The following is a 57671-nucleotide window of genomic DNA, read 5'->3' as shown; positions in this document are numbered from 1 at the left end:
ACAGCTTTTTCTCTGCAATGGGATTGGTACCCTGTCTTAGGTAATCACGATTACAAATCAAATCCTGATGCACAGGTAGCCTATTCAAAAATCAGCCGTCGCTGGAAGATGCCTGCACGCTACTATTCCAAAACCTTTGCGATCAACGGCGATACAACACAACAGGTATTGATCGCATTTATCGATACCAATCCATTTATTCCTGAGTTTTATAAAAATGCGGAATATGGTCCAAACGTGCGTAACCAGGATTCTACTGCACAAAAGAAATGGTTAGAGAGCGTCTTGGGTAATCCATCAAAAAATATCCGTTGGAAGATTGTGGTGGGGCATCATCCGATGTTCACCGGTGGCAGCAGGACAGATGCTTATGATACGAAAGCGATCCGCAACACTTTAAAGCCTGTCTTGGATAAATACGGTGTAGATGTGTACCTTGCAGGACACGAACATAGTTTGCAACACATCGTGCCCGCAGGAAAAACTCATCATTTTATTTCAGGAGCGGCATCCGAGAAAACACCATCTGTATTATTGCCCGAAAGTAAGTTAGCAGCATCAACATATGGATTCATGTTGTTTTCTGTTACCGGAAGTCAATTATTGATGCAAGTGATAGATGAAACAGGGAAGGTTTTCTATAAAACAACTATTGATAAACAACCAAATAGTATAGCTACAAATGCAAATAACAGCAAACAAAAAGGTAGTTAGCAGCGAAACTGTTACAGCAAGCCCGGGCAAAAGGCCTGTACGTCTGCAATCGCTGGATGCTTTACGGGGCTTTGATATGTTCTGGATCATGAGTGGCGAAATAGTGGTGCACAGCCTTGCTGACGCCACTCATGCACCAGCAGCCAACTGGATGTCGCACCAACTCTCACACTCTCCCTGGAATGGGTTTACCTTTTACGACCTGATTTTCCCGCTCTTTATTTTCATTGCCGGCGTTTCCATGCCATTTTCTTTCAGCAGTCAATTAGAGAAAGGTAGCAGTAAGAAAAAAATATATGGGGCGTTGATCAAACGCACTCTTATTTTGATTTTTTTAGGCATGGTAGTGAATGGTCTTTTCAAATGGCAGGGTTATGAAAACACAAGGATTGCATCCGTGCTGGGGCGCATTGCTCTGTCTTGTTTTTTCGCAGCCGTGATTTATTTGAATAGCAACCTGAAGCAACAGGTACTCTGGTTTGCCGGTTTGCTCCTTGGTTATTGGGCAGCCATGATGCTGATTCCGGTACCGCAGTTTGGAGCCGGGAATTTAACGCCTGAAGGGAACCTTGCAGCTTATATAGACCGCTTACTGCTGCCGGGCAAGCTGCACCGCAAAGTGTACGACCCGGAAGGATTGCTCTCTACTATTCCTGCCATAGGATCGGCCATGCTGGGCGTGTTTGCCGGAGAGTTTTTGCGCTGGCGTCAAACCCAGTGGAACGAAGCAAAAAAAGCAGCCGTACTGGCTATAGCCGGGTTGATATTGCTGGCTGCGGGTTGGGTTTGGAACATTGTTTTCCCGATCAATAAAACAATGTGGACGAGCTCGTTTGTTTTATGCGCCGGTGGGTGGAGTGCATTGTTTTTATCGCTTTTTTATTTTGTTATTGACGTAGCCGGTTGGAAAAAATGGAGCATGCCGCTGGTATGGATAGGAATGAACTCAATCCTCATCTATGTGGCAGCGCATGGCCTTATCAATTTTGAAGCTACGGCCAGCTACCTGTTTGGTGGTTTGATTAAATTTACTGATGTAAAATGGCAACCCTTCTGGCTGGCCATCGGCATCGTACTGGTGCAAATGGCACTCTTATATTTTTTGTATCGAAAAAAATGGTTTTTGAAGGTATGAGGACGTTTCAATTTTGTTGTTTACTCATATTGATGTTGCAAGTAAAAACATCTGTTGCTCAATTGAACGTCAATGCTTCGAAAGCTTTGATTGGAAGGGTTGTTCCTACTATTGCCTCAAAGTTTGAAGTAGAAGAGATCCCGGCCATGGAGGGCAATGATGTTTTTGAAATAGAAAGCAAAGGCGGTCAAATCATTTTACGTGGAAACAATGGCGTGGCCATTGCATCGGCTTTATATCAATACCTGGACGAATACTGTCATTGCCAGGTCACCTGGAACGGCGTGAACATGCGGCTACCAAAAGAATTGCCGGTTGTAGCTACCAAGGTGCGCAAACAAACACCCTATCAATATCGCTATTATCTCAATTATTGCACATTCAATTACAGCATGAGCTGGTGGGACTGGTCTCGTTGGGAAAAAGAAATTGACTGGATGGCGCTGCATGGCATTAACCTGCCACTGTCTATTACTGGCGAAGAATACACTTGGTACCTTGTTTATAAAGACATGGGCTTTACCGATGAAGAATTAAAGGATTTTTTCTGCGGCCCTTCTTATTTCGCCTGGTTCTGGATGGGTAATTTGGATGGTTGGGGTGGCCCGTTGCCTTTAAGCTGGATGAAGAGCCACAGTGAATTGCAGCAAAAAATAGTGCAGCGGCAGAGGGCTCTTGGCATAAAGCCGGTGTTGCCTGCTTTTACAGGCCATGTGCCAGCTGCTTTTAAAAAGAAATATCCGAATGCAAAACTCAAAGCCACCAATTGGACCAACGGTTTTGCTGATACCTATATTCTTGATTCAGAAGATCCGATGTTTGCCCAGATTGGCAAAGTCTTCCTGGAAACCCAAACAAAGCTATACGGTACCGACCACCTGTATTCTGCAGATACTTTCAATGAAAATGAGCCTCCTTCTGATGAACCGGCCTTTCTATCGAAATTAAGTGCCCGGGTTTATGAAGGTATGAAACAGGCCGATCCTGAAGCTGTTTGGGTCATGCAAGGCTGGTTGTTCTACAGTGATCGGAAATTCTGGAAAGCACCTCAGATCGAGGCCTTACTCAAGGCAGTGCCTAATGATAAAATGCTTTTGCTGGACCTGGCTGCCGAAATAGAGCCTGTTTGGAAAAGAACGAATGCCTTTTATGGCAAACCATGGATATGGAACATGCTGCACAACTTTGGCGGCAATATCAGCCTCTTCGGAAGGATGGAAACCGTGGCAAATGAACCTGCAAAAGCGTTGCACAATCCTGCATCAGGACAAATGAAAGGTATAGGCCTTACCATGGAAGGTATTGAGCAGAACCCGGTTTTGTATGAGTTGATGATGCACCACACCTGGCAGGATGCCGCCATTGATTTGGACAAATGGCTGCCACAATATGTCCTGAACCGTTACGGTGTTGCAGATGCACAGGCCTTGAAGGCCTGGGATATACTGCGCCGCACCGTGTACAATGGACAACGCATTCGCGATGGTGCAGAATCGATCATCGCCGCCCGCCCAACATTTGACTCCATGACAAGATGGGCAAAAACTGTTTTGAACTATAAGGCTGAAGAGTTATTGCCTGCCTGGGAGGCACTGATCAAAGCTGTTCCCAATTGTAAGACTTCCGATGGCTTTCAATATGACCTGGTAGACGTCACCCGCCAGGTATTGGCTAATTATGCATTGCCGCTTCAGCGGAAGATAGTGGCTGCTTACGAGCGGAAAGATCTCAATGATTTTAAAAAGCAGGGTGCAGCATTTATCATGTTGATCGACGATATGGACCAATTGCTAGCCACTCGTAAGGACTTTTTATTGGGACCCTGGATCAGCGATGCACGTCGCTGGGGTTCAACGCCGCAGGAAAAAGCTTTGTACGAGCGCAATGCGCGGAACTTAATTACCCTCTGGGGCGATGCCAACAGCCCGTTGAATGAATATGCGTGCCGTCAGTGGAGTGGCCTTCTCAATGATTTTTACAAGCCTCGCTGGCAGCAGTTTTTTGCAAAGACGATCGACGCTTTGCAGCAAGGAAATACAATGAATGTGGAAGCATTTCAGAAAGACATCAGCCAATGGGAATGGCAATGGGTGAACAGCCAAAAAACTTTTCCTGTTCAGCCTTCCGGCGATCCCGTAGTTGTTGCAAAGAAGCTTTTTCAAAAATACAAGAGTGTCATAACAGCTGCTTATGGGTCTTCATTTACGGCTACCAAAAAATATTGATCATCTTATAAATCAGCAGAAGAAAAATGTTCAAACCTTTAATGTATTTACTCTGTGTGTTTTTGTTTTCTTTTCGTGCAATGCCCGATCTGAGTGCGATACAGCAACAACGGGTTTTCAATATTAAAGACTATGGTGCTGTGGGCGATGGCAAAACGGATGATGCCAATGCCATACAGAAAGCAATTGATGCCTGCAATGCAGCAGGTGGTGGAACTGTATTAATCCCATCAGGTCATACCTTTCTTGCCGGACCTTTTCAATTAAAGTCTTTCATTGACTTTCATGTAGAGACGAATGCAAAAGTATTGGCAAACCCGGATGAAAAAGTGTATACCAAAAGTGCTTTCAGGGCAAATAAAGGAGAGGGCACTGTATGGATTGGTGGTGAGTCCCTGGAAAATGTTACCATCAGTGGTAGCGGTATTGTTGATGGCAATGGTATTTCTTTCATGGGAGCAGAGCTGGAGGATAGTTATGAGCTGAAGCCATTTAACATAGTCGATCCTCGTCCGCACGTACTCACAATTGTCGGAGGCAAGAATATCAGGATCAAAGATCTGACCATTCGCAACTCTGCCTACTGGACTGTCCATTTGGTTGGCTGTGATGATGTGGCCATTTCAGACATCACCCTTTTAAATAACCTGAAAGTAAGAAACAGTGATGGCATTGACCTGGATCACAGCAAAAACGTACGCATTACCAATTGCTACATTGAGTCCGGCGATGATTGTATTTGCCTGAAAAACCGGAGGGAATATGAAGAGTTCGGCGTTTGTGAAAACATTACAGTTTCCAATTGTACCATGACCTCCAGGTCATGCGCTATTAAAATAGGCAGCGAAAACATGGATACCATCCGTCATGTTGTTTTTGATAATTGCATCATCAAAAAAAGCAATCGTGGAGTGGGGATTCAAAATAGGGATGAGGGTGTAGTTTCGGATGTCATCTTCTCCAACATGCTCATTCATAGCCACCTGTTTTCCGATGTATGGTGGGGTAAAGCAGAACCAATTTATGTAACTGCATATCGTCGCGCTCCAGGCAATCATAAAGATGCCAACTGGCGTTTTGCTAAAGGACAAACTGTTGGGAAAGTGGGTAAGGTGGAAAATATCTACTTTACCAACATCAAATGTGATAGCGAGAATGGTATTTATGTAAGTGCTGAATCTGCAGATAAAATCAATAACATATTCTTTGATGCCGTTGATGTACGGATCAATAAAACTACCAGGCACGAAGGTGGAGTTTACGACCGCAGGCCGAGCGAAGTGGAGGGTATGGTCAAAGGTCGCACGTCCGGATTTTACCTTGATAAGGCAAGTGGCATTACGATTCGAAACAGTTCTGTTCAATGGGGCGCCAATCGTCCGGCCTACTTTGCACATGCCATTGAGACACACGAAGTAGCATCACTGAAAGTCTCAGGTTTTGAAGGCCAATCTGCTTATCCCGGCAAGCTGAAATCACAACAGGATTATCTACCCACTAGGAAATATTGATTCCATAAGCTATAGATCGAAATAATGATACAAATACAAAAGCGAGAAAATAATATCAAGGCAATATTCATTCTGTGTTGTGTGTTTTTCAGTGCTGTTTTGCAAGCCCAACATCACCAGTATGTTGATCCTTTCATTGGTTCTGAAGGAGAAGGTAATGTATTTATCGGGCCTTCTTGCCCGTTCGGAATGGTAAAACCCGGACCTGATAATAACAAAGCGTCTAATAGTGGTTATTCTGCTGACAAAGACAAAGCAATATATGGCTTTAGCCAGGTGCACGTAAGCGGAACAGGAGGAGGGCCAAAATATGGGAATATTTCTGTGATGCCTTTTTCCGGAGATACGGGAAATATAAAGCATGAATCATTAAGAAGTAATGAAGTGGCAAAGGCTGCTTACTATAGTGTGCTGCTGAGTAAATGGAATATCAAAACAGAAATTACGACCTCACCCAAAGTTGCCTATTACCGTTTCTCATTTGCCAATAACGATAACAATGGGATAAAGATTGATGCGGGCCACTTCCTCGGCGAAAACCCTGTACCTAATGCAAGGGAGGCGCAACAGTTTGTGGGTTCGGAAATTGAAATCGTTTCAGAAACCGAAGTAAAGGGGTATAGCAAAATACGTGGAGGATGGAACAACGGCGCAACATATACGGTTTATTTTCATGCCATTTTTAGCCAGCCATTTTCACATTTTAAAACCTGGAAGGATGACCAACTGGTGAGCGGTGAAAAGGTGCAGATGGATGAAGGGAAAAAGACAGGTGCACTTCTGTTTTTCCATTCTATGCAAGGGAAGCAGGTAGAAATGAAAATTGGTATTTCCTACATCAGTCCATTAAAAGCAAAGAAAAATATCTCAACTGAAATTCCACACTGGCAGTTTGAAAAAACATTGGCAGCATCACAAGCCTTATGGGAGAATTTATTGTCGAGAATAGAAATAGACGAGGATGCTTCCAGCGACCAAAAGAAAATGTTTTATACGGCCCTTTACCATACGATGCTCATGCCGGTTGATAGAACTGGTGAAAATCCGCTCTGGGAAAACAATGGCCCCTACTACGACGATTTTTATGCGATCTGGGATACCTTCCGTTCTTCAAATCCCCTGATTACGTTGATCAATACATCCCGCGAGGTTGATATTGTGAACGCCCTTTTGCAAATTTACCAGCGTGCAGGATATATGCCTGATGCCAGGAGCGGTAACTCGAATGGCAGAACACAAGGAGGTTCTAATGCCGAGGTATTGATTGCCGATGCTTATGTGAAGAAATTGAAGGGTATAAACTATTATCTGGGATTGGAAGCTATGTTGAAAGATGCCACCGTACCTCCTGGCGGCAATGAAGAGCAGGAGGGCAGGGGTGGTTTAACAGATTATAATACGCTGGGTTATGTCAGCAACAACTTTGTGCGTGCTGGCAACCGCACCTTGGAATATGCCTATAACGATTATTGCCTGGCCATGGTCGCTAAAGGGCTGGGAAGAAATGGTGAATACTTCCGGTTCATCAAACAATCAAATAACTGGCAAAATCTATGGCGTCCTATTGAAGACAATGGAAGCTCTGGCTTTATCATGCCAAAAGATGCTTCAGGCAAATGGATCGACAGCATTCAATGCGATGTAAGTAATGGCCGTGCCACATATGTAAAATATACGCCCCTGGCGCAGGACTGGCCCATCTGTGTTTGCTGGTGGTGTGGCTTTTTTTATGAGGCAAGCAGTTGGGAATATTCTTTTTATGTACCCCATGATGTGGCAACCCTGATAGAGAAATGCGGAGGGAAAGCTGCTTTTGAAAAACGCCTGAATACCTTATTTAATAATGGTTATTATAATGTGGGCAACGAACCTTCTTTTCTTACGCCCAATTTATATCACTGGATTGGAAGGCCTGATTTGAGTAGTGAAAGGATCTGGCAAATCATTAACAAGCATTACAATGCTTCACGAAGCGGCATACCTGGAAATGATGATAGTGGCGCTATGTCTTCCTGGTTGCTCTTTCATTCAATAGGCATTTATCCAAATGCCGGCCAATCTTATTACCTTATCAACGCACCTGCTTTTAAAAGAACCGTGATCCACCAGGAGCATGGAAAGGACTTTGTTATTAAGGCGCCCCGGTTGTCAGCTAAAAATATGTACATTCAATCAGCAACGCTGAATGGAAAACCCTTTCAGCAATCCTGGATTGAACATGAAGACATAACTGCGGGCGGAGAATTGGTTTTAGAAATGGGTGATAAACCTTCATCATGGGGAAGAACGATGTTGCCTCCATCATTATCAACTAGCAAATAGGGATTATATTTAATCAAGGCACATGCAATCTTTATTGACCTCTCTAACCTTCTTATTTTTCTTTAGTGCATCTGTATGCGCGCAACAGAAGCAGTTCAATATTGTCAGTTATGGCGCTAAAGCTGATGGTAAAACAAACAATGCACAAGCCATACAGAAAGCCATTGATGACGCTTCAAAAAGTGGTGGCGGGATGGTTGTTGTACCAAAAGGAGTATTTGTAACTGGTTCCATAGAATTGAAATCCGGTGTTCGTCTTCATTTGCAAGATGGCGCGGTTATTCAGGGAAGCGATAAACGTATTGATTATGAAAAGGTGAAACATCCGTCATTGATCATCGCAGTAAAGCAACATGATATTTCTATAACAGGTAATGGTATCATTGATGGCAAGGGTCGTGAACTGATGAAGGATATTTTTAAACGTTTGGAGGAAGGGACACTGGTTGACAAGGAATGGAAAGTAAAGCGGCCAGGTGAAGGCACCCGGACGAATCTTCTTTATTTGGAAGAATGTACGAATGTGAAAATTGTTGGCGTTTTCTTTAAAGATGCTACAAACTGGGTGACACATTTTGAGCGTTGCCGAAATATATTGATCGATGGCATTAAATTGGAAAGTATGGCCTACTGGAACAATGATGGGCTTGATATTGTTGATTGTAAAAATGTAAAGATTACCAATTCTTCCATCAATTCTGCAGATGATGCAATTTGTTTAAAGTCAGTAAACGCAAATGATTTTTGTGAAAGCATTTATGTTGAAAACTGTAAGCTGCGTTCAAGTGCCAACGCTTTTAAATTAGGCACTAGTTCAAAGGGCGGCTTTAAAAACATCAAGGTTAGAAATCTTGAAATATATGACACTTATCGTTCTGCCATTGCACTGGAAGCTGTTGACGGCGGGTTTCTTGAAAACATAGACATCCAGGGCGTAAAGGCTAAGAATACAGGTAATGCTATATTTATAAGGTCAGCGCACCGGAATAAGGATACAACATATTCTGGAATTCAAAATATAGTCATAAAAGATGTAACTGTAGAAGTGCCTGCAGGTAAACCAGATGCTGGCTATGAAATGGAAGGGCCTCTGCTGAGATACCCTCCGGGTATTGTACCTGACCAAAATAAGCTGATCAGCGTTTCTCCCTGGAACCATTCTTATAAAGATCCTAATGCAATCATCTATAAGCACAATGTATTTCCTTCCTCTATCAGTGGTTTACCCGGTCACCCTGTACAAAATATATTGTTAGAGAATATCAATATCACTTATGTAGGTGGAGGTAAAAAAGAGGTAAATTATATTCCTCTTGATTCACTTCATATGGTAACTGAAGCAGAAAAAGATTATCCGGAATTCTCTATGTTTGGAGAGTTGCCAGCCTGGGGATTTTTTATTCGGCATGTTGAAGGTCTTAAAATGAAAAACATTAAACTCACAAGTAAAGAAGATGACTACCGTGCCGCTATGATTTTTGATGATGTGAAAAAACTGGCGTTGGTAGACCTGGAGATTCCTTCATCAAAGATCCCGGTTATTGTGCTCAATAAAGTTTCAGATCATTCGCTTCAAAAGTTAAGGTTACCTGTTGATCAGAAGCAGCAAAATTTACAATATGTGCAACCTCTATCTGGTACTGCTGCAAGTACGACTCCTGCTGCATTGAAACATGGTGAAGGAACAGAACACAATGCGAATACCATCCCTGCAGTGGGGCTACCTTTTGCCATGACGCAATGGGCACCTGAAACACGGTTGACAGAAACAAAGTGTATTCCTCCTTATTTCTTTAAAGATAGCATGCTCACTGGCTTTCGTGGTACACACTGGCTGAGCGGCTCTTGTACCCAGGATTATGGAAGCTTTACCATCATGCCTGTTACCGGTAAACTAAAAACAAATGCTGCCGAATATGCTGTTCCTTTCTCCCATAAGAATGAGATCACTACACCTGCCTACTATAAGTTAGATCTTCCTCATCTTGCAGTAGAGATGACAGCAACTGAAAGGTGTGGTTTGATGCAGTTTACCATGCAGGAAAGCGATAGCCTATTCCTGCTGATAAGGCCGAATAGTGATGAACAGGTCGGCTTTGTAAAGTTTGATAAAGAGAAGGGTGAAGTCTGGGGATATAATCCTGTTCATCGTATCTACCAGGGATGGGGAGAACCTGCCGGTTTTAGTGGATACTTTTTCATCCAATTTGAGAAAAGGATAGGTTCAAGTGGTGTCTTCAATGCTTCTGGTATGATCAATGCTGACAGCATCAGCAAGCAAAAAGACATTGGCGCATTTGTTGGCTTTCAATTGAATAAGGGAGAACAACTGAGAATACGAATTGGTACATCATTCAGTAGTCTTGAAGGAGCCAAAAGAAATTTACAGCAGGAAATACCGGTATGGGATTTTGAATCGGTACTTGCTTCGGCAAAAGACAAATGGGAAAAAGCTCTAGGACAAATCAGCGTAGAAACGAGCAATGACAAAGACAAACGCATCTTCTACACTGCAATGTATCATGCCATGCAGCACCCCAGGCTTTTTAGTGATGTGGATGGTGTGTATCCAAAGTTTTCCGGCAATTATGAATTAAAGAGAGCGACCAATGGGAATTATTATGATGATTTTTCCATGTGGGATACCTACCGGGCTCAATTACCATTGCTTGAAATGCTACAACCATCCTTAGTGAACAACTTTGTTCAATCGATGGTCTTAAAAGGGCAGCAAGGTGGATGGCTACCTATATTCCCATGTTGGAATAGTTATACTGCTGCGATGATTGGAGATCATGTTACTGCATTTATTGCATCCGCTTATGCTAAAGGTATTCGTAATTATGATGTTGAAGAAGCTTACAGGTTAATGCGCCAGAACGCATTTAATATAGCTCCAAAGGAAGATTATATCAATGGCAAGGGACGCAGGGCCTTGACTTCTTATTTGAAGTATGGTTACATTCCCATGGAAGATAGTGTGCAGGAAGCATTTCATAAAAAAGAACAGGTAAGCCGGACCCTGGAATATGCTTATGATGATTATGCTTTGTCTATTGTAGCAAAAGGCCTGGGAAAATTGAATGATTATAAAGCATTGCAAAAAAGAGCAACTAATTACCGTAATGTTTTTGACCGTTCTGTTGGTATGGTCAGAGGAAGGTATGCCACAGGTAAATGGTATGATCCCTATTTGCCCGATCACCGCGAACCTTATATAACAGAAGGTACTCCAAGGCAGTATACTTTTTATGTTCCCCATGATGTTAAGGGGCTCTCTGATTTAATGGGCGGACCAAAGGCATTGGAAAATGCTTTGGACAGCTTATTTCAAAAGAATGAATACTGGCATGGAAATGAACCGGGGCATCAAATCCCATTCATGTATAATTATACCGCCTCGCCATGGAAAACACAAAAGGCAGTTCGAAATATATTGGCTGAAGAATACAGTGATGGACCAGGTGGCTTGAGTGGAAATGATGATGCAGGACAAATGAGTGCTTGGTATGTTTTTGCAGCATTAGGCTTTTATCCTGTAGATCCTGTTAGCGGGGCTTTTGCAATTTGTTCACCGGTCTTTGATAAAATTACCTTAGCCTTAGTCGGTAATAAAAAATTGGAGATCGTATGTAATAAAAAATCCCCGGATGCTATTTATATAGAAAAGGTGAACTGGAATGGGAAACCATATACGAAAAGTTTTTTCCAGTATAAGGACATCATGAAAGGTGGTAAGCTTGAGATCTATTTACAATCGACGCCTTCTTCTTCCTGGGGTCGGCCATAACTGAATATTGCCAGCATGGTTTTGTAGCACTTGTAGCGTTGTTGATAAAAAATAAATTGTAATTTGTACATTTATTGGTTGTGAACTGTTTATAGCAGGGATTCAACTAGTATAAAATCAACGCACCATTCATTAAATTAATTACGATAGAAAATGAATTTTTTATCAAAACGATTGTTCATTGCTTCATTATTCCTCGGAAGTTTTGTGGGATCTGTTCATGCCCAAACATCTGTTTCTAAATCTAATTTTCACCAGTGGGCAGCCACGCCTCCATTGGGTTGGAATAGCTGGGACTGCTTCGGGCCGACTGTCGTAGAAAGTGAAGTAAAAGCCAATGCCGACTACATGTCGAAATACCTCAAGCCTTATGGTTGGAACTATATAATCGTAGACATTCGCTGGTATGTTGCCAATGACAAGGCGCATGGTTATAATGAGAAAGATCCGCAATATGCTATCGACGAATATGGCAGGTTTACACCAGCTGAAAATCGCTTCCCATCGGCTGCAGGTGGCAAAGGCTTTAAACCACTGGCTGATTACATCCATAGTAAAGGGCTAAAGTTTGGAATTCACATCATGCGGGGTATACCTGTAGAGGCCGTTAAACGCAACCTGCCCATCAAAGGCAGCAAGGCCACAGCAAAAGACGTGTACTCCGAAAAAGACCAGTGCCGCTGGTTGCATGATATGTACACCGTCGTTGCGGGCATGGAAGGGGCACAGGAATATTACAATTCTTTATTTGAACTCTATGCTTCCTGGGGCTTGGACTTTGTGAAAGTGGACGACCTTTCCTCTCCCATTTACCACCAGGGCGAAGTGGAGATGATCCGCAAAGCTATTGACCGCACAGGCCGCAAAATCCTATTGAGCACTTCGCCTGGTGAAACGCCCATAGACCATGCCGATCATGTACAGCAAAACGCTAACATGTGGCGCACGGTAGGTGACTTCTGGGACAGCTGGCAGCAGCTCAAAGAGCACTTTGCAGTATTCAAACGCTGGAATTCGTACAGAATGGAAGGAGCATGGCCTGATGGCGATATGTTGCCGCTGGGACACATTGGTATCCGCGCAGAAAGGGGCAATGACCGCATGAGCGCTTTCTCAAAAGACGAGCAATACACCCTCATGACGCTATGGTCTATCTTCCGTTCGCCCTTAATGTTTGGCGGTCATTTACCTGATAACGATCCTTTTACCTTATCACTGCTCACTAATAAAGATGTTTTAGATGTATTGAAGTATAGCCGCAATAACAAAGAATTATTCAACAACAATGACCTGGTAGCATGGGTAGCTGATGATCCCAAAACCGGCGATAAATACCTGGCATTGTTCAATGCACAGGATCAACAGGAAATGGTAGCAGATAAAGCCGTATGGTCCAGTGGTCTGATCAACAGGGAAACACCAGGTGGTAGTAAGATGGTGGATGTGGATATCACTGGGGCAAAGAAATTGTACCTGGCTGTAAGTGACGCAGGTGACAATATCGATTGGGACCATGCCGACTGGATCACACCTACATTGTATAAGGGCAGTGACTCTCTTGCCCTGACATCCCTCAAGTGGACCAAAGCCACAGCAGGATGGGGAAGAGCCAGGATGAACAAAGGTGTATCCGGCAGTGACCTGGTCGTGAATGACCAGAAATATGAAAGCGGCATCGGTACGCACTCCAACTCAGTAATCGAATTCGATATCCCGGAAGGATATACCCGTTTTAAAGCCATGGCAGGATTGGACAAGGCAGGTGCTGTACAAAATGCAGGTGCAACCTTACAATTCATGGTCTTTACCCAAAATCCCTCCGGTCCTATGCCTGCCGACTCTGCTCAAATAGCCGTGCAGTTAAAAGAACTGGGCTTCAACTCAGCATGCACAGTAAAAGATCTCTGGACCGGAAAAAAAATAGGTGTATTCAGCAATGAATTTGCCCCTTACATCAGACGCCATGGCGCCGGTCTATACAGGATTTCTCCTCAGAGGAAAAATTAGAACAGCAAGTGTATGCGCCGGGAAAGTTGGTTCTTCTTCAATTCTTGATCAATCCTTCTTAAAATTTAAAACATTTGTTACAGTAATTTCTCTAAATGTGCTATTTATTCTGCATTCTTAGCCTGAATTTTATGAATATAATTGTAACATCCAAAAATTGATCTATGAACGGTTAACTGCTCTGTAATGGACTCATTTAAAAATGTCTATAGCAGTTTGAATTGTGGAGAAATATTTATAGAAATATTTAAAGATTCTCATATGGCAAGCAATAGTTTATGCGCTCTGTGTCTACAGGGGGCAATTATTAAAGTTGAAAACTACTCAAGCTGTTTCCAATGAAAAATATGCTGTAGCCAGGGATTAAGATACTTTGTAGTTGGTAAAAGATATCAGCGAATCAAAGTGCTGCTGGCGCAGAATTAAATGCTGCTACAGGGACAGTGAGGTCAAGATTCATGCAGTGTGGTCTATGCGGTGCAGTTGAAGAGGAAGGTATTGGCTGCCTTTGTTTATTACACAGGTAGAGAGCTGCCAGAGATTATGATCTCCACAGATATCCAGGGGGATGCTTTGTTAATGTGTCGCTATTATGGATTGCGTTTTCATTTGGAGTTCTTGATTCGCGATGCCAAGCAATATGCAGGCATGGAGGACTGTCAGGCCAGAAGCGAGCAAAAGCTGCATACCCATTTCAATATGGCCCTGACTGCTGTATCTCTGGATAGAGCAGCTTACTAGCTCAGTCTGTCTAAAGAAAAGAGTGTCAGATTTTCAATGGCAGACATCAAGATTTTACATGAACCAACTAATGACCAATACCATATTTATCAACGTGAATTTGGACCTAAGTGATATAAAATTAAAACATGTTTATATCCTGTGTCTGAACTTCGGCAGATTCAGAGCTGAATACTAACCGGAGTATTGATCTGTCAAAAGTGATTTAAATTGTTCGAAATTAACTAACTGCTATGAGTAACCGTAAGTATACCTATGTACTCTTTATGCTTTGCCTTGCCTTTGTGTTCAAAGGTTACTCACAGGATTCTACTTTCCATAAAGTCATTACACTTCCCGATAAACTCTTTATCTCCATCAACAAAAAAGCAACCGCCCTGGAAGGGAAGCTTGACAAGCAAACCGATAAGTATCTATCAAAGCTGCAAAAACAAGAACGCAGACTTAAAAAGAAACTTTCTAAAAAAGATTCCCTGCTGGCAGGTCAACTCTTCTCAGATGCAGAAGGCAATTACAGATCCTTGCAATCCCTGCCACAGAGTGGAAGCAAGTATTCCTCTGTTTATTCCGGTCACTTGGACTCTCTTTCCACAGCCCTTAGCTTTCTAAAGAACTCTAATCTCTCCGATGTTAAAAACAATCGACAGCTGGAAAAGACCCTGCAAAACCTTGAGGGGCTGCAGGCAAGATTCAACCAGACAGACCAGGTCAAAAAATACCTGCAACAAAGACAACAATTATTGAAAGAACAGCTTCAGAAGCTGGGTATGTTAAAGGAATTAAAGAAGTATCAAAAGCAGGTGTATTACTACCAGGCACAGCTAAAGGAGTATAAACAGTTGTTTGAAGATCCCAACAAACTGGAGGCTAAGCTGATGGAGGTGGCCATGAAGGTGCCCCAGTTCAAGGATTTCTTTGCCCGCAACTCTCAATTGGGAAGTCTGTTTGCATTGCCTACTTCCAATGGTGGTTCTTCGGCTTCTCTGAAAGGTCTGCAGACCAGGGCCATGCTCAATGAGCAATTGGCGCAAAGGTTTGGATCAGGTGTTGATGTGACTAAAATGTTGCAGCAAAATGTACAAGGGGCACAAAGCCAATTGAGTGAGCTGAAAAATAAGGTGAATCAATACACCAGTGGTTCTTATGGAAATACAAGCAGTGAGATCGAGCAGCCAGACTTTAAACCCAACCAACAAAAGACAAAGACTTTTCTAAAAAGGCTTGAGTATGGTGGCAATATCCAATCACAGAAGGCCAGGAGTTACTTTCCTGTTAATTCAGATGTGGCTGCTACGTTGGGCTATAAGCTTAGTGACAAAAGCGCTATTGGCATAGGAGCAGCTTATAAAATAGGCTGGGGCAGTGGCATTCAGCACATCCGGGTGACGCACCAGGGGTTGGGGTTAAGGAGTTATGTGGACCTAAAGCTGAAAGGTAGTTTTTATGTCAGTGGAGGGTATGAGCTCAACTACTTATCTATATTCAAATCGGTGGAGCAGCTTAAAAACAACTCAGCCTGGCAGAAGAGTGGACTGGTGGGGCTCACTAAGAAGTATAAGGTAAGTAAGAAGATCAAAGGGAACATGCAACTGTTGTGGGATTTTCTTTCCAACCAGCAGGTACCCAAAACACAGGCCGTACTGTTTAGAATCGGATATTGTTTGAAGTAATGATTAGTATATAGAGTAAAAACGATGTGATTGCTGAATGAACTCTAATGCGGCTTTTATGTTTGCGGGCCAGTCAACCTGATGTTCAAATTATCAAATGATTACTTCTATAAAAAGAGGTGTCAGGTTTGAAAATATGTCCTTGGCGCATTTAAAATATTGGATTGTAAATACAAGTTAGATGAAAAAGCAAAAAATTCTTTCGCTGCTGTTCATGATGATGGTGAGTGGCCTAACCTTAGTAAAAGGCCAGTCTGTTCAATCACTAGTTCCTTCTGTGCCTACCTCACCTCAGGCAGAGGCATTTAAAATGTATGGAAAATATTCGGTTAATTACTCAACCGGAACTCCGGATATTTCTATACCGCTATACGAAATCAACCACCGGGGCTATAAATTACCTCTTTCATTGAAATTTGTTCCCAAACCCATCAGGCCCGGCTACAATTATGATGTATTTGGTCTGGGTTGGGCATTATCATTAAATGGCTGTGTCTCTCGTACCATTGAATATGTACCTGATGAATGGAGGAACTTCAAAATCGAAACGCCAGGTGACCCTACTCTGGCTCCCATCAATTTTAATCACTGTGGAAGTTGCTTGACTGAATATAACTATGCTCATGACAAATTCAATGTAGTATTGCCCAATGGCAGCGGCTTTGATTTTATTATTGACAATCAAAATGATAGTAGAGTCTACCTAGTTTCCGATGGTAGGCAGGTTAAAATTACTTGTAACGTATTGAACTCACAGATAGAATCGTTTATAATTATAGACGAAGATGGAGTGAAATACACTTTTGATGCAGCGGATTATCCTCGCTCAGACTGGACACAGGTTCTTTATGGTGGCAGTTATGTATCCTGGCAATTAACCCGCATCGATCTCCCGAATTCATCTGAGCCGATTCTTTTCGCTTATGATATAGTAATGACTCCTACGGGCTATACACTTGAGGAGGGAAGTCTAAGGTTCTCTGGTCGTTATAAATTGAAAGAAAATGGCAGCGGTTCTTCGATATGGGTACTTGAGTCTAGTTCTCAACGATTCAATGAAATCACACCCAATGCATATAAAATGCGCCTTTTAACCTCGGTCACTTATGGCACAAACGGTAAAAATCAAATCAGGGTATTTTATAATTCTGTGAGTGTTGGTAATAGTTATCAAGCTAACAAAATTCAAATATTAGAAGATCAGTCCGTTATAAAGGAGATTAGCTTTGGAACTACACTTCGCAGTGGTGGAGTTTATGATCCTGGTTTTAATTTTCCCCTTGCTACTCTGGACTATGTTTCTATAAAAGGGTCCGATGCAAATGCTACTCCTCTTAAATACGAATTCACCAATCCAAGTATTGTATCGTTTAATGCAGTTGACCACTGGGGTTATCTTACCAATACCTCGGGTAGAGATATGCCCAATTTCAATATTTATGTCGGCTGGGACTTAGGCCCCTATCCAAATGGTGTAACCTCGGTTACAAAAGATAATAATGATCCTTCCCCTTTTGACAAATACAAAATTTCGCTACCTTCTTATTCGTCTTATGACTGCCGCAGTTCTAATTACGCGTTTGCCATCAACCGTATTAAATACCCAACAGGAGGATACACAGATTTTGAGTGGGAAAGTCATCAGTTTTTAAGTTTAACTGATTACAATGGTGATTATGCATATGATCCACAAAATCGTTCTATAAAATATGCGCCTGGTATTAGAATAAAGACCATAACAGCTTACTCAAGCAGTGGAGTTTTGACAAGTAAATTGAACTATCGCTATGGTAAAACCCGTGGAGAGGTTTATGGGCCAAATGATTTGTCTCCCTTTAATCATACGGGACTTGGTGAAGTTGTTGCAGATCCTAATGTGCGGACATATTTGAGCTATGCCGACTGGGAGACGGCAGGTTACCCTGCAAAAAATATGATTGTCGGTTTGAATGCGATGGGACAGCGCGAAGTTTTTGCCAACCCCTACAATATATTGAAGGGACTACCACAACAATGGGGATCTGCCGTGACTTTAAGCGCAGGCAATTTTCGAAGGCTATTAAATGGCCGACGGCCGATTGTGTATTCCGAAGTGACCGTTTATGAAGGACAGATCGATGAGGATAATCAAATATTCCCGAAAGGTAAGACCGTTTATAAATATGATTTAAGTGGAGATTTCCCATGGTCATCAATTGAGCCAAACACATACTACGGAAATACAATTGGATATGTAGCAAAGCCCTATTATTACGACAGACTGATGGAAAAAGCAGACTACAAATTTGACGGACAGGCCCATCAGTTTAAACTAGTGAAAAAAGAAAAAAATATATGGGCTCCTATGGCGATTAACAACTATTTGGATTATGTATTTGGCAATAATTATTTGCCAGAAGTCTATAATCTCTCCAGCCACCCAGAAGGGTGGGACTTTTATTTTGGAGCTCCAACTTTTGATGTGTCCGGCACTTTTGCTGGCCAGCCCTGTTACCAAGGCGTTTCCTCTTTAACTGGCAAAACAACCACAGTATACGATCAACAGGGCAACTTAATAATTACCGATGAGGGCTATAGTTATAATGAAAGGAATCAACTCATAGGTAAAACAATAAAAACCAGCGATGGGAAATACATTTCTAATTCGTTTGCATATCCCGCAATCAGTATATCAGGTACTCCCCCTATAATTGCGGACATGGTTTCCAAAAATATCATCTCTCCTGTAATCGGAACTTCGACAACAATTTCTCCTGGTGATATTACAGTGTCAGCAAGTAAAATCGACTATGCCAAATTCGGTGCGAACCAGATTATAAAGCCAGCCAAGAGTTATGAATTAGAGATTAAACCTTCAGGTTCACAATATGTACAAAGGGATGAAGTAATCGACTATTCCCCCAATGGCAATCCACTCGAATTTGTTTCTAAAGACGGCATTCGCTCCGCTTACTTATGGGGGTATGACGACAGGTACATGGTTGCCGAAGCGAAAAATACTTCTGCTAGCGAGATAGCCTATTCCTCTTTTGAAGATAATTCAAAAGGCAACTGGAACTACACCGGAACAGTTACTATACCTACTGCTGGAACCTTTGTTCCAACAGGAAGGAGCTATTATAACCTTACTTCTACTACTGGTTTGGATAAAGCTGTTACTAATGGTAAGACCTATATTATTTCTTATTGGCGCAATGCAACTACACCGTATACAGTAACCGGCGGTACTGGCACAGTAACTACAGGATCAACAGTTAACGGATGGACCTATTTCGAGCACAAGATTACAGCTACAGGCACTTCATTGTCTATTTCCGGCACTGGCAGCATAGATGAAGTGAGGCTCTATCCCGCCGATGCGTTCATGACTACTTATACCTATGATCCGCTCATTGGTATGACCTCGCAGACGGATGTCAATGGTCGTACCAGCTATTATGAGTATGATAGTTTCGGACGATTACTGTTGATCAAAGATATGGACGGTAATGTCATTAAAACATTTGAATACAAATACAAACAATAACCCCTTATAAGCTATAAACTATGTTTCATTATTTATCGTCCGGCGCTCAAAAGGTGTTGCTGGTTTTGCTTGGTCTTTTCTCCTGTTCAATAAGTTTTGCGCAGGTTACTATCTCGGGTGCAGAATGTGTACTTACTGGAATGGTATACCAATATGATATTAAAGGGGACTGGAAAGAAAACGATAAAATCAATATTTGTGTGGAAGGAGGCGTGCTGGTGGAAACCAACACTACTTGCGTGGAGAAACAAACTGTCTCTTCCATTCGCCTGCAGTGGAGTGCAGGCCGAAACACAGGCAAGGTTACCGTAAGTTCACAGGCTGGCACAGCCGATTTAGGTGTAAATATTGCGCCTGGTTTTAAACCTGGTTTTATTGAAACTGCCGATAAGCAAATTCTAACTGTTAGAAAAATACCTGCTTCATTATCCTGCACGCAGGCAAGCGGTGGAAACTGTTCACCTTCTTTTTCTTATCAATGGGAAGAGTCTTTGAATAAGGTGCATTGGAAAGAAATCATCGGTGCTACAGAACCTAACCTCTCTTTTGCTGCGCCACTTAAACAAACTACTTTTTTTAGAAGAAAAGTAGTTGAAAGCAAGTCTCAAACGATAGGATATACCAATGAAATCACAGTATTTGTAATGCCTGTAACAGAAAAGAAATAAAGTCCACCTCCTAAACCCCCACAACTATAAACCATAACTACTACTTATGCAGCATAAGACCGCAATAAAAAGATTATTGATCAGCCTTTCTTTTTTACTTGCCTTTAGCAAATCTGGCTTTTCCCAGGTGTATATGGGTGGTCCCACTTGTGTACAGGCCGGCGTGGAGAACCTTTACTATCTTACCGGTAACTATAGTTATAGTGACTACATCCAGTGGTGTGTCTATGGCGGGACATCGGCTAATGGGAATCAATGTGAAAGCGGATATGGATTAAATTACTTAATGATCAAGTTTACCACAAGTGGTCAAATTACTGTTTATACCCCTAATGGCGCTGCTTTTTTGAATGTAACGGTAACAGACGCCCTAAACTCAGGCTCAATTAGTTCCAATGGTTCACAAACTATCACTTACAACTACACGCCCGGCACCATAAGCTGTTCTGCAGCCTCAGGGGGGGGCTGTTATCCTTCTTATGCATATCAGTGGGAGCAGTCAACCAATGGTACCAACTGGTCGAGTCTGTCGGGTAAAACAGCGGAAAATCTATCATTTTCTTCTGGACTTACCCAAACCACCTATTACCGTAGAATGGTTACAGAAACAAGCACTGGCACGGTCGGCTATTCCAATGTGGCCACGGTGTATGTCAATCCCCAGTTAACCGGCGGAAGCATTTCCCCGGAGTCGCAATCCATTTACTCCGGTGGCACACCCGGAGGCTATGGCGGATATGGGGCTTCAGGCGGAGGATGCGGTGGAAGCTATAATTACCAGTGGCAATATTCCGACAATGGAACCACTTTTTACGACATCAGTGGGGCAAATGGTTTCTATTATTCTCCACCAGGGCCTATATCGGCAACCCGCTATTACCGTAGAAAAGTGACCTGCGGCCCGGAAGTGGCTTATACCAATACGGCAGTTGTAAATGTATATCCTGCCCTTCAGCCGGGTGGTGTGATTCCCTCGCCCCAATACATTAATTACAATACTACGGCATCCACCCTATCCTCAACCGGGGTAGCGGGGGGAAATGGCTCTTACACTTACCAGTGGCAGAGTTCTGCGGATGGCGTTAACTACACCAATATCAGCGGCGCTAACAGCACTGCCTATGATCCGGGGCTTCTTACAGCCACTAAATATTACAGGCTTGCTGTCACTAGCCTGGGCACTACCGCTTATAGTTCATCTGCTGTAGTAAACGTATATCCGCCATTGCAGGCGGGTAGTATAAGTCCGGCCTCCACCGCCATTAACTATGGTACCAGTCCCGGAACCCTGAGTTCTACTGGTGTTACAGGTGGCAACGGCAGTTATGCTTACCAGTGGCAGAGTTCTTCTGATGGCGCTAACTTCACCAACATTAGCGGGGCCACTGCTTCTACTTATATGCCTGGCAGTCTAACATCGAACACCTATTATCGCGTATTCGTCACCAGTAATGCGGTATCTGCTTACAGTAGCATCGCTTCCGTTACAGTGTATCCTGCTGTTGTGGGAGGAAGCATTAGTCCGGCATCACAGACTCTGAACCTAAACAACACCCCAACAACCCTTTCCATAAGTGGCGTCACAGGCGGCAGTGGCACTTATACTTACCAATGGCAGAAAGCTTCCAACAGTTCTTTTACTGATGTAAGCAATATCGCAGGAGCTACTGTTGCCACCTACACGCCACCTACTAGTGTTTCCGGCACATTGTATTACAGGGTTATGGTGAGCAGTAACGGTGCTTCTGCCTATAGCAGTACCGCTGTAGTCACCGTATATCCTGATTTGCAGCCGGGAAGTGTAAGTCCAATATCTCAAAATCTTAACCTTAACAGCCCTGCCACACCGCTTACTCTCAGTGGAGTTACAGGCGGCAATGGCAGCTACACCTACCAATGGCAGCAATCATCCAGCAGTTCCTTTACAAGTCCTACCAATATTACAGGGGCTAACACTACAACCTATACACCACCATCAGATATGTCCGGGACTTTGTTTTACCGGGTAGCGGTGAGTAGCAATGGGGTTACTGCTTATAGCAGTATAGCGTCAGTAACTGTGTACGCTGCTTTGCAAGGCGGTAGTGTGAGCCCTGCAAGTCAAAATGTGCATTACAACGGTACTACAGTTACACTGGTATCAGGCGGTGTGACTGGTGGCAGTGGTACATATACATACCAATGGCAACAGTCTTCCACTAGCTCTTTTACCAGTCCAGTTAACATTGAAGGTGCAACAGGATCAAGCTATACGCCACCGGCAAATGTGGTTGGGACTACCTATTACCGGGTAGTGGTGTCTAGCAATGGGTTGAGTGCCAACAGCCTTTCGGCAGTGGTTACGGTTAGCCCACCTCTTCAGCCAGGAAGTATTGTGCCGAATGAGTATACCATTGTACCCAATACCAGTCCTGGCCATCTGGCCGCCAATGGAGCAAGCCAGGGAGGTTGCGCAGGAGCTTATGCCTATCAATGGGAACAATCTTCGAATGGAATTATTTTCACCAGTATAACTGGTGCAACTGGCCTTAGCTATGAAGTGGGCAATTTGTCTAATACCACCTGGTACCGGAGAAAAGCGGTTTGCGGAGTGGAGACCGCTTATACCAATGCTTGTAAGATTATCATTGGGACTGTGGAAGCAGAAAACCTGAACTACATCAAGGTAAGAGAATTCATGCGAGGCGGCATAACAGACGCACAAACAGCAGATGGGATTAGTGATGTACGGGAAGTAAAGCAAGCAACCCAGTACCTTGACGGATTGGGGAGGCTGGTGCAAACGGTAACCAAACAAGGCAGCAATGGCGGAAAAGACGTGGTGAAGCCAACTGTGTATGATCCCTTTGGACGGGAGGCGGTTCAATACTTGCCTTTTGTTTCCACTACGGGGGATGGCAAGTTTAAGGTCAATCCCTTGGGTGAATTAAATAACTTTTACAAAGTACAAACTCCAGAGGAATCTTTTTATTATGGCCAGACGGAATTTGAAGCCTCTCCTTTAAACAGGGTGAATAAGATTACTACACCGGGAGACAGTTGGACTGGCAGCAACCGGGGTATAGCAACCCAACACTGGACCAATACCCTGGCCGATGAGGTAAGGATGTGGAGCGTCACGGATGTGGTGGGTGATTTTGGTACCTACACCTGTTCCCTCAGTCCTTATCCTGCAGGGGAACTGTATAAAACTGTAACGGAAGATGAACACGGAAAACAGGTCATTGAGTTCAAGGATAAGGAAGGGCGGGTGATTCTAAAGAAAGTGCAGCTATTGGAAACCTTCAACTCCGCAGCTGTCAAAGATGATGGCTCCGGCAGGGGCTATGGGGGCTGGCTTTCTACCTATTATATCTACGATGATTTGGGGCAGCTTAGGGCTGTACTCCAACCCAAGGCTGTGGAGAAATTAAATGAAGAAAACAGCTGGTCCTCCTTGGCAACAAAGACCACTATGTTAGAGGAACTTACCTTCCGCTATGAGTATGATGCAAGAGGAAGGATGATCCTAAAAAAGGTGCCGGGGGCAGCGGCTGTTCAAATGGTCTATGACGTCCGGGACCGGTTAGTGATGAGCCAGGACGGCAATATGAGGAAGTCAGGTCAGGAAAAATGGATGGTGACCTTTTATGACGAACTGAACCGGCCTGTAAAAACAGGGTTGTGGCAAAACGCCCAAGATGGGGATTACCACAGGGGGCAGGCCATGGCCAACACCAGCAGTTTTACTCCTTATCCTTTTTCTGCGGAGCCCACCTCAGGTTGGGAACTGCTCACCGAAACCCACTATGATGGGGATTACAGTGGCCTGCCTGCAGGCCTCAATGGATCCTTACAAAATGTCTATGGATCTTACCTGGACTATTCTTTAGTTCCATCAGACTATGCTGAACCCTTGGTACAATCATCAAGAACAAAGGGACTGGTGAGTTGGACCAAAGTCAAAGTATTGGGCGAAAGTAAATACCTCTACTCCGTGAACATCTATGATGAAAAGGGAAGGGTGATCCAGGTGCAGGCCACCAATATAAGCGATGGTATAGATATCGTAACCACCCGCTATGACTTTGCTGGCAAGGTATTGCGCAGCCATATCAAGCATCAAAAAGGAGGTGCCGCGGTCCAAAACTTTGAGGTGGCTACCAAAAATAACTATGATGATTTGGGAAGAATAACAACCATTGAAAAGAACGTAAATGCAAGCGGCTGGAAGCAGATCACCTCCATGGAGTATGATGCCCTGGGACAGCTGAAAAGTAAAAAGCTTGCACCTGCTTATAATGGCAATAACGGACTGGAAACCCTGGATTATGCCTATAACATCAGGGGCTGGCTCTTAGGGGTAAACAGAGAGTTTGCCAAAAATGCAAACCAAAATGACCGCTATTTTGGTTTTGACCTTGGCTATGACAAAAAAGCAATTGCAACAGCCTCTGCCCAAGTGGTAGGTAATTATGCAAAAGATGCCTTCAATGGCAATATTGCAGGCTCAGTGTGGAGAAGCATTGGAGATGGAGAGCGCAGAAAGTATGACTATGACTACGATGCTGCTAATCGCCTGCTCAAAGCTGATTTTACCCAGCACAACGGAACAGACTTTGTCTCCAATGCCACCATTGATTTTTCAGTTAAGATGGGCAATGGTTCAGATCCTGTCTCTGCTTATGATGCCAATGGCAATATTAAACGCATGCAGCAGTGGGGCTTAAAAGGTGTATCAAAGGCTCAGATAGATGACCTTACCTATAATTATACTTTTGATGGACATGAACTTAGAAATAAGCTCTATGGCGTAAGTGATGCTTTTAACGATAAAGACAGCAAACTGGGTGATTTTAAGTATGATGCTGCTACAAAAGGAACTACGGATTACGATTATGACCAAAATGGCAACCTGACCCTTGATGCCAACAAAAGCATCAATTCCATTACCTACAATCACCTCAACCTCCCTTCCCTCATAACAACGGCAAAAGGTACTATTACTTATACTTATGATGCGGGGGGCAATAAACTGAAAAAAGTGGTTGCAGAAACCGGCAAGCCTGCAAAAACGACCCTCTATTTATTGGGGACTTATGAAGATGATGTGCTGCAGTTTTTACCCCAGGAGGAAGGACGAATCCGCTATAAGGCAGACAATGGTTCTTTCGTTTATGATTATTTTATCAAAGATCATTTGGGCAATGTCCGCATGGTGTTGACCGAAGAACAGCAGACCAACTTTTATCCTGCCGCTACTTTGGAGGGCAGCATGACCTTGGGGGATAAATCCATGATAGGCTGGGAAAAAGAATTTTTCAGCATTGATGATAACCAAATCAGAACCCGTTCTCAGATATCTTCATGGAGCGGTAGCCTTGACTACAGCAATAACAATGGCAACCCGCCTTACAATAGTATTGCTTCTGGCTCCTATCCCTCTAATTACACGGTGAGTGATGGGGCTGTAAGTGATCGGCTGTATAGGGTAAATGGCAGTACCAACAAGACAGGACTGGCTATGGCGGTGAAGGTAATGGCAGGAGATGTGCTCAACATTCATGGGAAATCTTATTACAACGCCACAGATAATTTTAACAACAGTAATTCTACCACCCTTGCATTAAGAGATATACTAGATGCTTTTCTGAATACTCCTGGAAATGTCGCAGTAGGCAAGGGTGTTACGGCTCCTCAATTGGAGGGGGTAAACACCGGTCTTATTCCTTCTTCCTTTATTAGGGGTAATAATGGAGAGAACAGCAATACACCCAAGGCCTATATTAACTACATACTCTTGGATGAGCAGTTTCGCTATATGGGAGGTGGTTTCAGCAGGGTAGGTGGTAGCGGGGCGGTAAAGAACCACTGGTTTTCAGATGCAGCCTTGCAAAATATTGCTGTTGAGAAGAATGGATATTTGTATGTTTACGTGAGCAATGAGAGCAATGTCGATGTGTTCTTTGACAACCTGCAGGTGATCCACACCCGAGGCCCTGTGCTGGAAGAAACCCACTACTATCCTTTCGGACTCACCATGGCTGGAATCAGCAGTAAGGCAATGGGGATGTTGGAGAATAGACGCAAGTTCAATGATGGTACAGAATTAGAAAGTAAGGAGTTTTCCGATGGCACAGGATTGGAATTATATGCAACAGAATTTAGGAGCTATGATCCGCAAATCGGCAGGTTCCATCAGATGGATGAACTGGCAGATGATTACGAGGATTGGTCGCCTTATGTGTTTGCATACGATAATCCCATATCTTATAATGATCCGCTGGGATTATTCTCAACAGATCCAACAAAGCCGCCGGAAACATCTACACCAGAAAAGCCTAAAGAGTTACCTGCAGTCGTTGTGGTTGGGACTAGGCCTAAGCCAAGTAATCAGCCTGCTGTTATTCTGCCTACTCCAAGCCCCTCGCCCCGGCCCGAGGTGGTGCCGGCAAACAGTGGTGTTAAAAATACAAACAATAGTAATGAAGATATTATAAAAGGAGCTATCGCAGTGAGTTTAACTCAGCCGGAAACATATCCATTTCTGATTCCTGCTGCGGCAACAGGTGGAGCAGTTCTTGTTGGTTATAGTCTATATAATTACAGTCAAAGTGAAACACATCCTACTTACCAGCCGAATTGGTTTTCATTAAGAGATAATACGAATTATGTTCCGCCAAGGGTATTTGATATAAAAGGTGAAAGGAACCAAACTGGAAGAGCAGATGGAACAAACAATCCATTTAAAAAACTAAAGCCAGATCCGAAAAAACCAGGTAATGTACTAGAAAAAAACAGTCATACAGGTAAAGAAGTTTCTAAGCCTGCACCACCTGGCTTTTTCGAATGGTGGAATAATAAAAAACGTTAAGCTATGAAAGGAGAAAAGTTTTATTTGAAAGCAAAGATGCTGCATGAAAGAATGTATGAATACCCTAATTATGTTGACGAAAATAATAGAAAGGAAATGTATAATCAATATTTTGACTTAATTAAGAAGGCTGCATATTTAGGTCATCCCGAGGCACAGTACGATTTAGGACAACAATACGAAAACATGAATTATTTAAATATTCAAAATCCAAAGTATAATCCTAAAAAGTGTATTTATTGGTATACGAAAGCTTGTATGCAAAATCATGCAGAGGCTTGCAATAATCTGGCATCTTTTTATGAAACTGGTAATGGGTGTAAAAAAAATTTAAAAAAAGCATTAGCTCTATATAAAAAATCAGCAGATTTAGGTTATTCAATTGGTAAAAAAAATTACAAAATTATGCTTCGTCAAATGCAAACTAATCCTTAGAGTTTTTCAACTTCGCTGGCTTAACTATTATGGCTCAGGTGCAATAATGAGGCGGGATACTGTGGGATTGGCGTCCTATGCCTACGGGTTGTAAAGAGAAAGCCTGCGTGGTAATAGCAATTCTTTACCTGAAGATTTACTTTAATAAGATTAGCAAAGCCACTCTTTTTTTTTGAGTGGCTTTATCGTTTACCGGGGAAAGCTTTTTGGGTTTTGTTGGAGGTGATGGCCTTGTCGAGGAAGTAATAGACCTTAACTTTTTCTTCCTGGGGCAGGGCCTTGGTCTCTTCGTTTGAACAGCTTTATATTGATCTCCACGACGGAGCCCCTAGCAATCCTCCGCACGCCAAGTTCACCGGCTATTAAACTAGCCATCTCAATGAAGAGGGTGATCTCGCCAGCTCATGGTTTCCTATGATGGGGACAGAAGTGCCCACCCTTTTTCCAGTTTTTCTCTTCTTAAATTGCTTTTTTACTGCATTACATTTGTAATTTCCTTATTTGCGATATAGCTATTCAGGAACTCGAATACAAGTTCTTAGTTATTTTTGAGTAGTTTGTTGATGTCCAGAATTCGGTTGAGTGTGGTGGTGTCCATTTCCGTATCAGTATTGACACCAACTAGTCCTAAGACACATCTGAAATCTTGGATTTTCGGGTGGCTTTGATAGGAGGCTTCATCTCGTTGCAATCTTAATCACCAATTAAGTGACATTTGTTACCTGCGCTAACTTGGCCCAAAGTTTTATTGTATTTGCTTTTTTAATTTATTTGATATTATGGGAGGAGTATTATCCAGTTCTGCTGAGCGCATCGATGATGGTGTAGAATAACGTATGAAGCATAACCATTCAGCCTAAAAGAAATCAAACTAAAAGTGCCCTATTCGGTGTTCTCAAAATTCACTTCCTCTGAAACTCTTTAGTAGCCTACATAAAAATAAAAATATACGGTCCCTTCCGAACTGCAAACCAATAGGCGAAAAGATTCAATTAATTATATTTGCTATAAGACTCAAAATGTTCCTTGGTTGCTCCTGATAATAATTTTGCCTACATAAGATTTGAATCAAATTACTATCATTTGAGCCTGTTATTTTGTAAATTTAAAGTGCAGTTAAGCTCTTCGAAATTCCATCAAAATCCAGCAATTTATTCGGTTTCCTTTTCGGTTACCTTGATGAATTGATTCGCTGAAACTCAATACAGTAGCGGCTTCTGTGATCCTGTTCTGTTCCCTACAGGTATAGAATTGATGGATATAATTGCAATTGCGCCAAATGATATACGAAATAGGTGAAGCCTATGCTCCCGGTCCGGGTTATTGATACAGCAGCGCATAAGGTCAGTAAGAATATGCAACAACCATATGCAACCTAAAGGATCAGGAAATCTTCCGCATTCTCAGGCGAAATGACAAAGCTTTTTGTACCAGGATAGTTATCTGTAAAGGTTTGAGAAAATCGAACTTTCTGGTTTTTATTCCATTTGATTTCATAGGCAGTTAATTGCCCATCATATTCTTCAACTAGGTCTATTTCTTGTTGTTGCGTTGTGCGCCAGAAATATTGAGTGGCATCCATCATGCTATAGTTCAGGACTTTCATTCTTTCTGCAATGACAAAATTCTCCCATAACGCTCCTACATCTGTTCTTGTATGAACTGGTTTGAAATTATTGATGATTGCATTGCGTATGCCGCAATCGTAGAAATAAACCTTCTTCACCTTCTTGATCTCATTACGTACGTTCCTGCTTAAGGCAGGCAAACGAAAAACAACATAGGCTTTTTCCAGCAGGTCAATATATTTATCGACGGTCTTGTTATCGCTACCAACTGTTTGAGCTAGTTCTTGGAAACTGATTTCGCTTCCCACCTGCAGGGCAAGTACTTTTAACAGCTTTTCAAGAATAAGAGGTTTTTTTACCTGCTCCAGCATGAGAAGGTCTTTATAAAGATAACTGCCTGCCAGTAGCTTGAGCAGTTCACGCTCTTCACCCTGCTTTGTTACGATCTCAGGATAATAGCCATAGACCAGGCGATGCTCGATCAATCTTTTTTCCTGTATCAATCCATGATGCTGCACCATCTCTGCAAAGCTGAGCGGGTATAGCATAAATTCGTATTTGCGCCCGGTAAGAGGTTCATGTAAGTCCAACGTTAGGTATGCGTTGCGCTTCCTCAAGGAATAGAATTGTTTTACTGCCTATAATGGCTTTTAATTTCGTTGCTGTTGTATTGGCCAAAATTTCCCTGGTATCAGCGTCATCACCATTAAGGTATAAATGCTCCCTGGCTTCCAATACTGCTTCCACTAAGGTCGATTTTCCTGCTTGCCGTGGTCCCAAAATAAGAAGAGCTTTGCCTTTAAATAGCCTTTTCTCGATTTCTGGCTGCAGTATCCTTTTTATCATCATTTGGGATTGTATTCCAAGATTATTATAATATTCTTGGATTTGAATCCTAAAATATTATGATATCCAAGGATTAAGCCTTAAAATTTCAAAAAACCGCAATACTTCCTCCAACACCATCTCCTAAATCTGCAATACTTCTACACCTGCCGACTCCTTTCCACAAACAGCTGCCACCCCAAGCCCCACAGCCTCTTCTTTCTGCCATACCACCTGCCAAGGCCCCATCTGCTCCAACACATTCCTCCCTCTCATATTCACCATTGACCATTGCCCATTCACCAACTCCGCCATCTCCCTTCTTCCTGTGCTCATCATTCCTCTCACTGCCAGCTGCTTCCTCAGCCACTGCTTATCCCCCTGCCTGCTCATGTACAACCGGATGGCTGCCTGGTAGACATGCTTCCGCTTCTTTCGGGGCAGGGTCTTTCGAAATGCCTCCTTCCGTTCCGGATCCGAGAGGATCCACTGGGCATAGACCACCGCCTCCTTAAACAAATCCCTCCGCTCTCTTTGCTTTTCAGAAGCCACCACTCCACTCATGTCCGGGTACTTGGTGATCACAATCCTTTTCTTCCACTTCTTTTTCTTGTTCCCCCTATAATGCTTCACCACAAAGCACTTCCCAATCGAGCCCCGGATCATGCCCAACAAGAGTCTAGGTACCTTCTTGCCATCCTTGATCACCACCCTTTCTTTACTATTGATATAGACATGATTCATTGCTCCTCCATTTACCCCCTAAAGCTACTCCTCCCCATTCACTCCTCCAATCCTTGTGGCCGCTTTGGCAGGAAATGGCAGGAAATGACCGCTTTTGTCCTTTTCAACTCCAGCTTTCCAGCAGGGATCCTTCGTACCTCAAGTATACCTGAAGCATACCATCAGTATACCTAGAGTATACCTACAGTATGCCCCCTTCGTTCCTAAACCTCAAAAAAGCATCTTTTCTTCCCCTTTCTCAATCTCCAATAAAACCCGGACTCCTCCACCAAAAAATCCTATTCCTCCCTTTTTAATCGTGCAAATCCGCGGTTCATCTTTCGTTGCTCAGCCCTACCTGAGCCGTACTAAAGCCATAGCTAAGCCTAGGAAAAGCCTAGAAAACCACTTTTACCCCACCAATCTCCTAATATCATTCCCCTTACCCCATTTTCAAATTATCTGATTGTCAAATTCCCAATCCTTCATCCCCTGGGTATTTAAATTGATCCCAAATTAAGCGTTGGACAGTTGTTAATGATGAAAGCTGAAGCCCAGAATTTGGAAGTAGTAAACGTTGTAGATGCAGATGAAGTATATACAAAAGAGTGGGCGGCAAATAGTGCAGGAATAACAAAGCTATTTGTTGACTAGAAGCGTTGTATTGCAACTCGGAAATAGGCTGGAAGCGCTTTCTGCTCCAGCCTTTCCAATTTTATAAATCTAAGTGACGCTTTAATTTTCACTTAGAGCTAAATTCAGCATGGTAAAACAACAATTCACTCCAACTGCTGTTGGTATCATTTGTAATGTTTTCCAGGTACTTATTATAGGCATCTTCACTAAATGCACTAATAAACCTTTCCTTAAATGGCTTTCTAAAATTCTGTTCCCGTTCCTTTAGTCCTTGCTTGTATCGAAAAACAAGCGCAAACTGTGCCGGTCCGGAGGCACTGGCTTCATAGACGGCTACGGTCTGATTGCCGGCTTCCCATGCTTTTTTCGCCATTTTTAAATTTTCTTCCACGCTAGGAAAACGTCCCGGTTTTGGAAAAACATGTGTAATGGCGATCTTATCTGTATAATCGGTCAATGGGATTGAACTCAAGTCTTCCCGGTAAACAGAGTAATTTGAAGAACCTCTTTCTGTTGTAAGGGCTGCAACATTCTTCAGCCAATCGTTCATGTGTTCGGCGCCGAGATTGCCTCTTTTGTCTATCTCATCCCAAGTGCTTGGTCCTTCTACAATATGGTAACCTCCGGCATCAGGGCCAGATTCAATGGTAAATACCCTCCATTTCCATGTGCCCGTATGATACTTTTGCGCATGGTTTGTTAATGCCTTTTCAAATTCCGCAATCTTGTCCTGTTTAGGAAAAACACGAAGTGCGGACACGACAGTTCTTGTCTGGCTCATGCTCAATAGAGGTATGAGTAGGCCAAGCAGCAATAGCTTTTTCATTTTAATGTTTTTGGGTGAACAAATGGCAGTCTTAATAAGGGGATGTAGAATTGGAAGGGAAGGAATTAATATTAAGTTACGAATTATTTGTCGTTCACAGGACACCACAGGATGCCTATAATCAACTTTTCGTCTTTCTTCGAGTCTTAATTTTATGCACCTTTTATAACGAGGTTTCCTTATGAATTGTAAAAACATGCTCCTGCTTTTGGGCCTTTTTGTTCTTTCGATTGTGAATGCCGATGCCCAAGAGCTGACTTCCAAGCTGCCTTCCAAAAAGAAGATATTGAAGCCGCTCAGGCTTACTAATGCCTATTTTATGAAGAAGTGGCCTGACCCGGGCAAATCCATTGTCACCAACCGTGAGCGCCCTAGCAACATCTGGACCCGTGGCGTGTATTACGAAGGACTGATGGCATTGTATGCTATTGACAAGAAAAAAGAGTATTACGATTATGCATTATCGTGGGGTCAAAAACACAATTGGAGCTTTCGCAACGGTATCACCACCCGTAACGCCGACGACCAATGTGCCGGCCAAACTTACATTGACCTGTACCTGATAGACAAACAACCCGAAAGGATCAAGGACGCCAAAGCCAGCATCGACCTGATGGTGCAAAGCGATAAGAGTGATGACTGGAACTGGATCGATGCCATTCAAATGGCAATGCCGGTATTTGTTCGCCTGGGTGTTGTGTACAACGACACAAATTATTTCCACAAAATGTACGATTTGTACGCATTTGCCAAATACAAGCATGGGGGCAATGGATTGTATAATCATGCTGATCGTCTGTGGTGGAGAGACAAAGATTTCGTTCCACCCTATAAAGAACCTAACGGAGAAGATTGTTACTGGAGCCGTGGAAATGGTTGGGTGATCGCAGCCCTGGCACGTACACTGCAAATGCTGCCGAAGTCTGATCCTCATTACAACGAATACTTGCAGGATTTTAAAGACATGGCAACTGTTTTGATTCCTATTCAAAGGGAAGATGGCTTCTGGAATGCGAGCCTGCACGATCCTACCAACTTTGGCGGAAAAGAAACCTCCGGTACGGCCCTGTTCACTTATGCTTTCGCCTGGGGTATCAACCACGGCATCTTAGATAAACACACCTATATGCCAATTATTACGAAAGCATGGAATGCTATGGTTAAAGAATCTGTGCACAAAGATGGCTTCCTGGGCTTTGTACAAGGCACCGGTAAAGAGCCCAAGGATGGACAGCCTGTAACTTATACCAGCAAGCCTGACTTCGAAGATTATGGTTTGGGATGCTTTCTCCTGGCAGGCAGCGAAGTGTATAAACTGAAGTAAGAGATCTCCATCTAAATATTAATGAAGAAGAGGCTGTATCAAAAGTCTGATGCAGCCTCTTCTTATTTCATCCATTTCAGCTAACGGCCCTTCTTATCGTCCACCATCTTCTTCCACTTACCATCTGTCATCTATCCTCCCCTTCATCCCCCCACCACCTTTTCATCCCTTCACCTCCTTCTCGTCCCGTTCACCGCCATTCTCCTCCTTTCTCATCAGTAATATCCCAAACATAAAATCCCTTTTAACACGCAAACAACCAAGATTTGTTGTAGATTGAAGTGTAAAAGTTTGTGTGATGAAAGGTTTTCATTTTTCAAAATTTGATCCTGATGCGGAAGGGAAAAGCAAATTTGACCAGTTGCTGGATTTGTTTTTCCAGTTGCTAACTTATACTAATGGTGATGTGGCAGAGGCACTGCAGTGGATGAACCAGTTGGACAGGGAATACGGACTTACTGATGACCAATATGGCATGGGTGACTTTGTGGATGAACTGAAAGATAAAGGCTATATTACAGAAGACCAGGAAAGAGGCGAGATCATCATAACACCTAAAACAGAACAAGGTATCAGGAAAAGGAGCCTTGAAGAGATCTTTGGTAAACTGAAAAAGACCAAGCAGGGCGACCATACTACGTTTAAACCCGGTTTGGGTGATGAGGAAAGCCCTGAAACCCGCCCCTTCATCTTTGGCGACATGCTGGAACAGATCGACTTTACTGAGTCCATCCGCAATGCACAGATCAATCATGGTCTTGATGAGTTTACGATGCAGGAGGACGATCTGCAGATCCGTGAAACTGATTTTAAATCCCAGACTTCAACCGTATTGATGATCGATATTTCGCACTCGATGATCTTGTATGGTGAGGATCGTATTACACCGGCTAAAAAGGTGGCCATGGCTTTAAGTGAACTCATTACTACCAAGTACCCCAAGGATACGCTGGACATTGTAGTATTTGGCAATGATGCCTGGCCGGTAGAGATCAAGGACATCCCCTACCTGCAGGTAGGGCCCTATCACACGAATACGGTAGCGGGCATAGAATTGGCAATGGATATACTACGCAGGCGTAAAAATCCAAATAAGCAGATCTTCATGATCACCGATGGTAAGCCCACCTGTCTGAAAGTAGGCAGGCGGTATTATAAAAACAGTTTTGGCCTGGACAGGAAGATCACTAGCCGCTGTTTGAATTTAGCTGCTCAATGCAAGAAGCTGAAAATTCCGATTACTACCTTTATGATCGCAACAGATCCTTACCTGCAACGTTTTGTACAGGAGTTCACCGAAACTAATAACGGCAAAGCATTCTTTGCCACCCTGGATCGCCTCGGCGCCTTTATTTTCAGAGACTTCGAAAGTGGCAAGAGGAAAACTGTTTACTGACCCGTCCTTGTGAATCAATTAAACGATCAGAGACTATACAATAACCAGACAGCTATGATGGATATTAAAAGAATTAATACAATACGCGAATTAAAAGAGGCAGGCTACAAGCCTAAGAGCATAAAAGAAGAGCTCAGGCAAAATCTGATACAAAAATTGCAGGCAAAAGATGTGACTTTTCCAAAGATCATTGGTTACGATGACTCTGTAATACCCGACGTGGAAAGAGCATTGCTGAGCAAGCACAATATTCTATTCCTTGGTTTGCGCGGGCAGGCTAAAACGCGCATGGCCAGGCAAATGGTTGACCTTCTGGATGAATATATCCCGGTTATTACCGGTTCAGAGATCAACGATGACCCGCTGCATCCTATTTCCAAATATGCCAAAGACCTTATTCTGGAAAAAGGTGAGGATACTCCAATTGAATGGATACACCGCAGCAGCCGCTATGGCGAAAAACTGGCCACACCTGATGTAAGTGTAGCCGACCTGATAGGTGACGTTGACCCCATCAAGGCCGCCAACCTTCGCTTAAGTTTTGCTGATGAACGAGTGATCCACTATGGCATTATTCCCAAAAGCAACCGCAGCATCTTTGTCATCAACGAATTACCCGACCTCCAGGCAAGGATACAGGTGGCCCTGTTCAATATACTGGAAGAAGGCGATGTACAAATACGCGGTTTCAAGCTGCGGCTGCCGCTTGATATTTTGTTTGTATTTACAGCCAATCCTGAAGACTATACCAACCGGGGTTCTATCGTGACACCACTAAAGGACCGGATCGAAAGCCAGATATTGACCCACTATCCTAAATCGCTGGAACATGCATTGGAAATAACGGAGCAAGAGGCTGAAGTGCAACCCGAACAAAAGGAGAAGATTGCCGTTAGCGACCTGTTGAAGCGCCTGATAGAACAGGTGGCATTTGAGGCGAGAAGCAGTGAGTTTGTGGATAAGAAGAGCGGGGTGAGTGCCCGGCTTACCATTTCGGCGTATGAAAATGCATTCAGTTCCGCCGAGCGCCGGTTGATCATCAATAACGAATCATCAACTCAAATATGGGTCAGTGACCTGGTAGGTATTATTCCCGCCATTACAGGTAAAATAGAGCTGGTTTATGAAGGGGAGCAGGAAGGACCATATCAGGTAGCCATGAACCTGCTGGATAAAGCCATCCGGTCACAATTTATCCAATATTTTCCCAATCCTGAATTGCTGAAAAAGAGGGCAAGGCAAAAGGGCGAATCATCCCCCGGCGATGAAAATCCTTACAAATCTGTCATCAGTTGGTTTGACAAGGGACATCACCTGAATATCTTCTTCGGTACCAAAGACAGGGAAAAGATCAACCAGCTTTACCAGGTGGACGGGCTGCATGCATTGGTGAAGAAAGTTTTCCCGCATGCCAATGAAAGAGAAGCAGCACTGCTCATGGAGTTTGTCCTCCACGGTCTCGCTTCCTATTCGTTGATCAGTAAGAAGATACTCGAAACTTCAGTAGAATTTAAAGATCTCATGGGCAGTATGCTCAATATCCAGACCTCTTCTTCATTTGATGAGGACGAGGAGGATGATTATAGGTAATTCCCCGCACATCCAGCCTCACCCCGGTCCGCCTAAGGCGGAGAGGGCAGCGCGGCGGTGCCTTGGCTAAATATTTTTTAATGCAAAGCCCTCAACTGTATGAAAGTTGAGGGCTTTGCATTATGCCTTTTTCCCATTCGTCATTCAAATCTTCTTTTGTTGCTGAAGCATAAAAACTTTTTTGGAAGCTTCTGATTTTGATAACTCGAGAAGTATAGCTTTGTTTTATGAACCTGCAGGAAAATATCTCGCTCAAACCCTATAATACTTTCGGCATTGAGGCAAAGGCAAAATACTTTACAGCATTTCAATCCGCTGAGCAGCTGGAAGAAATCATTTCTGACCCCCAACTCCATAATTTAAAATCATCACTCCTCATTCTTGGCGGAGGCAGCAACCTGCTTTTCACACGAAACTTCGACGGGTTGGTTTTGAAAAATGAAGTTTCAGGCATTGAGGTAATCAAAGAAGATGAAGATTTTATTTATGTGAAAGCAGGTGCGGGGGAGAACTGGCACCAGTTTGTACTTTACTGCCTGCAACATCAATACGCTGGAGTAGAAAACCTGTCCCTTATTCCTGGTAACGTAGGAGCTTCTCCCATGCAAAATATTGGAGCCTACGGTGTGGAGATCAAGGATGTCTTTTATGAACTGGAAGCCTTTCATTTAGGTGATAAGGCCTTCCGGAAGTTTTCCCTTTCAGACTGCGCATTTGGTTACCGCGAAAGTGTGTTCAAGAGGGAGTACAAAAACCAGTTTGTCATTACCTCTGTTACCTACCGTCTACGGAAGCAGCCTGTCTTCAATACCAGTTATGGTGCCATTCGGCATGAACTGGATAAAATGGGGGTAAAGGAATTGAGCATACAGGTGATCTCTCAGGCCGTCATCAACATCCGGAGTTCGAAACTGCCAGATTGGAAAATTGAGGGCAATGCAGGAAGCTTCTTTAAAAACCCGCAAATCCCCAACGAGCAATTCCAATCACTGAAAGAACAATTCCCCAAAATAGTAGCTTTTCCTGTTGATACGCAACACACCAAACTCGCCGCAGGCTGGCTGATCGAGCAGTGCGGCTGGAAGGGGTATCGCAAAGGTGATGCGGGCTGCTATCCCAAGCAGGCACTGGTACTGGTAAATTATGGCAACGCCAAAGGAGAAGAAATATTCGAACTCAGTGAACAGATTGTTCAATCTGTAAAGAACAAGTTTGGAGTAGAACTGGAGAGAGAGGTGAATATTATCTAACACCCTCCCTTAAATTGCATCTACGTCCGGCACGACAACCACTGTTCTGAATTTTTTATTGGCATGAAGGATGGCGGCCTGCTTCAATAGGTCGCTTTTGCATTTGGCGATGGTCTGGCTGTCGCGGGGCAGCTTGAGCAGCATTTCCATTAAAAACATATTACGTACGCGGTTAATCACTGGTTCAGCAGGGCCAACAATATACTTCCCATAGGGGACTTCCAAAGCCTGTGCATAGGCGTAGGCCGCTTCCATCACAATGTCTCTTTCCTTGTGCTTGAAAGTGAGGTGGATAACCCGGGAAAATGGCGGGTAGAAAAACATGCGCCGCTTTTCAATTTCTTCGTTGTACATCCCGGTGTAGTCGTGTTGGGCTACGAATTGCAGCACAGGATGTGAGGGATTCCCGGATTGGATCAGCACCCTGCCGGCGCCATCCCTACGGCCTGCACGACCGCTTACCTGCTCCATCAATTGGAAGGCTCTTTCATTGACACGGAAGTCGGCAAAATGCAGGAGTCCGTCTGCATCTAATATTCCTACCAGGTCTACATTGTCAAAGTCGAGGCCTTTTACCACCATTTGTGTTCCGACCAATACATCGATCTTCTTTTGTTCAAATTGCTGGATTAATACATCATGAGCGTTTTTGTTGCGCACAGAGTCAAAGTCCATGCGGCTGATCCTGGCGTCGGGCAGGTCTGTTTCCAGCAATTCTTCAATCTTTTCTGTACCAAAGCTTTTTTGCAACAGTTTATCGCTTCCACATGCCAGGCAGGTATGGGTAGGAGGATAGATATTGCCGCAGTAATGACATTTGAGCTTGTTGCTGTATTTATGATAGGTCAGTGACACATCACAATTGCGACATTGCGCGATCCAGCCGCAAACAGAGCAAACCTGGTAAGGGGTATAGCCACGGCGATTCTGGAACAGGATCACCTGCCTGCCTTTTTCAATAGTAGCTTTAATGCCATCCAGCAATGGAGGAGAAAGCATCACTTTCTCGCCCTGCTTTTTGGGGACTTTGCGGGTGTCTACCATTTCAATCCAGGGCATTCTTACTTCGCCAAAGCGTTCCAGTAATTCTACCAGCCCGTATTTATCATTCTTTGCATTCCAATAGGTTTCCAGCGACGGTGTGGCACTGCCTAATAATACTTTCGCTCCTGTTATGGAACTTAGGTAAATGGCCGCATCCCTGCCATTATAGCGCGGAGCAGGATCCTGCTGCTTGTAAGAGGTATCGTGTTCTTCATCGCAGATGATCAGACCAAGGTCCAGGAAAGGGAGAAATAAGGAAGAACGTGCACCCAATACGATCTTCATTTCGCCAGACTTTACCTTGTTCCAGATCTCCACCCGTTCATTCTGGCTAAACTTGGAGTGGTAAATGCCAATGTAGCCACCAAAGTGCTTTTGCAAGCGCCGGATGATTTGCGAGGTAAGCGCAATTTCCGGCAACAGGTATAATACCTGCAATCCTTTGCGGATGTATTGCTCCATCAACTTGATGTATACATGTGTCTTCCCGCTGGAGGTAACGCCATGCAACAGGCATACCTGCCTGCTGTCCAGGCATTCTGTAACTTTCTGGTAGGCTTCACCTTGTGCAGGCGTTAGATCAAAATCAATCGACACATCTTTGGGCAGGTAATGTAAGCGGTCTACGCTGCGTTTCTCAGCCCTTAGAATTCCTTTATCGGTTAAAGCTTTGAGTTGCGCATCACTGGCGCCAGATTTTTTCAGCAATTCTGCTTTAGACACCTCACCTTGTGTTTTCATCAGGTGGAGGTAACTAAGCAGCAGCTCCATTTGTTTAGGAGCACGGCTCCAGTTGTTCAACAGTTCGGACAGCTTTTCTTCATTGCTGTATTCCTGTTCCAGCAAGACAAAGGTTTCTTTTTTGGGTGCGTATGCCTGTTTCAAGGACTCCCAAACAAAGCAAACCTTTTTACCAATCAGTCGGTTCACGATTGGATAAACATGCGATACATCCAATATTTGCTGTACTTCAGTGAGACGCAGTTCGTGTTTGATGTGCAAGGCTTCAGCCACCAGGTATTCTTCATTATCAAGGTCTGAAAAGTCATCTCCATATTCTTCATTGAAGACAATTACGGTCTCACTTGATAACTTAAAATGGGAGGGCAGTGCGGCAGCCATTACTTCACCTTCAGAGCACATGTAATATTCGGCCAGCCACTCCCAGAACTTTAACTGGTAGGGTTGAATAACCGGTTGTGGATCCAGCACATTCAATATCTCTTTAGGCTCAAAAGTGGAAGGTGCCCGATCGTGAATGAGCTTCACAATGCCTGCGTATCGTTTATTCTTACCGAGATTTACTTCCACACGGATGCCTGGCTGGAGTTTATCCAGGAATTCTTCCGGGATTTCCCAGGTGTAATTTTTAGGCAGTGCTAGTGGTATGATGATTTCGGCGTACATAAAGAGGCACGAAGATAGGTATCACACCATTTCAATGAAGATTAGCTTTGGCAGATATAACATTAATCAATAACAGCTTCCAATTGCGTTGGATCTGATGTGAAAACTTTATTGATGAGGTCGGTCCATTTTGATAATTCTGCGGGTTTGTTGGCAAACAAGCAGGCCCCTTTATCATAGGCCTTATACATATCCATCTGACTCAAAGAGGTTGTCAGCATCACTACCGTGACCGCCTTCAGATCTTCGTGCTGGCGTATTTCTTCCAGGCACTGAAGGCCATTTTTCCTAGGCATGTTCAGATCCAGGAAAATAATATCGGGGTGTTCCGCATTGGGTTGGTCCAGTGCTTTCATGAGCTCCACGCCATTCTTAAAGACCTTCAGTTCAGCATCCTTGCTTACTTCGCGAAGGGCCATTTCAAAAAACATCTGATCGTCGGTGTCATCATCAGCCAATACGACATTAGAAAATTTAGGTTTCATCTCACTATGGGTTTTCTATATTTCGGACCTGGTTAGCTACGGTCAATGTGTAAATTTATTTAAATGAATTAGTTCTAAAGACGATCAAAGTCACAAAATATTGTATGTGCTTTAGGTTGCTTCTGTGGATTATAGAGTGTAATATATAATTCCTTGAGAATGCAGGGAGTAATATATGAAATTTGGAAAATAAATGCAAATAATGAAAGAACCTTTATTGCGAAATCAGGGGTTTGGCTGCTGTTTATTCACTTGGTATCTTTCCCGTTTTGATCCATGAGGCCTTGTATTCAATCAGTTTGGCTTCCATCAAACTGAATACTTTTTCTTTCAGGTGCTTAGTGTCTTTGATGTGCAGTCCTTTTGTGGGAACTTCCTCGAGGAAAACAGAACGGCTCCGGCCTGGGTTGAATGTAAACAGGCTTTTGTAGTGCATCCTGTCGTAAGAGTCGAGGAGCAGGACTGGTTTGATGGGCGTACCTGTTTCAATAGCAATGCGAAAAGCGCCATCATAAAAGTGTTTCAGCGGATGTTCTGTCTCATTAAATGTGCCTTCCGGGAAAACAAGGATTGAAATTTCTTTTCTTAAAACAGACTTTAATATATGAACACTGCGCGAGCGGTTCGCAGCAGAACTTCTGTCGACGGTGACAATAGCTTTCTTATAGATATAGCCAAATATGGGCACTTTGCTTAGTTCCACTTTTCCCAGCGCCCGCAGAGGATGTCGAAAAGTTTTGACAATCAGGGCCGCATCAAGGTAGGAGATATGGTTGGCAACAAAAATGTAAGACTGGTGTTGACGGGGCTTTTGCTCAAAAATATTTTTATGCCGGATGAAGACCAACGGAAACCAGATATCGGCCCACAACACGCAAATGCGGTAAATAGCATTTCCTCCCTTTATACGGCCGAAAAATGAAGCTATGATAACGAACGGAAAAACCAGCAGCATGATGACTACGAAAAGCAGCAGGGCATATAGGGTGTATAATATTTGCAGTGGCTTGATCAGCAGTTTCATGCGGTTTATTAAAGATACAAGTATAGAAGATTAATGGGACATTAAGGAGTTGCTGATTTGGAGATTTCGAAATCTTGGGATTTTATGAGTTGGGGTTATGGAAATTTTTTACCTGTTGATTGGGTTGCAAATCAGAAAAAGCATAGTCCCGGGGACGGATGCCGGATCCAAATCTAATGGCATATGCTTTTGAAAACTCAGCTCCAAAATACAGGATCAGAGAGGAGTAGTATACCCACACCAACAATACAACCAATGAGCCTGCTGCGCCATAAGCGCTTCCAATATCGCTTTTGCCTATGTAGAACGATATGGCGAAACGGCCAATCATAAATAAAATGGCTGTCACGATAGCACCTGGCCACACATCTTTCCATTTTAGCCTGGCGTCTGGCAGTATTTTGAAAATGATGGCAAACAATAAGGTGGCCATGCCTAATGTGAGCGCAAGACTAATGATATAAAAAATGACCACTCCGGCCCCTGGAATCATTTCCTTCAGGGTTTTTCCCAGTGCTTCTGCAAGCGCTGTAGCGACCAATGATACCAGGAACAGAAAGCCGAGGCTTGCAATAACGCCAAATGAAACCAGGCGTTTGAGGAACGTTCTCATCAAGCCCTGGTTTGGTTTTAACTTTAAATGCCAGATGCCATTGATGGAGTCCTGTATTTCTGCGAAAACAGAAGTGGCACCAATGAATAATGTGATGATACCAATAATGGCAGCTACCTTACCCTGCTTGCTTATAGATATATTTTTGATGATCTCCTGAAGTTGAAGTGCTGCGCCCTCACCTACTACTTCCTGGATCTGGCTAGTGAGTGAGCCTTCAACTGCTTGTTTCCCTAAAAATATACCTACCAGGTAAATAATGACCAGCAGCATAGGCCCTAATGAAAAAAGGGTGAAATATGCTAATGAACCACCCAGCTTTGGGACTTTATCGTCTGTAAACCCTTTATACGAATCCTTTAAAACTTCCCAAATGCCTTTGAGTGTTGGTTTTTGCATGTAGCTGTTTCCTGCAATACATGCAAAAAGATAACCAAAACCGGTAGTTGGTTTTGGTTAACCGTGCAGTCTTACTTTCTTGCTTAATAATTCATCGACTGTTTCCGGGTATAGCAGATCCGGAACACAACTATCTACCGGGCAAACCGAAGCACATTGAGGTTCGTCAAAGAATCCTTGACATTCGGTGCATTTGCTAGGTACAACATAATATACGTCTGATGAATAAGGTGCCATCTTTTGTTCAGCGGCAACATCTGTTCCGTCCATTAGTACAAAGAATCCACTGATATTAGTACCCTTTCCAATGGTCCACTTCCTTCCGCCTTCATAAATAGCATGATTGGGGCATTCCGATTCACAAGCTCCGCAGTTGATGCATTTATCTAATATTTTAAATGCCATAAGTATTGGTTTTGAATATTTGAAAATGTCTGACTGTACAAATGTACTTACAGGGGCAGGTCCTAAAAACTGATTGTAATCATAAGTGTTTGTGTGTCAGTTATTTGTGGTTACGAAATTGTATGCAATTTCAACAAGTTCCTACAAAAATGTAGTTTTTTAATGATCAAGGTATTAGATAAAATAATATGTAAAAAAATATAAAAGATGCAATGCTGTGTAAATCAATGCTATAAAAAATAAGATATTAAAGTAGGTAATTATGTGTGTCAATTACGGCACTTTGGTTGCCAATAAACCAGCAAAAGCAAAAAACTGGATTATGAGAAAAGTAGCAATTTATGGCAAGGGTGGTATTGGGAAAAGCACCACTACCCAAAATACAGTGGCAGGCCTGGTAGAAGCAGGGAAAAAGGTTATAGTTGTGGGTTGTGACCCCAAAGCTGACTCTACACGTCTCTTGTTAGGTGGTCTCGCACAAAAAACCGTATTGGATACACTGAGGGAAGAAGGTGAAGACGTAGAACTGGATGACGTTGTGAAGACAGGTTTTAGAGGAACCCGTTGCGTTGAGTCTGGCGGTCCTGAACCTGGTGTAGGCTGTGCTGGTCGTGGTATCATCACTTCGATTAACCTATTGGAGCAATTAGGTGCTTACGATGAAAACGAGTTTGATACTGATTATGTGTTTTACGATGTATTGGGTGACGTTGTATGCGGCGGATTTGCAATGCCTATGCGGGAAGGTAAAGCGCAGGAAATCTACATTGTTTGTTCTGGAGAGATGATGGCCATGTATGCCGCTAACAACATCAGTAAAGGCATTGTAAAGTTTGCTGAAGCCGGTGGCGTTCGCCTGGGCGGACTCATCTGCAACAGTCGTAAAGTAGACAACGAGCAAAACATGATTGAGGAGTTTGCCCGCAGACTGGGTACTCAAATGATCCATTTTGTTCCTCGCGACAATATGGTTCAGCGTGCCGAGATCAACCGCAAAACAGTAATAGATTTTGACCCTACCCATGGACAGGCAGATGAATACCGCGCACTAGCCAGGAAGATCGATGAAAATAAAATGTTTGTGATTCCAAAGCCACTTGAGATTGAAGAATTGGAAAGCCTGCTGATCGAATACGGCGTGGTGAATTGATGAATGATATCAACCCCATTACTAAATACAAACAGAAATAATATCATGTTACTTATAAGAGCAATCGTTCGTCCGGAAAAGTCAGGTGCAGTATTAAAAGCACTCATTGATGCAGGTTTTCCTGGAGCAACCAAAATGTCAGTATTCGGCCGCGGTAAACAACGTGGTTTAAAGGTAGGAAACATCACTTATGACGAGCTTCCTAAAGAGTTATTGTTGATCGTCATCAAAGATGCTGATAAAGACTTTGTCGTAAATACCATCATTCAGGCAGCCCGTACTTCTGAAAAAGGCGCTTTTGGAGATGGAAAGATCTTTATCACACCTGTGATAGAAAGCTATACTATTTCAAGCGGTGCAAAAGAAACAGAAGCTAGTGTACAAGTTGAAGCTGTTTCTAAGAACTAACAGGTAATCATTCATTGAATAAAACAAAAAGCGCATGAAATTAATCCTGGCGATTATTCGCATCAGCAAAATGAATGAGACCAAAAAGGCATTGTCCGATGCTGGCCTCCCTTCTTTTACCGCTATGGGCGTTTTGGGACGGGGCAATACAATCAACAGCCAACCAGAAGAATTGCCCGTTGCAGATGCTGAGGGTGAAGAGGTGTTGGTAAAATCCCGGTTAAAAGCCAAGCGGATGATCACCCTAGTGGTTTCCGATGATAAAAAAGATTTAGCAGTAAAGACCATCATCAATACGAATCAAACTAAAAAAAGCGGCGACGGAAAAATCTTCATCCTGGAAGCGCTGGATTCAGTAAGCGTTCGTACTGCTGAAAAGGGCGACAAAACATTAGATTAATTTAAACTAACTATTTATGGCTCATATAGAGATGGATCCACAAAGGTGGAAACAGGAGGTATTGAAAAAATATCCAAAGAAAGTTGCCAAGAAAAGAGAAAAATCGATCGTTGTCCATGACGGTGCAGAAGTACTTCAAAAGATCCAGGCAAATGTGCGTACGATTCCGGGCATCATTACCCAACGTGGATGTACATACGCTGGCTGTAAGGGTGTGGTGTTAGGGCCAACCCGTGACATTGTAAACCTTGTACACGGACCTATAGGCTGTAGTTTTTATGCCTGGCTAACGCGTCGCAACCAAACACTGCCGCCAACTCCGGAATCAGAAAACTTTATGAACTACTGCTTCTCTACAGATATGCAGGATTCCAATATCGTTTTCGGTGGTGAGATCAAATTAAAGCAGGCTGTACGCGAAGTGTTTGAAATCTTCAAACCTAAAAGCATTGGCATCTTTTCTACCTGCCCTGTAGGTTTGATCGGTGACGACGTGCATGCTGTTGCGCGTGAAATGAAAGAAGAACTCGGTATCAACATCTTCGGGTTCAGTTGTGAAGGTTATAAAGGTGTCAGCCAAAGTGCCGGTCACCACATCGCTAACAACGCTCTCATGAAACACGTAATTGGTTTGCGTGATGAAGCGCCTAAAGGCAAGTATAAAGTAAACATGCTGGGTGAATATAACATTGGTGGAGATGCATTTGAGTTGGAGCGCATTTTCGAAAAATGTGGTTTGACGCTAATTTCCTCCTTTAGTGGTAACTCAACGATCGAACAATTTGAGCGTGCCCACATGGCCGACCTGAACGTAGTGATGTGTCACCGTTCTATCAACTACGTGGCTGAAATGATGGAAAAGAAATTCGGTATTCCCTGGTTCAAAGTCAACTTCATTGGTGCTGAAGCTACTGCCAAATCACTTCGTAAGATTGCCGAATATTTTGGCGACCAGGAGTTGATCGATCGTGTAGAAGAAGTGATCGCTGAAGAAATGGTAATTGTGAAGAAAGAACTGGAAGTGATCTATCCGCATACACAGGGTAAACTGGCAATGATGTTTGTGGGCGGTTCACGCGCACACCATTACCAGGAGTTGTTTACTGAGTTAGGCATGAGCACTATTGCTGCCGGTTATGAATTCGGCCATCGCGATGACTATGAAGGTCGCCGCGTCATTCCCACCATTCAAATAGATGCCGATAGCCGCAATATTGAGGAATTAACTATTGAGGCTGATGAAACCCGCTTCAACCCCCGTATCACAGAAGAAAGGAAAGCTGAGCTCGAAAGCAAAGGCTGTGGTTTCAACGATTACGAAGGTATGATGGTTGATATGGCAAAAGGTGCATTGGTTATCGATGACCTGAGTCATTATGAAATGGAGAAGCTCATAGAAGCCTATCACCCGGATGTATTCTGTGCAGGTATCAAAGAAAAATACTGTGTTCAGAAAATGGGTATCCCACTTAAGCAGCTTCATAGCTATGACTATGGTGGCCCTTATGCAGGCTTTGGAGGCGCCGTTAATTTCTACAAGGATATTGATATGATCGTCAATACCAGCATCTGGAAAATGATCAAAGCTCCCTGGGAAGCAGAACCAGTTATTGAAGCAGAATTCGCAGTTTAAATCATCAAAAAGAAGAAAATTTTATGCTTTTACGTCATACATCAGACACGATCATCGAAAGGGAAGCGCTCACGGTGAATCCTGCTAAGACCTGCCAGCCCATAGGGGCCATGTATGCGGCACTAGGTATCCATGGATGCCTGCCTCATAGTCATGGTTCACAAGGCTGCTGTTCCTATCACCGAAGTGCACTTACGCGCCATTATAAAGAACCCGTAATGGCTGCTACCAGCTCATTTACAGAAGGTTCATCGGTTTTTGGGGGACAGGCAAACTTGTTACAGGCAGTTGAAACCATCTTTACCGTTTACAATCCCGATGTGATTGCAGTACATACTACCTGTCTTTCTGAAACCATTGGTGATGATGTGAACCAAATTCTGCAGAAAGCAAGAGATGAAAATTATGTTCCTGCCGGTAAGTATGTGATCCATTGCAATACGCCAAGTTATGTAGGTTCCCATGTTACTGGTTATGCCAACATGGTCACATCCATGGTGAAATATTTCTCTGCGAAGAGCGCTACTAAAAAAGACCAGGTAAACCTCATTTGCGGATGGGTAGAACCCAGTGATATGCGAGAGATCAAGCGAATCGCAGCAACTATGGGCGCTAAGATTGTTTTGTTTCCGGATACATCCGATGTTTTGGATACACCTATGACAGGAAAGCATGAGTTCTATCCAAAAGGAGGTGTCACTATACCCGAGTTGATCAGCACAGGTGACAGCAAGTACACCATTGGTCTTGGATCCTTTTGCAGTGAAGAAGCAGCTACCCTGTTGGAAAACAAGTGCAAAGTAAAATTCAGCATACAAGATTTACCAATCGGTTTAAAAGCTACAGATAGATTCCTTGTAGCCTTGAGCCGTGCAGCCGGAGTAAAAGTCCCTGATTCGATCACAGAAGAACGCGGACGCCTGATCGATATGATCGCCGATATGCACAAATACCTCTACGGCAAACGTGTTGCTTTATGGGGCGATCCTGATACGCTGGTTCCGCTTACGGAATTCTTGCTCACTATGGATATGAAACCTGTATACATTGTCAGTGGTACACCAGGCAAGAAGTTCGAGGAGTCTATGAAATCCCTGCTTACTGAAAAAGTTCCGGAAGCAAAATACAAAAACGGTGAGAGGGCCGATATGTTCCTGCTCCACCAATGGATCAAACAAGAGCCGGTGGACCTGTTGATCGGAAATACTTATGGCAAGTATATCGCCCGCGATGAAAACATTCCGTTTATACGCATGGGCTTTCCTATTCTGGACCGCGTTGGGCATAGCTATTTCCCTGCGGTTGGTTATACTGGAGCGATGCGTTTACTCACAAGTATCCTGAATGCCATCCTCGATAAAGAAGATCGTGAATGTAGAGAAGAAAAAGTTGAGTTGACAATGTAACCCCCACATAAAACACAAAGGCATGAGCTCGTTTCTGATAGAACGTAAAAGGCAAATCTTTCGCAGTGGAGCAGATCAACATGAAATGCTTTGTTCCCGTCCCAGCGTAGCAGGTTCGGTAAGTCAGCGGGCTTGTGTATTTTGTGGTTCCCGCGTAGTATTGTATCCTATTGCAGATGCCTTGCATCTCATTCATGGGCCTATAGGGTGTGCTGCTTACACCTGGGACATCCGGGGTGCATTGTCTTCCGGGCCAGAAATCCATCGCCTAAGCTTTTCAACCGATTTAAGAGAGAAAGACATTGTTTTTGGTGGTGAAAGCAAGTTGTACCTGTCTTTGGTCGAACTGATTGTTCGTTACCAGCCGAAAGCCGCTTTTGTTTATTCCACTTGCATTGTTGGTGTGATTGGCGATGACCTGGAAGCTGTTTGCAAAAGGGTAAGTAAAGAAAAAGGCCTTTCTGTGATTCCGGTGCAGGCGCCCGGATTCCAGGGCACTAAAAAGGACGGTTATAAAGTAGCATGTGAGGCATTGGCAACATTGGTGGGAACAGGAGATCGAGAGGTGCCGGAGATCAGCATTAACATCCTTGGCGACTTTAACATTGCCGGTGAGTTATGGCTGTTGCTGGATTATTATAAGCGCATGGGTATATATGTAAATGCTACTATTACTGGCGATGGCAGGGTAGATGATGTACGCAGCGCGCACAAGGCTTCATTGAATGTAGTACAGTGCTCCGGTTCGATGATGTATTTGGCTAAGATCATGAAGGAGGAGTATGGGGTTCCTTTTATGAAGGTGTCTTATTTCGGCCTGGAAGATATGTCAGATGCTTTGTATGAAGTAGCTAAGTTTTTTAAAAGCGCTGCATTGATGTCCAAAGCAAAGGAAATCGTAAGAGAAGAATTTGGTCGCCTCATGCCTGTGCTCAAAGAGTATCGCGAAAAACTGGAAGGAAAGAAAGCCGCTGTTTATGTAGGTGGTTCCTTCAAAGCAATTTCACTGATCAAAGCATTACGTTTAATCGGTGTGCAAACTGTAGTGGTGGGTTCACAAACCGGTACAACAGAAGACTACGAACTCATTCAAAACTTGTGTGATGAAGGTACGATCATCGTTGATGATTCTAATCCCATAGAGTTGTCCGCATTCGTAAAGGAAACAGGTGCCGACATTTTTATCGGGGGAGTAAAAGAACGTCCTATTGCCTATAAGCTGGGACTTGGTTTTTGTGATCACAATCACGAACGTAAAGAGGCGCTCGCCGGTTATGAGGGCATGATCAATTTCGCAAAAGAAATATATGCTACTGCTATGAGTCCGGTATGGCAATTTACAAGGTAAGGAAGTATACAATCGAATATTAAAATCGTTCGTCAATGACTGGTGCAATCAAAAATACAGGCACATGGGCTTCTACACGCAATGCGTGCAAGTTGTGTGCTCCGCTAGGTGCGAGCATTGTGTTCAAGGGTATTAAAGGTTGTGTTCCCATGATCCATGGTTCGCAGGGATGTGCAACTTACATCCGCAGGTACATGATCAGTCATTACAAAGAACCTGTGGACATTGCTTCTTCCAACTTCAGTGAAGAGACTACCATCTTTGGCGGACGTGCCAACTTTAGTACTGGCGTTGACAACCTGGTCGCCCAATACCAACCGGAAGTCATTGGTATTGCTTCTGCTTGTTTGAGTGAAACCATCGGGGAGGATATTCATGGATTTATACGCGAATACCGTGCCGCAAACAGAAATAAACCGTTGCCGGAATTTGTGCATGCTTCCACCCCCAGTTATCAAGGTTCGCATATGGATGGTTTTCACCATGCTGTTACAGCTACTGTTTCTGCTTTGGCAAGGAAGGGGAAAACCGGAGGTCATATCAATATATTCCCGGGTTTTATATCTCCGGAAGATATCCGTCATCTGAAAGATATTTTGAGTGATTTTGGCATTCCATATGTATTGTTTCCGGATTATTCTGATACGCTTGATAATCCTCACTGGAAGGAATATCAATTGATCCCCGAAGGAGGTACTTCTGTTGGTGAGCTCAAACTTACCGGGTCAGCTAAAGTTTCCATTGAATTGGGATACGTCTTTCAACAGGGGAGGTATAAAGATAGCCTCAAGGGTAACCAGAAATTTCAAACGGCAGCTGAATGGCTGCGGCAGGCTTACGACATTCCTTTTTACAAAGGCGGTTTACCTATTGGATTAAAAGAAACTGACCGCTTTTTCAAAGTGTTGGAAGATATCTCTGGAAAGCCAACACCTGAAAGACACCTGCGTGAAAGAGGCCGGCTGATTGATGCTTATGTGGATGGCCACAAATATCACTTTGGAAAACGTGCTGTAGTGTTCGGAGAAGAAGATCTTGTGATTGGTATTGTTTCCTTCCTGGAAGAAATCGGGATTGAAACTGTGCTGGTGGCGTCTGGTGGGGCAAGTGGAAAGTTGAAAGCTGCCATAGACACCGTAACAGGGGGCAAAAGGAAGCACATGCTGGTGATGAATGAAATGGACTTTGAAGGGATCAATGAGATCACCGACGAGTTGAAGCCTGACATTTTCATAGGCAACAGTAAAGGATACTATATCAGTCGCCGAATGGGTAAGCCACTGGTCCGTGTTGGTTTTCCCATTCACGACCGCTTTGGGGGCCAAAGGGTACAGCACATAGGATACAAAGGCACGCAACAATTATTTGACCGCATCACCAATGCACTGATTGAATACAAACAGGAACATTCAAGCGTAGGGTATAAGTATATATAGGGAATTAACTAATTAAAAAAACTGCTTATGACAGAGATAAACACAATTGCCGCTCATCCTTGCTTTGATGTGAAGGCCCGGCATACCCATGCAAGGGTTCACTTGCCTGTAGCTCCTAAATGCAATATCTCATGTAATTATTGCAACCGCAAGTTTGACTGTGTAAACGAAAGCCGGCCAGGCGTTACTTCTGCAGTGCTAAGTCCCTGGCAAGCTGCTGAATACTTAAAAGAACTAAATAAGCATATTGAGAACCTTTCTGTGATTGGTATTGCTGGTCCGGGCGACCCATTTGCCAACCCGGAAGAAACCCTTCAAACGATGCGGCTGGCCAAGCAGGCTTTTCCGGAAAAGATATTCTGTTTGTCTACCAATGGATTGAACCTGAAGACATACATTGATGAAATAGCAGCATTAGGTGTTACACATGTAACCATCACCATCAACGCTGTTGATCCAACCATCACCAGTCAAATCTATTCCTGGGTTCGCTATGAAAAGAAGATTTACCGGGGTATTGCCGCCGCCCAGTTGATCCTGAAAAACCAACTCGAATGCATTCCGCTGCTCAAGAAGAAGGGTATCACGGTAAAAATCAATTCTGTTATTCTGCCTGGTATCAATGATCACCATATAGAAGAAGTAGCCAAAACTGTGTCAGCACTTGGTGCAGACATCATGAACTGTATCCCGGTAGTGCCTACAAAGGATACTGTCTTTGAAGGCATTGAGAAGCCCTCCAGTGCTGTGATGTCATCCGTGCGCAGCCAGGCAAAAGCGCATTTGAACCTTATGACCCACTGCGCCCGTTGCAGGGCTGATGCTGCAGGCCTGCTTGGCCAGGATTACCAAGGCGCGTACGACATGTTGCAGGAGTTTGCACTCAGACCTGTAGTTCCTACAGAAGACCGTCCTAATGCTGCCGTTGCTACCCGTGAAGGTGCCCTTGTCAACATGCACCTCGGAGAAGCCGATTCTCTATACATTTTCAAACAGACAGCAAATGGTTTCCAGTTTGTCGAAGAGCGGGATACCCCGGCATCCGGTACGGGTGACGGCCGCTGGAAAGAGCTGGCTGAGACATTGAAAGACTGCCGCGCGATCTTAGTTGAAGGCGTAGGTGAGAAGCCGTTGAAAATTTTACAAGCCTCGGGTATCAGGGTCATTCAAATGACAGGTATCATCGATGCCGGTCTTGATGGCGTATACAATGGGAAAGCCATCAAGACGGTACAAAAGGCTGATGCCTTTAAATGTGGCGCTACCTGCAGGGGCACAGCGACAGGGTGTGCATAAAACAATCAATCATCAATAACAAACTATAAAATTTCAGACATGAAAAAGCCTGAGTTCCATATTCTGTTGTGCAACTCTTACCGCATAGCAGGTGATGCAAAAGGTGCCTGCAACAAAAAGAATGCACCCGCTATTATTCAATACATGATAGAAGAAGCGGCAGATCGTGGTATGGATGTAACCGTTTCCAGCACGGGTTGCCTGAATGTTTGTGCACAAGGTCCTGTAATGGTGATTCATCCCAATAACTATTGGTATGGAGCTGTTGATGAAGATGCTGTTGATGAAATATTGGATGCATTGGAAGAAGGCAAAGCTGTAGATAAGTATTTAATTTCTGATTAAGGATAAATGTTATTCAATCTGTAGGCAAGAACACGGTTGCCATCCCCCGGTAAAGAATTCAATAACCTAAAAGAAAAGGAGGAACTTTCAATGCTCACAAAAGCAATTCATCTGATTGACTCGACACTGAGGGACGGAGAACAGGCTCCTGGCGTTGTGTTCAGTCAAAAGGAAAAGTTACAGATCGCTCAATTACTTGATGAAGCCGGTATACCAGAAGTGGAAGTTGGAGCGCCGGCCATTGGTGCTCAGGAAGTGGAAGATATCAGGGTGATTGGCAAAGAAGGATTCCACTTCAAAACAGTGGCCTGGTGCCGTGCTACCATGAAAGACCTGGAGGCAGCTGGCAAATGCGCAACCAATGGTGTGAATATTTCATTTCCCGTTTCAGATATTCATCTGAAAGCTATGGGCAAGGACCGGCAGTGGATCATGAAAACAATGCCGAAGTTGATGCAGTATGCCCGTGACCATTTTGAATACATTGCTATTGGTGCACAGGATGCTTCGCGCACAGAATATTCTTTTCTGTACGACTATATGAGTGAGGCCATGCAACAAGGTGCCTGCAGGATACGTATAGCGGATACAGTAGGTATACTTAACCCTGTTTCAACAGCAACGCTCTTTCAAAAGATCAGGAGTCATTTCCCGGAAATCTCTATAGAGTTCCATGGGCACAATGATCTGGGTATGGCTACCGCTAATACTTTTATGGCATTAAGCTCCGGTGCTGATGCTGCCAGTGTTACCGTGAATGGTCTGGGCGAACGTGCTGGTAATGCTGCATTGGAAGAAGTCGTGATGGCGCTTGAGTTAAGCTCTGTTATTCAACACAATATTAAAACAACTGTGCTAAGCCGGCTTTCTAAATTGGTGAGCGAAGCCTCAGGAAGAATGCTGGCAGAAGACAAGCCGATAACAGGCGGGAAAGTATTAAGTCATGAGTCGGGTGTTCATACCAACAGCTTATTGAAAGACCGGCGCACTTACCAGATCATTGATGCTGCTTCTATAGGGAGTGAGGAGGGAGAGTTCGTATTTGGGAAACATTCCGGCAGGCATGCCCTGATCTCGTTCTTACAAAGCAAATCAATATTCCTTACCAGGGAAGAATCAAACGAGATCCTTAATGAAATCAAGGAGATCTCTGCACAGTGGAAGAGGGCACTTTCTCCCGATGAAGTGGAATACCTGTATATGAATATGTAAGGGGGGCTTGAAGGACTATTGGTGACAGTTCGTTATGATAAAGACAGGGACCAAATCCTACATAAAGGAACGCTTCGAATTTTAAATGGTTCCTGTCTTTATTATATCCAAGCATCTATTCCTGATTGTTGTATAAGATTGGCTTGCCATCATGAAATTCAATCTATATTATTTCATCATACAAACTCCTGTTTATGATCAGTGATGCTACTCCAAACAGTTTTATCAAAGAAGCCAATGAATTTTATAAAGTGGCCGTAGGTGGAGTGAAGAAGAAAAAGGTCTTCACCAACGAAATCTTATACAATCTGATTTCCATTTCTATGGAGAAATACTTTATGGGCTTTCTTACATCTAGGAACCAACTACCTCAATGTCATACGCTGAAAAACATGATCAATGAAATGAAGTCCCTGGTCGAGGTCAATGAAAGTATCGTGCAGAAAATGTACTATTTCGATGACGTGCAGCAGATCTGTTCCCTCATCGATTACCATAGAAAAACAATTTCAGATCATGATATCAATGAAATGATCTCAGTGCTTGGAGCAGTAAAGGAATTGGTGGATAAGAACCTGAATTGATGAAGCCGAACCGGGTTTAGCGATTGGAAGTAACGGGAGGGAGATGAAGCCAGAGCACAACCAGGTTTTAAAAAATGAGTAAGAAAGAAATTCATAAAGCAAGAAAATGATGCGTATAGGAAAAATAAAATTTGACCGTAATGAACTCTCAGGATCATTCGGTGATATAGGCACAGATTTGCCCTTGTTGATAGGGATTATCCTGGCCTCTGGTATTGATACGGCAAGTGCTTTGATCATGTTTGGCCTGATGCAGGTGTTGACTGCTGTTAAGTATAGTATACCAATGTCTGTACAGCCTCTAAAAGCATTCGCTACCATTGTCATAGCACAGAAACTTACTGGTGATGTCATTTTCGCTGGCGGACTGGTTATAGGCATCATCATGTTCCTGCTGACAATTTCGGGGCTGATCGAGAAGTTGGCTGTACTGGTTCCAAAACCTGTTGTTCGTGGTATTCAGTTTGGGCTGGGTATCCAGTTGAGCATGCTGGCGATTAAGAATTACATTGGCCTTGGTTCTTTAGAAGCGTATGTTCTTTCAGGCGTTGCCTTTATTGTCGGACTTCTGTTGTTAGGGAACCGAAAGTATCCGCCTGCTATCTTTATCATTCTATTGGGTGTTGTATATGCTATTTTCCGGACTGATGTTCAGTCCGGAAAGATCATATCTGGGATCAAACTTCATTGGCCTCAATTGCATTATCATTTTAAAATGGCAGACATGCTTACCGGGTTTTTCCTTCTCGCACTGCCACAGATTCCCCTTTCACTGGGAAATTCCATTTTAGCAACCAGGCAAATTGTGCGTGACTTGTTTCCGGAAAAGAAACTAACGGCCAGTAAGATCAGCATGACTTATTCACTGATGAATATCATCAATCCATTTTTTTGTGGTATTCCTACTTGTCATGGTTCCGGCGGTATGGCCGGTCATTACATATTTGGGGCACGCACGGCGGGCTCTATAGTGATCTATGGCAGTTTTTTTCTGATCACGGGCCTGTTCTTTTCGGATAATTTTCAAATTATCGTCAAATTATTCCCGCTGCCGGTATTGGGAGTGATCCTGTTTTTCGAAAGCCTTACATTGATTTCCCTGATCAAAGATGTCGCAACGCAAAAAAACGACCTGTTTACGGCATTGGCGGTAGGCCTGATCTGCGCCTTTCTTCCTTTTGGATATGGAATTGGTTTAATGTACGGTTTAGTACTTCACTATTGCCGATTACCAAGAATGCAACAAGTAATAGAAGATATTAAATAATTTTCACAATGATGTGTGTCAGTTTATTTCATATTGGATATTGATAGCTTTGAACGTGTTCGACACAGCGTTCCTGATTGTTTTCCATCTGGCTTTCCTGCTATCGATGCTTACCATGACATATATAAATTGATATGCTATGTTAGCTTGTTGTGTTAGAAGGGGCAGGGATTGTTACGGGGAATCCGAATTGCCCTTATTGTTTGGCATTAGTAGCCTCCTGAATCAAACAAAGGATATTAAAGACGTCATGTATCCAATCCTGGAGTTGATGAGCCAATACATTAATACGCGGCGCAGTATGATCACCATTTTAAACCGTAAGTCTTCTAAGATATTTATTGAAGATGCTTATGGTTTGACCCCGCAGGCAAAGGCCAGGGGCGTTTACAGCCTGGGTGAGGGAATTACGGGAATGGTGGTGAAAACCGGATGCTCTATAGTGATTCCGGATATATCGAAGGATAGTCGTTTTTTGAACAAGACAGGATTTGATCTGTTAAGAAACCAGGGTGCTTCTTTTGTTTGTGTGCCCATACAGGCAGATGATGGAACGATTGGCACCATCAGTATTTTCAGATTCAAAACTGATAATTTCTCAGTTTCACAAGATCAGAAAACACTGAGTATTATAGGTTCATTGATTGCACAATCTGTGAAAATGCGACAGGAGCAGATTGAGGAGTTGGAAAAGTTGAAACGTGAAAATGAGAAGCTGAGTGAGGCGCTGAGAGGCATCAATAAACCTGCGAATATTATCGGGAACTCAGGTAAGATGCAGGAAGTATATCAATTGCTTCATACTGTGGCACCTACTAATGCAACGGTTTTAATACGTGGCGAAAGTGGAGTGGGTAAGGAGTTAATAGCGGAAGCTATTCATAATGCAAGTTCCAGGGCAGGCATGCCTTTCATAAAAGTTAATTGCTCCGCATTACCTGAAAACCTGATCGAGAGTGAATTGTTTGGTCATGAAAAAGGTTCTTTCACGGGCGCGGAAGGATTAAGAAAGGGACGTTTTGAATTGGCTGAGAAGGGTACCATCTTCCTGGACGAGATCGGTGACCTTCCCCTTTCCACCCAGGTAAAGTTGTTGAGGGTATTGCAACAAAGAGAGTTTGACAGGGTGGGTGGTACGAAAACCCTGAAAGCAGACGTGCGTGTTATTGCTGCAACCAATCGCAACCTGGAAGAACTGATAAAGGAGAATAAGTTTCGTGAGGACCTGTTTTATCGCATCAATGTTTTTCCCATTTATGTACCCCCACTGCGCGAACGGAGAAATGATATTCCTGCGCTGGCAGACCATTTCGTAGCCAAGTTTAACCGGATCAATGGTTCAAGGATCAAGCGGATCTCCAGTTGTGCCATCGACCTGCTGATGTTGTATAAATGGCCTGGCAATATCCGGGAACTGGAAAATTGTATTGAACGGGCATGCATACTAAGTACCGATGAAGTGATCCGCTCCGTTAATCTTCCCCCCACGTTGCAAACCGCCGAATCGTCTCATACAGAGCGAAAAGGCACACTGGAAAAGGTATTGGAGGGAGTAGAAAAACAGATGATCATTGATACGCTCACTGGCACTAAGGGCAATATGGCCAAGGCTGCAGAGATCATGGGCATTACAGAAAGAATTTTGGGCCTTCGCATCAGGAAATACGAAATCAACCCAAGGCTATATAAAAGTTTACGATCAAATAAAATACAAGAGAATGAGTATTACTGAAATCATAGATGGTAACCAGGCAGCAGCTCATATTGCTTACAAAACCAGTGAAGTCTGTGCTATTTATCCCATCACTCCTTCTTCGGCCATGGGTGAATGGGCAGATGAATGGAGCAGCGATGAAAGGACTAACATTTTCGGTCAAGTGCCTACCATAATGGAAATGCAGAGCGAAGCCGGTGCTGCTGGTGCTATCCACGGCGCCTTGCAGGGCGGTGCCTTGGCCTCTACCTTTACCTGTTCCCAGGGGCTGCTGTTGATGATCCCCAATATGTATAAGATTGCAGGCGAATTAACCCCTACAGTTTTCCATATTGCAGCCCGTGCGCTGGCAACACATGC

At 43.5% G+C, this 57671-nt stretch carries 40 protein-coding genes (1 of these 40 running past the window's edge); 31 read left to right on the top strand and 9 right to left on the bottom strand.

Annotated elements, in window-relative coordinates:
* The 13 genes from OCK74_RS18690 to OCK74_RS18630 form a co-directional block, all read left to right on the top strand.
* Positions 1-714, top strand: partial view of a purple acid phosphatase family protein gene (locus tag OCK74_RS18690; protein ID WP_279298597.1) — the 3' portion only. Its footprint begins 315 nt before the window's first position; 714 of the gene's 1029 nt are visible here — the last part of the coding sequence; its start codon lies beyond the left edge, outside the window; the stop codon is at positions 712-714.
* Positions 683-1849 carry an acyltransferase family protein gene (locus OCK74_RS18685; RefSeq protein WP_279298596.1) on the top strand — a complete coding sequence of 389 codons (1167 nt, stop codon included), beginning with the start codon at positions 683-685 and terminating at the stop codon, positions 1847-1849. The genes OCK74_RS18690 and OCK74_RS18685 overlap by 32 nt, the downstream gene beginning before the upstream one ends.
* A 32-nt stretch (positions 1850-1881) precedes the next feature.
* Positions 1882-4074 (top strand): alpha-N-acetylglucosaminidase, encoded by a 2193-nt coding sequence (locus OCK74_RS18680; RefSeq protein WP_279298595.1) that lies wholly within the window; start codon positions 1882-1884, stop codon positions 4072-4074.
* Between the two features lie 26 nt (positions 4075-4100).
* Positions 4101-5585 (top strand): glycoside hydrolase family 28 protein, encoded by a 1485-nt coding sequence (locus OCK74_RS18675; protein WP_279298594.1) that lies wholly within the window; start codon positions 4101-4103, stop codon positions 5583-5585.
* Positions 5586-5609: 24 nt separating this feature from the next.
* Positions 5610-7907, top strand: a complete 2298-nt coding sequence (locus tag OCK74_RS18670) for a GH92 family glycosyl hydrolase (protein ID WP_279298593.1) — start codon at positions 5610-5612, stop codon at positions 7905-7907.
* Between the two features lie 22 nt (positions 7908-7929).
* A complete protein-coding gene (locus OCK74_RS18665) occupies positions 7930-11697 on the top strand; it encodes a GH92 family glycosyl hydrolase (protein WP_279298592.1) in 3768 nt (1255 codons plus the stop codon).
* A 153-nt stretch (positions 11698-11850) separates the two neighbouring features.
* Complete coding sequence (locus OCK74_RS18660) at positions 11851-13704, top strand: NPCBM/NEW2 domain-containing protein (RefSeq protein ID WP_279298591.1); 1854 nt, start codon at positions 11851-11853, stop codon at positions 13702-13704.
* Between the two features lie 465 nt (positions 13705-14169).
* Positions 14170-14445, top strand: coding sequence for a hypothetical protein (locus tag OCK74_RS18655; protein ID WP_279298590.1), 276 nt, complete (start codon positions 14170-14172; stop codon positions 14443-14445).
* 233 nt (positions 14446-14678) lie between these two features.
* Entirely contained in the window at positions 14679-16115 is a 1437-nt protein-coding gene (locus OCK74_RS18650) for a hypothetical protein (RefSeq protein ID WP_279298589.1), read from the top strand.
* Positions 16116-16296: 181 nt separating this feature from the next.
* Complete coding sequence (locus OCK74_RS18645; RefSeq protein WP_279298588.1) at positions 16297-19641, top strand: RHS repeat domain-containing protein; 3345 nt, start codon at positions 16297-16299, stop codon at positions 19639-19641.
* Between the two features lie 20 nt (positions 19642-19661).
* Positions 19662-20309, top strand: a complete 648-nt coding sequence (locus OCK74_RS18640) for a hypothetical protein (RefSeq protein ID WP_279298587.1) — start codon at positions 19662-19664, stop codon at positions 20307-20309.
* 46 nt (positions 20310-20355) lie between these two features.
* Positions 20356-27162: a DUF6443 domain-containing protein gene (locus tag OCK74_RS18635; RefSeq protein WP_279298586.1), complete on the top strand. Its 6807-nt coding sequence runs from the start codon at positions 20356-20358 to the stop codon at positions 27160-27162.
* 3 nt (positions 27163-27165) lie between these two features.
* Positions 27166-27597 (top strand): tetratricopeptide repeat protein, encoded by a 432-nt coding sequence (locus OCK74_RS18630; protein WP_279298585.1) that lies wholly within the window; start codon positions 27166-27168, stop codon positions 27595-27597.
* A 1375-nt stretch (positions 27598-28972) separates the two neighbouring features.
* Here the strand turns inward: OCK74_RS18630 and OCK74_RS18625 are convergent.
* The 4 genes from OCK74_RS18625 to OCK74_RS18610 all read right to left on the bottom strand — a co-directional run bounded on the left by OCK74_RS18625 (position 28973) and on the right by OCK74_RS18610 (position 32175).
* Positions 28973-29713, bottom strand: a complete 741-nt coding sequence (locus tag OCK74_RS18625; RefSeq protein ID WP_279298584.1) for an ATP-binding protein — start codon at positions 29711-29713, stop codon at positions 28973-28975.
* Between the two features lie 28 nt (positions 29714-29741).
* Complete coding sequence (locus OCK74_RS18620) at positions 29742-30014, bottom strand: AAA family ATPase (RefSeq protein ID WP_279298583.1); 273 nt, start codon at positions 30012-30014, stop codon at positions 29742-29744.
* Between the two features lie 120 nt (positions 30015-30134).
* Positions 30135-30734, bottom strand: a complete 600-nt coding sequence (locus OCK74_RS18615) for a hypothetical protein (protein ID WP_279298582.1) — start codon at positions 30732-30734, stop codon at positions 30135-30137.
* 721 nt (positions 30735-31455) lie between these two features.
* Entirely contained in the window at positions 31456-32175 is a 720-nt protein-coding gene (locus tag OCK74_RS18610) for a hypothetical protein (protein WP_279298581.1), read from the bottom strand.
* Positions 32176-32371: 196 nt separating this feature from the next.
* Here OCK74_RS18610 and OCK74_RS18605 point away from each other — a divergent pair, with 196 nt between their 5' ends.
* The 4 genes from OCK74_RS18605 (at position 32372) to murB (ending at position 37735) form a co-directional block, all read left to right on the top strand.
* Positions 32372-33499 (top strand): glycoside hydrolase family 88/105 protein, encoded by a 1128-nt coding sequence (locus OCK74_RS18605; RefSeq protein ID WP_279298580.1) that lies wholly within the window; start codon positions 32372-32374, stop codon positions 33497-33499.
* Between the two features lie 298 nt (positions 33500-33797).
* Positions 33798-34895 (top strand): vWA domain-containing protein, encoded by a 1098-nt coding sequence (locus OCK74_RS18600; RefSeq protein ID WP_279298579.1) that lies wholly within the window; start codon positions 33798-33800, stop codon positions 34893-34895.
* A gap of 54 nt (positions 34896-34949) precedes the next feature.
* Positions 34950-36485, top strand: a complete 1536-nt coding sequence (locus tag OCK74_RS18595; RefSeq protein ID WP_279298578.1) for a MoxR family ATPase — start codon at positions 34950-34952, stop codon at positions 36483-36485.
* A gap of 227 nt (positions 36486-36712) precedes the next feature.
* The gene (gene murB / locus OCK74_RS18590) at positions 36713-37735 is read left to right on the top strand and encodes a UDP-N-acetylmuramate dehydrogenase (protein ID WP_279298577.1); all 1023 of its coding nucleotides are present in this window, start codon (positions 36713-36715) and stop codon (positions 37733-37735) included.
* 9 nt (positions 37736-37744) lie between these two features.
* Here the strand turns inward: murB and priA are convergent, their stop codons facing one another.
* From priA to OCK74_RS18565, 5 genes are all read right to left on the bottom strand, one after another.
* Positions 37745-40186: a replication restart helicase PriA gene (gene priA, locus OCK74_RS18585; RefSeq protein ID WP_279298576.1), complete on the bottom strand. Its 2442-nt coding sequence runs from the start codon at positions 40184-40186 to the stop codon at positions 37745-37747.
* A gap of 62 nt (positions 40187-40248) precedes the next feature.
* Positions 40249-40671, bottom strand: coding sequence for a response regulator (locus tag OCK74_RS18580; protein WP_279298575.1), 423 nt, complete (start codon positions 40669-40671; stop codon positions 40249-40251).
* Between the two features lie 244 nt (positions 40672-40915).
* A complete protein-coding gene (locus OCK74_RS18575) occupies positions 40916-41695 on the bottom strand; it encodes a lysophospholipid acyltransferase family protein (RefSeq protein ID WP_279298574.1) in 780 nt (259 codons plus the stop codon).
* Between the two features lie 82 nt (positions 41696-41777).
* Positions 41778-42707, bottom strand: coding sequence for a YihY/virulence factor BrkB family protein (locus tag OCK74_RS18570; protein WP_279298573.1), 930 nt, complete (start codon positions 42705-42707; stop codon positions 41778-41780).
* Positions 42708-42764: 57 nt separating this feature from the next.
* Positions 42765-43112 (bottom strand): 4Fe-4S binding protein, encoded by a 348-nt coding sequence (locus tag OCK74_RS18565; RefSeq protein ID WP_279298572.1) that lies wholly within the window; start codon positions 43110-43112, stop codon positions 42765-42767.
* A 322-nt stretch (positions 43113-43434) separates the two neighbouring features.
* Here OCK74_RS18565 and nifH point away from each other — a divergent pair, with 322 nt between their 5' ends.
* The 14 genes from nifH to OCK74_RS18495 form a co-directional block, all read left to right on the top strand.
* Positions 43435-44262 carry a nitrogenase iron protein gene (gene nifH / locus OCK74_RS18560; RefSeq protein ID WP_279298571.1) on the top strand — a complete coding sequence of 276 codons (828 nt, stop codon included), beginning with the start codon at positions 43435-43437 and terminating at the stop codon, positions 44260-44262.
* A 45-nt stretch (positions 44263-44307) separates the two neighbouring features.
* A complete protein-coding gene (locus OCK74_RS18555) occupies positions 44308-44670 on the top strand; it encodes a P-II family nitrogen regulator (protein ID WP_279298570.1) in 363 nt (120 codons plus the stop codon).
* Between the two features lie 34 nt (positions 44671-44704).
* Positions 44705-45070 carry a P-II family nitrogen regulator gene (locus OCK74_RS18550; protein WP_279298569.1) on the top strand — a complete coding sequence of 122 codons (366 nt, stop codon included), beginning with the start codon at positions 44705-44707 and terminating at the stop codon, positions 45068-45070.
* A gap of 16 nt (positions 45071-45086) precedes the next feature.
* Positions 45087-46703, top strand: coding sequence for a nitrogenase molybdenum-iron protein alpha chain (gene nifD / locus OCK74_RS18545; RefSeq protein WP_279298568.1), 1617 nt, complete (start codon positions 45087-45089; stop codon positions 46701-46703).
* Between the two features lie 23 nt (positions 46704-46726).
* The gene (gene nifK / locus OCK74_RS18540; RefSeq protein WP_279298567.1) at positions 46727-48109 is read left to right on the top strand and encodes a nitrogenase molybdenum-iron protein subunit beta; all 1383 of its coding nucleotides are present in this window, start codon (positions 46727-46729) and stop codon (positions 48107-48109) included.
* A gap of 22 nt (positions 48110-48131) precedes the next feature.
* Positions 48132-49457, top strand: coding sequence for a nitrogenase iron-molybdenum cofactor biosynthesis protein NifE (gene nifE, locus OCK74_RS18535; RefSeq protein ID WP_279298566.1), 1326 nt, complete (start codon positions 48132-48134; stop codon positions 49455-49457).
* A 35-nt stretch (positions 49458-49492) separates the two neighbouring features.
* On the top strand, positions 49493-50893 hold the full coding sequence (locus OCK74_RS18530; protein ID WP_279298565.1) for a nitrogenase component 1: 1401 nt from the start codon (positions 49493-49495) through the stop codon (positions 50891-50893).
* A 27-nt stretch (positions 50894-50920) separates the two neighbouring features.
* A complete protein-coding gene (gene nifB / locus OCK74_RS18525) occupies positions 50921-52189 on the top strand; it encodes a nitrogenase cofactor biosynthesis protein NifB (RefSeq protein ID WP_279298564.1) in 1269 nt (422 codons plus the stop codon).
* A gap of 39 nt (positions 52190-52228) precedes the next feature.
* Positions 52229-52534: a (2Fe-2S) ferredoxin domain-containing protein gene (locus OCK74_RS18520; protein ID WP_279298563.1), complete on the top strand. Its 306-nt coding sequence runs from the start codon at positions 52229-52231 to the stop codon at positions 52532-52534.
* A gap of 90 nt (positions 52535-52624) precedes the next feature.
* On the top strand, positions 52625-53746 hold the full coding sequence (locus OCK74_RS18515; RefSeq protein WP_279298562.1) for a homocitrate synthase/isopropylmalate synthase family protein: 1122 nt from the start codon (positions 52625-52627) through the stop codon (positions 53744-53746).
* A gap of 194 nt (positions 53747-53940) precedes the next feature.
* Positions 53941-54330 carry a hypothetical protein gene (locus tag OCK74_RS18510; RefSeq protein WP_279298561.1) on the top strand — a complete coding sequence of 130 codons (390 nt, stop codon included), beginning with the start codon at positions 53941-53943 and terminating at the stop codon, positions 54328-54330.
* Positions 54331-54436: 106 nt separating this feature from the next.
* Positions 54437-55597, top strand: coding sequence for a putative sulfate/molybdate transporter (locus tag OCK74_RS18505; protein WP_279298560.1), 1161 nt, complete (start codon positions 54437-54439; stop codon positions 55595-55597).
* Between the two features lie 139 nt (positions 55598-55736).
* Complete coding sequence (locus OCK74_RS18500; RefSeq protein WP_279298559.1) at positions 55737-57329, top strand: sigma-54 interaction domain-containing protein; 1593 nt, start codon at positions 55737-55739, stop codon at positions 57327-57329.
* Positions 57316-57671 (top strand): hypothetical protein (locus OCK74_RS18495; protein ID WP_279298558.1); only part of this gene is annotated, 356 nt, incomplete at its 3' end. The genes OCK74_RS18500 and OCK74_RS18495, both read left to right, overlap by 14 nt.

Origin of the sequence: Paraflavisolibacter caeni, assembly GCF_025628885.1 — a bacterium.
GTDB classification, from domain to species: domain Bacteria; phylum Bacteroidota; class Bacteroidia; order Chitinophagales; family Chitinophagaceae; genus Flavisolibacter; species Flavisolibacter caeni.
The sequence above is the reverse complement of the archived record's forward strand: the minus strand, read 5'-3'. Positions and strand labels throughout refer to the sequence as shown.

What these genes read in the sequence shown, in the direction of transcription:
- OCK74_RS18565 (WP_279298572.1), bottom strand. Translation starts at nt 43,112, where the DNA reads ATGGCATTTAAAATATTAGATAAATGCATCAACTGCGGAGCTTGTGAA.
- OCK74_RS18685 (WP_279298596.1), top strand. Translation starts at nt 683, where the DNA reads ATGCAAATAACAGCAAACAAAAAGGTAGTTAGCAGCGAAACTGTTACA.
- OCK74_RS18610 (WP_279298581.1), bottom strand. Translation starts at nt 32,175, where the DNA reads ATGAAAAAGCTATTGCTGCTTGGCCTACTCATACCTCTATTGAGCATG.
- OCK74_RS18680 (WP_279298595.1), top strand. Translation starts at nt 1,882, where the DNA reads ATGTTGCAAGTAAAAACATCTGTTGCTCAATTGAACGTCAATGCTTCG.
- OCK74_RS18645 (WP_279298588.1), top strand. Translation starts at nt 16,297, where the DNA reads ATGAAAAAGCAAAAAATTCTTTCGCTGCTGTTCATGATGATGGTGAGT.
- nifE (WP_279298566.1), top strand. Translation starts at nt 48,132, where the DNA reads ATGAGCTCGTTTCTGATAGAACGTAAAAGGCAAATCTTTCGCAGTGGA.
- OCK74_RS18660 (WP_279298591.1), top strand. Translation starts at nt 11,851, where the DNA reads ATGAATTTTTTATCAAAACGATTGTTCATTGCTTCATTATTCCTCGGA.
- OCK74_RS18515 (WP_279298562.1), top strand. Translation starts at nt 52,625, where the DNA reads ATGCTCACAAAAGCAATTCATCTGATTGACTCGACACTGAGGGACGGA.
- OCK74_RS18500 (WP_279298559.1), top strand. Translation starts at nt 55,737, where the DNA reads ATGTTAGCTTGTTGTGTTAGAAGGGGCAGGGATTGTTACGGGGAATCC.
- OCK74_RS18595 (WP_279298578.1), top strand. Translation starts at nt 34,950, where the DNA reads ATGATGGATATTAAAAGAATTAATACAATACGCGAATTAAAAGAGGCA.
- OCK74_RS18635 (WP_279298586.1), top strand. Translation starts at nt 20,356, where the DNA reads ATGCAGCATAAGACCGCAATAAAAAGATTATTGATCAGCCTTTCTTTT.
- OCK74_RS18625 (WP_279298584.1), bottom strand. Translation starts at nt 29,713, where the DNA reads ATGCTATACCCGCTCAGCTTTGCAGAGATGGTGCAGCATCATGGATTG.
- priA (WP_279298576.1), bottom strand. Translation starts at nt 40,186, where the DNA reads ATGTACGCCGAAATCATCATACCACTAGCACTGCCTAAAAATTACACC.
- OCK74_RS18605 (WP_279298580.1), top strand. Translation starts at nt 32,372, where the DNA reads ATGCTCCTGCTTTTGGGCCTTTTTGTTCTTTCGATTGTGAATGCCGAT.
- nifD (WP_279298568.1), top strand. Translation starts at nt 45,087, where the DNA reads ATGGCTCATATAGAGATGGATCCACAAAGGTGGAAACAGGAGGTATTG.
- OCK74_RS18670 (WP_279298593.1), top strand. Translation starts at nt 5,610, where the DNA reads ATGATACAAATACAAAAGCGAGAAAATAATATCAAGGCAATATTCATT.
- OCK74_RS18510 (WP_279298561.1), top strand. Translation starts at nt 53,941, where the DNA reads ATGATCAGTGATGCTACTCCAAACAGTTTTATCAAAGAAGCCAATGAA.
- OCK74_RS18620 (WP_279298583.1), bottom strand. Translation starts at nt 30,014, where the DNA reads ATGATGATAAAAAGGATACTGCAGCCAGAAATCGAGAAAAGGCTATTT.
- OCK74_RS18630 (WP_279298585.1), top strand. Translation starts at nt 27,166, where the DNA reads ATGAAAGGAGAAAAGTTTTATTTGAAAGCAAAGATGCTGCATGAAAGA.
- nifK (WP_279298567.1), top strand. Translation starts at nt 46,727, where the DNA reads ATGCTTTTACGTCATACATCAGACACGATCATCGAAAGGGAAGCGCTC.
- nifH (WP_279298571.1), top strand. Translation starts at nt 43,435, where the DNA reads ATGAGAAAAGTAGCAATTTATGGCAAGGGTGGTATTGGGAAAAGCACC.
- OCK74_RS18575 (WP_279298574.1), bottom strand. Translation starts at nt 41,695, where the DNA reads ATGAAACTGCTGATCAAGCCACTGCAAATATTATACACCCTATATGCC.
- OCK74_RS18665 (WP_279298592.1), top strand. Translation starts at nt 7,930, where the DNA reads ATGCAATCTTTATTGACCTCTCTAACCTTCTTATTTTTCTTTAGTGCA.
- OCK74_RS18570 (WP_279298573.1), bottom strand. Translation starts at nt 42,707, where the DNA reads ATGCAAAAACCAACACTCAAAGGCATTTGGGAAGTTTTAAAGGATTCG.
- OCK74_RS18580 (WP_279298575.1), bottom strand. Translation starts at nt 40,671, where the DNA reads ATGAAACCTAAATTTTCTAATGTCGTATTGGCTGATGATGACACCGAC.
- OCK74_RS18650 (WP_279298589.1), top strand. Translation starts at nt 14,679, where the DNA reads ATGAGTAACCGTAAGTATACCTATGTACTCTTTATGCTTTGCCTTGCC.
- OCK74_RS18640 (WP_279298587.1), top strand. Translation starts at nt 19,662, where the DNA reads ATGTTTCATTATTTATCGTCCGGCGCTCAAAAGGTGTTGCTGGTTTTG.
- OCK74_RS18505 (WP_279298560.1), top strand. Translation starts at nt 54,437, where the DNA reads ATGATGCGTATAGGAAAAATAAAATTTGACCGTAATGAACTCTCAGGA.
- nifB (WP_279298564.1), top strand. Translation starts at nt 50,921, where the DNA reads ATGACAGAGATAAACACAATTGCCGCTCATCCTTGCTTTGATGTGAAG.
- OCK74_RS18615 (WP_279298582.1), bottom strand. Translation starts at nt 30,734, where the DNA reads ATGAATCATGTCTATATCAATAGTAAAGAAAGGGTGGTGATCAAGGAT.
- OCK74_RS18555 (WP_279298570.1), top strand. Translation starts at nt 44,308, where the DNA reads ATGTTACTTATAAGAGCAATCGTTCGTCCGGAAAAGTCAGGTGCAGTA.
- OCK74_RS18675 (WP_279298594.1), top strand. Translation starts at nt 4,101, where the DNA reads ATGTTCAAACCTTTAATGTATTTACTCTGTGTGTTTTTGTTTTCTTTT.
- OCK74_RS18600 (WP_279298579.1), top strand. Translation starts at nt 33,798, where the DNA reads ATGAAAGGTTTTCATTTTTCAAAATTTGATCCTGATGCGGAAGGGAAA.
- OCK74_RS18520 (WP_279298563.1), top strand. Translation starts at nt 52,229, where the DNA reads ATGAAAAAGCCTGAGTTCCATATTCTGTTGTGCAACTCTTACCGCATA.
- murB (WP_279298577.1), top strand. Translation starts at nt 36,713, where the DNA reads ATGAACCTGCAGGAAAATATCTCGCTCAAACCCTATAATACTTTCGGC.
- OCK74_RS18550 (WP_279298569.1), top strand. Translation starts at nt 44,705, where the DNA reads ATGAAATTAATCCTGGCGATTATTCGCATCAGCAAAATGAATGAGACC.
- OCK74_RS18530 (WP_279298565.1), top strand. Translation starts at nt 49,493, where the DNA reads ATGACTGGTGCAATCAAAAATACAGGCACATGGGCTTCTACACGCAAT.